At 51.4% G+C, this 57,671-nt stretch carries 56 protein-coding genes and 7 tRNA genes (1 of these 63 running past the window's edge); 5 read left to right on the top strand and 58 right to left on the bottom strand.

The window, feature by feature from the left end:
- Positions 1-684: the 3' portion of an alpha-amylase family glycosyl hydrolase gene (locus H6A13_RS05405; RefSeq protein WP_204908590.1), read on the top strand. 624 nt of this gene lie to the left of the window's left edge; 684 of the gene's 1,308 nt are visible here — the last part of the coding sequence; its start codon lies beyond the left edge, outside the window; its stop codon occupies positions 682-684.
- 51 nt (positions 685-735) lie between these two features.
- Here the strand turns inward: H6A13_RS05405 and H6A13_RS05400 are convergent, their stop codons facing one another.
- From H6A13_RS05400 to H6A13_RS05295, 22 genes are all read right to left on the bottom strand, one after another.
- Complete coding sequence (locus H6A13_RS05400; protein WP_204908589.1) at positions 736-1,257, bottom strand: flavin reductase family protein; 522 nt, start codon at positions 1,255-1,257, stop codon at positions 736-738.
- Positions 1,258-1,307: 50 nt separating this feature from the next.
- The gene (locus H6A13_RS05395; RefSeq protein ID WP_204908588.1) at positions 1,308-2,087 is read right to left on the bottom strand and encodes a zinc ribbon domain-containing protein; all 780 of its coding nucleotides are present in this window, start codon (positions 2,085-2,087) and stop codon (positions 1,308-1,310) included.
- 47 nt (positions 2,088-2,134) lie between these two features.
- Complete coding sequence (locus H6A13_RS05390) at positions 2,135-2,869, bottom strand: zinc-ribbon domain-containing protein (protein ID WP_204908587.1); 735 nt, start codon at positions 2,867-2,869, stop codon at positions 2,135-2,137.
- Between the two features lie 28 nt (positions 2,870-2,897).
- Positions 2,898-3,422 (bottom strand): zinc ribbon domain-containing protein, encoded by a 525-nt coding sequence (locus H6A13_RS05385; protein ID WP_204908586.1) that lies wholly within the window; start codon positions 3,420-3,422, stop codon positions 2,898-2,900.
- A 164-nt stretch (positions 3,423-3,586) separates the two neighbouring features.
- The gene (tyrS, locus tag H6A13_RS05380; protein ID WP_204908585.1) at positions 3,587-4,810 is read right to left on the bottom strand and encodes a tyrosine--tRNA ligase; all 1,224 of its coding nucleotides are present in this window, start codon (positions 4,808-4,810) and stop codon (positions 3,587-3,589) included.
- 40 nt (positions 4,811-4,850) lie between these two features.
- Complete coding sequence (locus H6A13_RS05375) at positions 4,851-5,462, bottom strand: DUF3267 domain-containing protein (protein WP_204908584.1); 612 nt, start codon at positions 5,460-5,462, stop codon at positions 4,851-4,853.
- Between the two features lie 628 nt (positions 5,463-6,090).
- A complete protein-coding gene (locus H6A13_RS05370) occupies positions 6,091-6,807 on the bottom strand; it encodes a DUF5714 domain-containing protein (RefSeq protein WP_204908583.1) in 717 nt (238 codons plus the stop codon).
- Between the two features lie 36 nt (positions 6,808-6,843).
- Complete coding sequence (gene nagA / locus H6A13_RS05365; protein ID WP_204908582.1) at positions 6,844-8,022, bottom strand: N-acetylglucosamine-6-phosphate deacetylase; 1,179 nt, start codon at positions 8,020-8,022, stop codon at positions 6,844-6,846.
- Entirely contained in the window at positions 8,012-8,872 is an 861-nt protein-coding gene (gene lgt / locus H6A13_RS05360; protein WP_204908581.1) for a prolipoprotein diacylglyceryl transferase, read from the bottom strand. The genes nagA and lgt overlap by 11 nt, the downstream gene beginning before the upstream one ends.
- Before the next feature lie 39 nt (positions 8,873-8,911).
- The gene (gene ychF / locus H6A13_RS05355) at positions 8,912-10,012 is read right to left on the bottom strand and encodes a redox-regulated ATPase YchF (RefSeq protein WP_204908580.1); all 1,101 of its coding nucleotides are present in this window, start codon (positions 10,010-10,012) and stop codon (positions 8,912-8,914) included.
- Between the two features lie 31 nt (positions 10,013-10,043).
- On the bottom strand, positions 10,044-10,709 hold the full coding sequence (locus H6A13_RS05350) for a thiamine diphosphokinase (protein ID WP_204908579.1): 666 nt from the start codon (positions 10,707-10,709) through the stop codon (positions 10,044-10,046).
- Entirely contained in the window at positions 10,702-11,364 is a 663-nt protein-coding gene (gene rpe, locus H6A13_RS05345; protein WP_204908578.1) for a ribulose-phosphate 3-epimerase, read from the bottom strand. Before rpe ends, H6A13_RS05350 begins: the two co-directional genes overlap by 8 nt.
- Position 11,365: 1 nt before the next feature.
- Positions 11,366-12,244 (bottom strand): ribosome small subunit-dependent GTPase A, encoded by an 879-nt coding sequence (gene rsgA / locus H6A13_RS05340; protein ID WP_204908577.1) that lies wholly within the window; start codon positions 12,242-12,244, stop codon positions 11,366-11,368.
- Between the two features lie 3 nt (positions 12,245-12,247).
- A complete protein-coding gene (pknB, locus tag H6A13_RS05335; protein WP_204908576.1) occupies positions 12,248-14,353 on the bottom strand; it encodes a Stk1 family PASTA domain-containing Ser/Thr kinase in 2,106 nt (701 codons plus the stop codon).
- On the bottom strand, positions 14,347-15,090 hold the full coding sequence (locus H6A13_RS05330) for a Stp1/IreP family PP2C-type Ser/Thr phosphatase (RefSeq protein ID WP_204908575.1): 744 nt from the start codon (positions 15,088-15,090) through the stop codon (positions 14,347-14,349). Before H6A13_RS05330 ends, pknB begins: the two co-directional genes overlap by 7 nt.
- The gene (gene rlmN, locus H6A13_RS05325) at positions 15,068-16,138 is read right to left on the bottom strand and encodes a dual-specificity RNA methyltransferase RlmN (RefSeq protein WP_204908574.1); all 1,071 of its coding nucleotides are present in this window, start codon (positions 16,136-16,138) and stop codon (positions 15,068-15,070) included. Before rlmN ends, H6A13_RS05330 begins: the two co-directional genes overlap by 23 nt.
- Before the next feature lie 2 nt (positions 16,139-16,140).
- Positions 16,141-17,430 (bottom strand): 16S rRNA (cytosine(967)-C(5))-methyltransferase RsmB, encoded by a 1,290-nt coding sequence (gene rsmB / locus H6A13_RS05320; RefSeq protein ID WP_204908573.1) that lies wholly within the window; start codon positions 17,428-17,430, stop codon positions 16,141-16,143.
- Positions 17,431-17,433: 3 nt separating this feature from the next.
- Positions 17,434-18,138, bottom strand: coding sequence for a zinc metallopeptidase (locus tag H6A13_RS05315; protein WP_204908572.1), 705 nt, complete (start codon positions 18,136-18,138; stop codon positions 17,434-17,436).
- Between the two features lie 34 nt (positions 18,139-18,172).
- A complete protein-coding gene (gene fmt / locus H6A13_RS05310; protein WP_204908571.1) occupies positions 18,173-19,111 on the bottom strand; it encodes a methionyl-tRNA formyltransferase in 939 nt (312 codons plus the stop codon).
- Positions 19,112-19,603: a peptide deformylase gene (gene def / locus H6A13_RS05305; RefSeq protein ID WP_204908570.1), complete on the bottom strand. Its 492-nt coding sequence runs from the start codon at positions 19,601-19,603 to the stop codon at positions 19,112-19,114. It abuts the gene before it with no gap.
- A gap of 29 nt (positions 19,604-19,632) precedes the next feature.
- Positions 19,633-21,861, bottom strand: coding sequence for a replication restart helicase PriA (gene priA, locus H6A13_RS05300; RefSeq protein WP_204908569.1), 2,229 nt, complete (start codon positions 21,859-21,861; stop codon positions 19,633-19,635).
- Positions 21,851-23,317 carry a UDP-N-acetylmuramoyl-L-alanyl-D-glutamate--2,6-diaminopimelate ligase gene (locus H6A13_RS05295; RefSeq protein WP_204908568.1) on the bottom strand — a complete coding sequence of 489 codons (1,467 nt, stop codon included), beginning with the start codon at positions 23,315-23,317 and terminating at the stop codon, positions 21,851-21,853. Before H6A13_RS05295 ends, priA begins: the two co-directional genes overlap by 11 nt.
- Positions 23,318-23,498: 181 nt before the next feature.
- Between H6A13_RS05295 and pepT the strand changes: the two genes are divergently transcribed.
- Complete coding sequence (gene pepT, locus H6A13_RS05290; protein WP_204908567.1) at positions 23,499-24,713, top strand: peptidase T; 1,215 nt, start codon at positions 23,499-23,501, stop codon at positions 24,711-24,713.
- 90 nt (positions 24,714-24,803) lie between these two features.
- Here the strand turns inward: pepT and H6A13_RS05285 are convergent, their stop codons facing one another.
- Entirely contained in the window at positions 24,804-25,700 is an 897-nt protein-coding gene (locus H6A13_RS05285; protein ID WP_204908566.1) for a DMT family transporter, read from the bottom strand.
- Positions 25,701-25,886: 186 nt separating this feature from the next.
- On the opposite strand from H6A13_RS05285, the gene mtnA reads away from it, so the two are divergent.
- The gene (gene mtnA, locus H6A13_RS05280) at positions 25,887-26,963 is read left to right on the top strand and encodes an S-methyl-5-thioribose-1-phosphate isomerase (RefSeq protein WP_204908565.1); all 1,077 of its coding nucleotides are present in this window, start codon (positions 25,887-25,889) and stop codon (positions 26,961-26,963) included.
- Positions 26,964-27,033: 70 nt separating this feature from the next.
- Here mtnA and galT read toward each other — a convergent pair whose 3' ends face one another.
- The 30 genes from galT to H6A13_RS05130 form a co-directional block, all read right to left on the bottom strand.
- Positions 27,034-28,539: a UDP-glucose--hexose-1-phosphate uridylyltransferase gene (gene galT / locus H6A13_RS05275; protein WP_204908564.1), complete on the bottom strand. Its 1,506-nt coding sequence runs from the start codon at positions 28,537-28,539 to the stop codon at positions 27,034-27,036.
- A gap of 18 nt (positions 28,540-28,557) precedes the next feature.
- The gene (locus H6A13_RS05270; RefSeq protein WP_204908563.1) at positions 28,558-29,730 is read right to left on the bottom strand and encodes a galactokinase; all 1,173 of its coding nucleotides are present in this window, start codon (positions 29,728-29,730) and stop codon (positions 28,558-28,560) included.
- A 124-nt stretch (positions 29,731-29,854) separates the two neighbouring features.
- Complete coding sequence (locus H6A13_RS05265; RefSeq protein ID WP_204908562.1) at positions 29,855-30,868, bottom strand: carbohydrate kinase family protein; 1,014 nt, start codon at positions 30,866-30,868, stop codon at positions 29,855-29,857.
- Positions 30,869-30,877: 9 nt separating this feature from the next.
- Positions 30,878-31,762, bottom strand: coding sequence for a class II fructose-bisphosphate aldolase (locus H6A13_RS05260; protein ID WP_204908561.1), 885 nt, complete (start codon positions 31,760-31,762; stop codon positions 30,878-30,880).
- 30 nt (positions 31,763-31,792) lie between these two features.
- Complete coding sequence (locus H6A13_RS05255) at positions 31,793-32,473, bottom strand: TIGR00266 family protein (protein ID WP_204908560.1); 681 nt, start codon at positions 32,471-32,473, stop codon at positions 31,793-31,795.
- A 126-nt stretch (positions 32,474-32,599) separates the two neighbouring features.
- The gene (locus H6A13_RS05250; protein WP_204908559.1) at positions 32,600-33,574 is read right to left on the bottom strand and encodes an alpha/beta hydrolase; all 975 of its coding nucleotides are present in this window, start codon (positions 33,572-33,574) and stop codon (positions 32,600-32,602) included.
- A gap of 103 nt (positions 33,575-33,677) precedes the next feature.
- Positions 33,678-35,138, bottom strand: coding sequence for a sodium-dependent transporter (locus tag H6A13_RS05245; RefSeq protein ID WP_204908558.1), 1,461 nt, complete (start codon positions 35,136-35,138; stop codon positions 33,678-33,680).
- Between the two features lie 105 nt (positions 35,139-35,243).
- Complete coding sequence (gene xylB, locus H6A13_RS05240; RefSeq protein WP_204908557.1) at positions 35,244-36,701, bottom strand: xylulokinase; 1,458 nt, start codon at positions 36,699-36,701, stop codon at positions 35,244-35,246.
- A gap of 120 nt (positions 36,702-36,821) precedes the next feature.
- Complete coding sequence (locus tag H6A13_RS05235; protein ID WP_204908556.1) at positions 36,822-37,676, bottom strand: DUF2238 domain-containing protein; 855 nt, start codon at positions 37,674-37,676, stop codon at positions 36,822-36,824.
- A 39-nt stretch (positions 37,677-37,715) separates the two neighbouring features.
- Positions 37,716-38,636, bottom strand: coding sequence for a SufB/SufD family protein (locus H6A13_RS05230; RefSeq protein ID WP_420827217.1), 921 nt, complete (start codon positions 38,634-38,636; stop codon positions 37,716-37,718).
- 40 nt (positions 38,637-38,676) lie between these two features.
- The gene (locus tag H6A13_RS05225) at positions 38,677-39,399 is read right to left on the bottom strand and encodes an ABC transporter ATP-binding protein (protein WP_204908554.1); all 723 of its coding nucleotides are present in this window, start codon (positions 39,397-39,399) and stop codon (positions 38,677-38,679) included.
- Between the two features lie 147 nt (positions 39,400-39,546).
- Positions 39,547-39,626: transfer RNA gene (locus H6A13_RS05220), tRNA-Leu, on the bottom strand.
- A 57-nt stretch (positions 39,627-39,683) separates the two neighbouring features.
- Positions 39,684-39,756: transfer RNA gene (locus tag H6A13_RS05215), tRNA-Lys, on the bottom strand.
- A gap of 8 nt (positions 39,757-39,764) precedes the next feature.
- Positions 39,765-39,836 (bottom strand) — tRNA-Gln (locus H6A13_RS05210).
- A 19-nt stretch (positions 39,837-39,855) separates the two neighbouring features.
- Positions 39,856-39,929: transfer RNA gene (locus H6A13_RS05205), tRNA-His, on the bottom strand.
- A gap of 67 nt (positions 39,930-39,996) precedes the next feature.
- A tRNA-Arg gene (locus H6A13_RS05200) sits at positions 39,997-40,070 on the bottom strand.
- 5 nt (positions 40,071-40,075) lie between these two features.
- Positions 40,076-40,146: transfer RNA gene (locus tag H6A13_RS05195), tRNA-Gly, on the bottom strand.
- A gap of 16 nt (positions 40,147-40,162) precedes the next feature.
- Positions 40,163-40,237 (bottom strand) — tRNA-Pro (locus H6A13_RS05190).
- Positions 40,238-40,305: 68 nt separating this feature from the next.
- Positions 40,306-40,791: a YfcE family phosphodiesterase gene (locus H6A13_RS05185; protein ID WP_204908553.1), complete on the bottom strand. Its 486-nt coding sequence runs from the start codon at positions 40,789-40,791 to the stop codon at positions 40,306-40,308.
- Entirely contained in the window at positions 40,788-41,408 is a 621-nt protein-coding gene (gene rdgB / locus H6A13_RS05180; protein WP_204908552.1) for an RdgB/HAM1 family non-canonical purine NTP pyrophosphatase, read from the bottom strand. The genes H6A13_RS05185 and rdgB overlap by 4 nt, the downstream gene beginning before the upstream one ends.
- 23 nt (positions 41,409-41,431) lie before the next feature.
- The gene (locus H6A13_RS05175; protein WP_204908600.1) at positions 41,432-42,601 is read right to left on the bottom strand and encodes a THUMP domain-containing class I SAM-dependent RNA methyltransferase; all 1,170 of its coding nucleotides are present in this window, start codon (positions 42,599-42,601) and stop codon (positions 41,432-41,434) included.
- 166 nt (positions 42,602-42,767) lie between these two features.
- Positions 42,768-42,944 carry a hypothetical protein gene (locus tag H6A13_RS05170; protein WP_204908551.1) on the bottom strand — a complete coding sequence of 59 codons (177 nt, stop codon included), beginning with the start codon at positions 42,942-42,944 and terminating at the stop codon, positions 42,768-42,770.
- 310 nt (positions 42,945-43,254) lie between these two features.
- The gene (locus H6A13_RS05165) at positions 43,255-43,728 is read right to left on the bottom strand and encodes an HAAS signaling domain-containing protein (RefSeq protein WP_204908550.1); all 474 of its coding nucleotides are present in this window, start codon (positions 43,726-43,728) and stop codon (positions 43,255-43,257) included.
- Between the two features lie 12 nt (positions 43,729-43,740).
- The gene (locus H6A13_RS05160) at positions 43,741-45,852 is read right to left on the bottom strand and encodes a glutamine synthetase III family protein (protein ID WP_204908549.1); all 2,112 of its coding nucleotides are present in this window, start codon (positions 45,850-45,852) and stop codon (positions 43,741-43,743) included.
- A gap of 110 nt (positions 45,853-45,962) precedes the next feature.
- Positions 45,963-46,826, bottom strand: coding sequence for a class II fructose-1,6-bisphosphate aldolase (gene fba / locus H6A13_RS05155; protein ID WP_204908548.1), 864 nt, complete (start codon positions 46,824-46,826; stop codon positions 45,963-45,965).
- Between the two features lie 218 nt (positions 46,827-47,044).
- Positions 47,045-47,617 (bottom strand): thiamine phosphate synthase, encoded by a 573-nt coding sequence (locus H6A13_RS05150; protein WP_204908547.1) that lies wholly within the window; start codon positions 47,615-47,617, stop codon positions 47,045-47,047.
- Positions 47,618-47,637: 20 nt separating this feature from the next.
- Positions 47,638-48,414 carry a thiazole synthase gene (locus H6A13_RS05145; protein WP_204908546.1) on the bottom strand — a complete coding sequence of 259 codons (777 nt, stop codon included), beginning with the start codon at positions 48,412-48,414 and terminating at the stop codon, positions 47,638-47,640.
- 38 nt (positions 48,415-48,452) lie between these two features.
- Positions 48,453-49,130 (bottom strand): sulfur carrier protein ThiS adenylyltransferase ThiF, encoded by a 678-nt coding sequence (thiF, locus tag H6A13_RS05140; protein ID WP_204908545.1) that lies wholly within the window; start codon positions 49,128-49,130, stop codon positions 48,453-48,455.
- Position 49,131: 1 nt separating this feature from the next.
- Positions 49,132-49,326, bottom strand: coding sequence for a sulfur carrier protein ThiS (gene thiS, locus H6A13_RS05135; protein WP_207751846.1), 195 nt, complete (start codon positions 49,324-49,326; stop codon positions 49,132-49,134).
- A gap of 156 nt (positions 49,327-49,482) precedes the next feature.
- A complete protein-coding gene (locus H6A13_RS05130) occupies positions 49,483-50,400 on the bottom strand; it encodes an AraC family transcriptional regulator (protein ID WP_204908544.1) in 918 nt (305 codons plus the stop codon).
- Between the two features lie 122 nt (positions 50,401-50,522).
- On the opposite strand from H6A13_RS05130, the gene H6A13_RS05125 reads away from it, so the two are divergent.
- Entirely contained in the window at positions 50,523-51,743 is a 1,221-nt protein-coding gene (locus H6A13_RS05125; RefSeq protein ID WP_204908543.1) for an MFS transporter, read from the top strand.
- A 117-nt stretch (positions 51,744-51,860) separates the two neighbouring features.
- Positions 51,861-53,315 carry a CapA family protein gene (locus H6A13_RS05120; protein ID WP_204908542.1) on the top strand — a complete coding sequence of 485 codons (1,455 nt, stop codon included), beginning with the start codon at positions 51,861-51,863 and terminating at the stop codon, positions 53,313-53,315.
- Positions 53,316-53,370: 55 nt separating this feature from the next.
- Here H6A13_RS05120 and H6A13_RS05115 read toward each other — a convergent pair whose 3' ends face one another.
- The 5 genes from H6A13_RS05115 to H6A13_RS05095 form a co-directional block, all read right to left on the bottom strand.
- Positions 53,371-54,180 (bottom strand): ABC transporter permease, encoded by an 810-nt coding sequence (locus H6A13_RS05115; RefSeq protein ID WP_204908541.1) that lies wholly within the window; start codon positions 54,178-54,180, stop codon positions 53,371-53,373.
- On the bottom strand, positions 54,125-54,982 hold the full coding sequence (locus H6A13_RS05110) for an ABC transporter ATP-binding protein (RefSeq protein ID WP_204908540.1): 858 nt from the start codon (positions 54,980-54,982) through the stop codon (positions 54,125-54,127). Before H6A13_RS05110 ends, H6A13_RS05115 begins: the two co-directional genes overlap by 56 nt.
- A 31-nt stretch (positions 54,983-55,013) precedes the next feature.
- A complete protein-coding gene (locus H6A13_RS05105; protein ID WP_204908539.1) occupies positions 55,014-55,820 on the bottom strand; it encodes an ABC transporter permease in 807 nt (268 codons plus the stop codon).
- A 32-nt stretch (positions 55,821-55,852) separates the two neighbouring features.
- On the bottom strand, positions 55,853-56,812 hold the full coding sequence (locus tag H6A13_RS05100) for an ArsR/SmtB family transcription factor (RefSeq protein ID WP_204908538.1): 960 nt from the start codon (positions 56,810-56,812) through the stop codon (positions 55,853-55,855).
- 173 nt (positions 56,813-56,985) lie between these two features.
- Positions 56,986-57,671 (bottom strand): HD domain-containing protein (locus tag H6A13_RS05095; RefSeq protein WP_243424732.1); only part of this gene is annotated, 686 nt, incomplete at its 5' end.

The following is a 57,671-nucleotide window of genomic DNA, read 5'->3' as shown; positions in this document are numbered from 1 at the left end:
GCCCTGATCGGAGAAGTGCTGTTTGGCGACTACAACCGGATTGTCAACGATGAGATGCTCCACAGCTGCACAAATTATGAGTGCTATAAGGGAATCTATTCCAGCTTCAATTCCATGAATATGTTTGAGATCGCACATTCCCTGCAGCGCCAGTACGGCTCCGAGCCCTGGTGTCTCTATCGCGGCAAGCATCTGATGAACTTTGTGGACAACCATGACGTAACGAGAATTGCCAGCATTCTGACGAACAAAAAGCACCTGCCGCTGACTTACGGGCTTCTGATGGCCATGCCGGGCATTCCCTGCATTTACTACGGAAGCGAGTGGGGCGAACCCGGGGAAAAAGCTCCCGGAAATGATTACGCTCTCCGCCCCTGTTTCGAAGAACCGAAGCCCAGCGATTTGACAGATCTCATCAAAAAACTGATCCGCATCCGCCAGAACAGCGACGCCTTGTGCAACGGTTCCTACCGGAATGTCGTGCTGACCAACCACCAGCTTATCTTTGAACGCGTAACAGAAAACGAAAAAGTATTTGCAGCCATTAATGCTTCTGATGCCGCCTATACCGCCTGCCACGGTGACTTGAGCGGCACAGCCGCTGAGCTGATAAGCGGAGAAACACTGACACTGAACGGCACACTGGAAATGCCGGCATACAGTATACAATATTTACAATTCTAAATGGGGACGGGGGATTTTTGAAAATCCCCCGTCCCCATTTAACATTTAAACCTATTTTATCCACACTTTCACAATTTCTGCAATGTACATTGTGTGATAATCTTTAGTTGGATACCATTTTGTATCGCATTCTGTATCGATAAAACATTCCGGAAGCATCTCCTGTGCATACAGTTTCCGGCACTCGAAGACCATTTCCGCCTCTTCCACTGCCGCCACTTCATCCGGCGTTCCCTCATTCAGATAGCAGGGATGCAGCCCGGCTTCTTTCCATTTGTCTTCCACATCTCTTCCGGACACGGAACCGCAGATATTTAATGCTTTCCTCTGTTCTTCCGGCAGGAAGGAAAGGGTAAAATACTCGTTGTCGTCTACAAATTCTTTTGTATACCTCTGGGGCCGGATATAAGCGGTTGCCACCGGTTTCCCCCACATGATGCCAACCCCGCCCCAGCTTGCTGTCATGGTGTTGGAACCGTTTCTGTCTCCTGCGGTGATCAGCATCCACTGCTTGCTGATCTTGTCAAAGGGGTTAAATGATAAGGTGTGAATGTCTGTTTCATGAAATGTCATTGTTATCTCCTCCTGTTCTTTTCTGACATATTTTAACTGATGTGTTTTTATCACATTTCTTCCTCTCCATAGACGCTGATCTCTGCGATACAGGTATCGTCCCAGTCCGGATTGCTGCCATGATAAACCGAAACAATCTCAAATTTTATTTCTGAGGTATTGCAGTCCCCGTCAACTGCGATCCACTGTTCTTGTTTCAAATCTGCAAATGAGAGTTCCGCACTCTGCCCGCCCATGGTAATCTTCAGTGTTTCCGGGCGGTTATTCTGCGCGTAATAATCATCCGATCTCCAGTTTCCAAGCTTCAGCGCAATGTATTTGACTTCATATTCCTGATCAAAATACAGGGAAATCCCCTCTCCGATGCCATCTCCGGACACACCCTCCTGCCAGGATGTCTCGTCTTTTCCATCCAGAACCATGTCTGCGCTGTTATCATATCCCTGCTGATCGATCACAGAAGTGGCCATGGCCTGTGCCACAGAAAGTTCACGGGCAGATCCGGTAGACGCCGGCGCCGCCACATTGGTGATCTGCCATCCTTCTTCCCTGGACTCTTCATCCTGTACCTCGCCTTCTATTTCGCCGGCAGCCTCTTCCTCCGCTTCCCCGGTGTCTGGCTGCTGCTCCTCCTGACGCACTTCTTCCTTATCGTCAGAAAGGAAATCATAGGCAAAATATCCGATCACGGCTGCTGCCAGAATGACAAACACGATCACAAGCGCGATGATCAAAGGGGTTTTCGACTTTTTTTCCGGCAGCCGGGCGCCGCAGTTCCCGCAAAACCGGGAATCCTTTTCATTTTCAAATCCACAGTTAGGACAAATCATAGATATCCTCTCCTTTTTCATCTTCTTTGGCTTCTGCCGCCTGCCGCCTAAAAGAGCATGGACGGATCCAGATACCATTTTCCATCCAGTCTGATCACTGTAAGCGTCGTATCATCGGCAATTTCCTCTACTTCTTCTCCGTCCACAAAAATCTCCGCAGAAAATTCAACTTCCTTTGCAGCTTCGATTTCGCCCAGAAATCCAAAATATCCGCTCTCCAGATTCTGGATCTCAAAATCTGTCAGATCTCTGGCGTCTCCAATCTCATAGTCTATTTTGATTTTTCCTTCATATCCTTCCAGCACTGTTCCAAGGCTCGCTTCCAGCATTTCCTCCATCGCGTCCTCGTCCAGGCCGGTCATTGTCCGGGCTACTGTCAGATACTGCTCCGGGATCAGATCCATTGCCGCCTCGCCGTCCTGTTCCTCAATCACCTTCACCATATTTTTAATCGGCGTTTTATAGGTGTTCCGGAAAAACAAAAGCCAGACTGCCAGGACGGAGCAAATCGCCAGAAAAACGATTACTGCGACGATCACCGCGATCACTGCCGGGGAAGTCTTTTTTCTGACTGCCGCACCGGGATATCCTGGCCCCGGGGCTCCGAATCCTGCCTGTGGGTTTCCTCCGGGTTTTTCTCCGAGGTTTTCTCCGGGCTCTACCCCCGGCTCTGCCTGCGGGCCTTCCGAAGCCTCAAACCCGTTCCCGTCCACCGGCGCGCCGCATCTGGGGCAAAACTTTCCGCCTTCTATCAATTCTTGTCCACAATGAGTACAATACATCCTGGTTCTCTCCTTTATATGCTATTTATCAATCCACCCTGGTTCCGCAGGCTGTGCAAAAATGCATCTCCGGCGGAAGGATCTTTCCGCAGCCGGGACACCGCTTCGGAACATTCGCAGCTTCCGGCTGGGCCTGTCCGCCGCCTGCCTGCTGCCCAGGCTGCCCCAGGCGTGTCCCGCACATGATACAGAAATCCTGATCGTCATTTACCGGCGCGCCGCAATGAGGGCAGACATTTCCAGGCTTCGGTGTATCGCTTTCCAGGTGCATCTCTGTCACCGCATCATCTTCCACCAGCCGGATCCCGCAGTTCACACAAAACACCTGGTCCGGTTCTACAGGCGCGCCGCAGCCGGGGCACACGCTTCCCTGATACTCCGTATCTTCACCTGGCATCTCCTGATCCAGTCTGGCGATTTTTTCAAGGATCTCCGCTTCTTCTGCTGTCACATTGCCGCTTTCTTTACATTTTTTATAATAAATTTCTCCTAATCTGGCCATCAGATCTTTCTTTTCCGACTCCAAAGGGGTCATACTTTCTAATCCTTCCATCCTTCGCACCTCCCGAAAAAATCTAGTTATTTTATTTTAGCATATTTTCCCGAAAAGGACGCATAATTTTTCTAATTTTAACAAACGGTAAAAGAAATGCCCCGCGACATATTCTGTCATGGGGCATCTCCGTTTCTTTATCTGATGAATGCTAACATTTCTGCTTATTTCATCACGATCTTCCGAAAACTTTTCTTTCCTTTTTTCAGGACCGCGCCTTCGCCGCCAAAGTCTTCTCCTGCAAACTGCGCGTGGATATCTGTCACCTTCTCGCCGTCCATGGCAACGCCGCCCTGCTGTACCGCACGCCTTGCTTCGGATTTGGACGGAACCAGCCCGGCCTTCACAAGAAGTGTCAGAATGTCAATATTTCCATTCTCAAGATCCGCTTCCGTAAGCTCTGTGGTCGGCATTTCGGCCGCAGCTCCCTGGCTGAATAAGGCTCTGGCAGACTCCTGGGCCTTTTTCGCTTCCTCTTCGCCGTGTACCAGCTTGGTCAGTTCAAATGCAAGGATTTCCTTTGCCGTGTTAAGCTGCGCGCCTTCCCAGGAATCCATCTTGTTGATCTCTTCCAGCGGAAGGAAGGTCAGCATACGGATACATTTCAGGACGTCTGCATCCGCCACATTTCTCCAGTACTGGTAGAACTCGAAAGGAGAAGTCTTCTCCGGATCCAGCCACACAGCGCCGCTCTGGGTCTTGCCCATCTTCTTGCCTTCAGAATTCAAGAGCAGTGTAATGGTCATGGCGCAGGCATTTTTGCCGAGTTTCCGGCGGATCAGTTCTGTGCCGCCCAGCATGTTGCTCCACTGGTCGTCCCCGCCAAACTGCAGGTTACAGCCGTATTTCTGGTACAGCATGTAAAAATCAAAACTCTGCATGATCATGTAGTTAAATTCCAGGAAACTTAAGCCACGTTCCATCCGCTGCTTGTAGCATTCTGCGGCCAGCATGCGGTTAACGCTGAAGTGCGGTCCCACTTCCCGCAGAAAATCGATGTAGTTCAGATCCAGCAGCCAGTCGGCATTATTTACCATCAGCGCTTTGTCATCGGAAAAATCAATAAACCGGCTCATCTGTTTTTTGAAGCAGTCGCAGTTGTGCTGGATCTGCTCCGGCGTCATCATGGAACGCATATCCGTTCTTCCGGACGGATCCCCAATATAACCGGTGCCGCCACCGATCAGGGCGATCGGCTTATTGCCGGCCTCCTGCAGCCTCTTCATCAGACACAGCGCCATGAAATGTCCTACATGGAGACTGTCCGCCGTCGGGTCAAATCCGATGTAAAAAGTAGCCTTTCCATTGTTGATCAGCTCGCGGATCTCTTCCTCGTCCGTCACCTGGGCGATCAGCCCTCTTGCCTGTAATTCTTCATAAATTCCCATGTTCTTCTCTCCTTTTTATTTCTGAATTTATTTTCATTTTTTACTTCTGAAATATGAGAAACCCACATTCCGTCGGATGATCTAGCACATAGCCCGTCCGGTAGCGGCGGGCGTACCATGCGATCAGCAGGTCGCCCCCTGCGCCCAGCACATTCAGAAGGCTGAGCCACAGCAGGACATTACTTCCGGTCAGAAAAGCCGCCAGGTAAATGCCAAGTCCCAGAAGGGTCCCTGGTAGCAGACAGCCAATCAGATATTTCCCCGGCTCCAGAGGCTCCTTGCAGTGGCAATACGGAGTCAGGCTCGACCACATCATGCCGATATATATGCTCTTCCATTTTTTCTTTGTTCCCAGGCACCAGCCCACACCATGCAGCACTTCGTGGATGTAGGCCGTCACCAGAAACAGCGCCAGTACCAGCACATAGTTAAGATCTTTTGTCCAGATCGGTCCCCGGTCCGCCAAAATCCAAAGCAGGATCAAAATCAGCGCGATAGGAAAAGATGTCACAAACACCATAATATTTGCTTTTGCCACAGAAAACACTTCCGAAGATTCCCGGTATCCTTTTCGCACAAACTCCGCCTTCTGCTTTTCGTAGTTGTCAATGAGCATCTGCTTCGTTTTGCTCGTTTTTCTTTCCTTCGCCATGATCTCCCTCCTTTTTCCCGGAACACTGCGCCGCCACAGCGTGATCCTCGCAGAGCATTTTTTATTTCACAGAAAAACAATTCCCTGTGAAATAAAAAAACCCTTACTGCTTTCACAGTAAGGGCGAATCTACATTTCCGCGGTACCACCTTGCTTCACCGAAACCTTGCGACATCGGCCTCATCCGGCTGCTCCCGTATCCAATCCATGCATCTGATCTTCATATCTGATCTCCATACCTGACCCACGTTCACAGCCTGGCACTTTAACGCGTGCCACTCCGTCACAGCCTACTCCCCCTCCCTAATATGGGACGGTGTTCGGTGTGAGGCTCCAGGACGTATTCATATACGGTTCCTTCGTGCGCCTCTCATCTGCCGGCTGCTTTCTGTACGGGTGTTCCGGATATTACTTGTTCCCTTCCAAGCCTTTCACATATTTCCTTGTCTGATTGAAATCCTATCCTATTTGGGGATAAATGTCAACCCCAAAATTGGGGGACGGGGGTTTTCCAGAAAACCCCCGTCCCCCAATTTTGTTAAAGCCGGCTTTTCCACATCTTATCCACATAAGTTGTCCACATTTCGGGGAATAATGACCCATATCATCCAAAGGGGACGGGGGATTTTCAGAAATCCCCCGTCCCCTTTGGATGATATGGGCATCTGTTTTTCAGACACTGCTGGTTTTCCACATAGAATCCACATTCTATGTGTTCCGGCAGTTCCATTTCTATGCCCATTTTTTCTTTTGTCATCTGTACTGCTTCTTTGACCGCAGTGAACGTATCCCGTTTGCAGCATCTTGGCCCGCCGATCTCGCCGATGGCCTGCAGCGCCCTGGCGGTCATGCAGTTGGACAACCCCCAGGATTTTCCGCTCAGCGGCGTGGCTTTGGTGATGATACTCATGTATATGCCGGTGCTGATGCCTGCGCCGCAGCATCCCCAGAATCCGCACACGCCGCCTGGCACCTGACTGCCCCGCTCTTTCATTTCCTGCAATGCGGCCGGAAGATCCAGCTTGCCGCCGCAGTTATGATAAGCGGCCAGAAGCGCCGCTCCGGCCATGACATGGTGCTCCGGACCGTGCATGTATATATACGGGTCTTCCATGATCTTCTGCATGATCTCTATGGGATTTTTCGATGCGGTAACGCCGCACTCCCGCATAATGGCTTCGATTCCTTTTTCTGCATGGCAGGAATCGCAGACATAGTGCCCTTCTTTGCAGGATGCGTGGCTCATTTCCTTTTTACCGCAAAAAACGCATGTCATTTCTTTTGCTTCCTGGTAATACGTAAGTTCTGCCCCGCATACCAGACAGGCTCCTTCTCCTCGCCGCATTAGAATGGCCTCCTTTTTGGTTTTGCATGTCCGAATCTAGCGGATGACCCTTCCGTCTTTGATCACGCTCTTGAGTTCCAGTTCTTCATCAAGAAGCACGATATCTGCTTTTTTCCCTTCTGCAAGGGAACCTCTTTCTGCTTCCACTCCCAGGCTCTTTGCCGGATTGATGGAAGCGCAGGCCACTGCCGTCTCCAGCGGTATCCCCATTTTCTTCACAGCCGTGCGCATACAGTCCATCAGGTTCGTGGCCGACCCTGCCAGCGCTCCGTCGCTTACCAGCACCGCCCTGTTTCCTTTCACGTCCACATCCAGGCCTCCCAGCGTATATCTGCCATCCGGCATACCGGTGGCGCGCATGCTGTCACTGATCAGGATCATCCGGTCCGCCCCCAGCATCTGGAAGGTTCCTCTTACCACCGCCGGATGGATATGCACGCCGTCGCAGATCAGTTCCGCCATAACAGAGGGGCTGTCCGCCACAGCTCCCACCACGCCGGGCGCCCGATGGGTAAATGCAGGCATGGCGTTATAAAGATGCACTGCATGACTCGCTCCGGCGTCAAAAGCCTCCTTTGCGCGGTCATACGCTGCATTGGTATGTGCAAGGGAAATGTGTACCCGATCCTTCATTTCCTCTATAAATGCAATGGCATTTTCGCTTTCTTCCGGCGCGATCCCGATAAACTTCACCAGGCCTTTTGACGCCTCCAGAAAACGGCGGGCTACTTCCACGTCGCAGGGCAGGATATTTCTCTCATCCTGGGCTCCTTTTTTCACCTTGCTGATAAAAGGCCCCTCCATGTTGACGCCTACCAGGTCCGCTCCCGCGCCCGTTTCTTCTTTCCCGGCCTCTTCCCGGTACTCTGCCGCTGTCCGCAGGATCGCCTCCAGTTCCTCCACCGGAAGCGTCATGGTGGCCGGTGCAATGGCCGTCACACCGACAGAAGCCTCATACTCGGCAATCCTTCGGATCGCATCTTTTGTTCCGTCGCAGAAATCATCTCCCATACATCCATGGAAATGCAGATCGATCAGGCCGGGGATCGCATAAGCGCCCTGGCAGTCGATCACTTCTTCCCCCGGAAGAGCCAGAAATCCTTCGCCTCTCATTTTCCCGGCACGTACTTCTTCAATGCGGCCGTCCCGGACCCGGATCTCTCCCTCTTCAAATGTCTGGTTTTCCAAAAATACCTTTGCGTTCTTAATGATCATGTTTTTGTCTCCTTCTTCCCCAAATGATCCACAACACCGATACGATGACCAGCACACCTGCCAGCAGCTGGGACACCGGGATCGCAGTCCCCGGGAGCAGAAGCTGATCGGTCCTGAGGGATTCGATCCAGAACCTTCCTGCCCCATATCCGGCAAGATAGATCAAAAAAACTTCTCCATTAAATTTCTTGTGTCTGGTATAAACAAGCAGCAGGATCAGCACCAGCAGACACCAGACCGATTCGTATAAAAATGTGGGGGACACCTGGATGCAGGATACTCCGTCGATCGTTTCCATGTGTTCCCGCATTTTCTCTGTTACATCCCCGCTCCGGACCGCATCCAGCGGAAGCCGCATGGCAAAGAGGCCGTCTGTATACTCGCCAAAGGCCTCCCGGTTAAAAAAATTGCCCCATCTGCCGATCATCTGGCCTGTGATCAGTCCGCAGCCACCGGTATCCAGCATCAGGCCCACCGGAATCTTTTTCACATGAGCCACCACAAATACGGTGATCACCGCCGCGATCACTCCGCCGTAAATAGCCAGTCCGCCGTGCCGGGTATTGAAGATTTCCAGCAGGTTATCTTTATACATGTCCCAGCTGAAGATGACAAAATAAATGCGGGCGCCGATCACGCCGAAAATGATGCCGAAAATCGCCAGATCCACGTAATCATCCTGCTTCTGTCCGGTCCGTTTCGCCACCTGCGTGGCAACGAAAATACCGGCCAGCATGCCGATGGCAATGGTAATCCCATAGTATGCGATGTCAATTCCAAATAAAGTAATGGTTTTTCCCACATTTTCCAGGTGGATGCCCAGATGCGGGAAATCAATAAATGTATGCATGGTCAGTTGCTCCCGTCCTCTTTGTCAGCCGGACAATGCTTACACATTGAACCGGAACAGCATAATATCGCCGTCCTTTACCACATAATCCTTTCCTTCCAGGCGGATCAGGCCCTTTTCCTTTGCCGCATTATGGCTTCCGCAGGCGATCAGATCATCATAGGAAACCACCTCGGCACGGATAAAGCCCCGCTCGAAATCACTGTGGATTTTTCCGGCCGCCTGAGGCGCTTTGGTCCCCTTGGTGATCGTCCAGGCGCGCACTTCCGGCTCTCCTGCCGTCAGATAACTGATCAGTCCCAGGATCCGGTAACTTGCCTTGATCAGTTTCTCAAGACCTGACTCGGATAATCCCAGATCTTCCAGGAACATTTTCTTTTCATCTTCATCCAGCTCGGCGATCTCCTGCTCGATCTGAGCGCAGACCACAAATACCTCGCTCTGCTCCCCGGCCGCGTACTCACGCACAGCCTGCACTCCCGGATTGGAAGCCCCGTCGTCCGCCAGATCATCCTCCGCCACATTGGCAGCATAGATCACTGGTTTATAGGTCAGAAGATTGTAGCTTTTCAGCCATTCTTCCTCTTCTTCATCCTCAGTTCCCTCAAATGTTTTTGCCATCCTGCTCTCTTCCAGATGTGCCTTGATCTTCTCCAGAAGCTTTAACTCCTTGGCCGCCGTCTTATCATTTCTTGCCACCTTGGTGGTCTTGGCGATCCGGCGCTCCAGGATCTCCAGATCCGAGAAAATCAGTTCCAGATTAATGGTCTCGATATCCCGCAGCGGATTGATGCTTCCATCCACATGGACAATATTACTGTCCTCAAAACAACGGACCACATGGACGATGGCGTCCACCTCACGGATGTTGGCCAGGAACTGGTTTCCCAGTCCCTCTCCTTTGGAAGCGCCCTTTACCAGTCCGGCAATATCTACAAATTCAATGGCTGCCGGGATGATCTTCCTGGTGTGATACATCTCGCCCAGCACATTCAGCCGCTCATCCGGCACGGTTACCACACCCACGTTAGGGTCGATGGTACAGAACGGATAATTGGCTGACTCCGCGCCAGCCTTTGTCAGTGAGTTAAATAATGTACTTTTTCCTACGTTGGGAAGTCCCACAATTCCTAATTTCATGTATCAATTTCTCTCCTCTGTCAATGATTCTTTAGTCTTCTTTATCCCTGGTCTCCATCAGGATCACAATCCCCGCTGAAAACGTGATCACCACCTCGTCTCCGGCAATCTCATTGCTGACGCACAGGCTGTCATACGGTGTCAGCACATGGTTCTCCAGCGGATATTTCGCGCCTTCCATATTGAATCCAAAGACCTCTTCTCCCAGTGGAAATACGGAGAAATACGGGCCGTATGCCTCTGTCTTTTTCAGATGTGTCTCTCCTTCTCCAATGAGGGTAATCCGGTTCTGGCTGTCCAGGATCTCTGCGTGAACCCCGGCTTTAAAGGGAATGGTCAGGCACTGGACATTGGCCCACAGATGGTCGATCCGTCCCCCGGTAGCTCCCAGGATCACCAGATCTGTGCCGCCCAGAGTCATGGCCAGACGGATGGCGATCTCTGTGTCAGACGCATCTTTTACCGGATTAAACTCCCGGATCCCCACATGCGTCTCATTACGGTAGTAATCTACGATCTCCTGCTTTACACTGTCAAAATCCCCCACGATATAATCCGGCATGATCTGATGATCGTAGAGAAATTCCACGCCTTTATCCACGCCGATGACATACCCTTCCTCCTGGCCTTCCAGAAGAGGAAGACAGACTTTTTCTTCCAGCTTTCCGCCGGATACGATCACAATTCTCTTACTCATAACTTTTCATAATCTCCATATATCCTCTGGTATTCTCCCCTGCATCCCCTTTAAATACTCCGGAGCCGATAACAATGACATTGGCTCCCGCGTCCAGCACTTCCCGGATGTTGGACATCCCGATGCCGCCGTCTACCTGAATATCCAGATCAAGGCCCCTTTCTTCTGCCATCTTTCTGGTCTTACGGATCTTCTCCAGAGATTCCGGTATGAACGACTGGCCTCCAAAGCCTGGATGCACGCTCATGATCAGCGCCATGTCAATCTCCTCCAGGTATGGCGCCAGTTCCTCCACATCTGTCTCCGGACAGATGGACAGTCCGCAGCGCAGTCCTGCGTCCCGGATCTTCCCAAGCGTTGCGTGTACGTCTTCACAGGCTTCCAGATGCACGGTAATGATATCTGCCCCTGCCTTCTTAAAATCTTCCACATAGCGGATGGGCTCGCGGATCATCAGATGCACATCCATCACCTGCTCTGTTGCGCCGCGAATAGACGCCAGCACCGGGATCCCAAAAGAAATGTTGGGAACAAACATGCCGTCCATCACATCAAAATGCAAATACTTTGCTCCCCCTTCTTCTGTCTTCTTCATTTCCTTTCCCAGTTCCTTAAAATCTGCGGAAAGGATGGATGGAGCCAGTATATAGTCCATGCTAATACCTCCTTTGTCCCTTTAATTCCTCGTAAAAAGCCACATAGTTCTGATATCTGGAAGGATGGATCTTTCCTTCTTCTGCCGCCTGCTTCACCGCGCAGTCCGGCTCATGGATATGATCACATCCCTGGAACCTGCATCTTCCCTCGTAAGGGGCAAATTCCGGAAAATAATATTTCAATTCCTCTTTTTCTATATCTGTAACGTATAAAGAACTGAATCCCGGTGTATCCATAATGTAAGAATGGTCTCCCAGGGAAAATAATTCCGCATGCCGGGTGGTATGCCTTCCCCTCTCGATCTTCTTACTGATCGCCCCGGTCTCCATGTTGGCCTCCGGCGTCAGTCGGTTGATCAGAGAGGATTTCCCCACGCCGGACGGGCCTGCGATCACGGTTGTCTTCCCCTCCAGAAGTTTCCGGATCCCGGCGATATTCTTTTCTTCCCGGGCGCTGGAAAACACCAGCCTGCACCCGCAGTCCCGGTATATTTCCTGCAGATTTTGGATCTGTTCCTCTGTTCCAAGATCCTCTTTATTAAAACAGAGAACCACCGGGATCTCTGCCTTTTCCATCATGACCAGAAAACGGTCCAGAAGATGAAAATGAGGATCCGGCTTTGCCACCGCAAATACGACCAGAGCCTGATCCACATTAGCCGCCGCCGGGCGGATCAGTTCGTTCTTTCTCGGAAGGATCTTCGTAATATTCCCCTCCCTGTCTTTTTCATCCAGAACCTCGATCTCTACATTGTCGCCCACCAGAGGTTTCACCTTCTCCCGGCGGAACGCACCCTTGGCTTTACACTCATAAACACCGGATTCTACTACGTCAACGTAGTAGAATCCGGCAATCCCTTTTATTATCTTTCCATTCATCGATCAGTCCGTTTCTCCCTCTGGTTCTTCCCCACCGGTTCCAGGACCTGTTCCCGGGTCCGGATCCGGCGCTACCTGCTGCGGTCCGGTACTGATCACCAGGCTCACCGTGGTTCCCTCGTCTACACTGCTTCCCACGCCCGGGCTGCAGCTGATCACGTTACCTGCTGCCACAGAATTGCTGTGCTGGTAAGTCACATTTCCGACATTTAAGCCCGCGCTCCTTAACAGCTGCCTTGCCGTACTTTCCGAAGAACCGGTCACCGGCGGAACGCTTACCTTGGCTGCCGGCTCCGGTCCGTTACTGATCACCAGATTCACTGTGGTTCCGGCATCCACTTTCTTTCCGCCATCCACGCTCTGGGAAATCACGATTCCCTGAGCAACCGTATCACTGTAATCATAGGTCACGGTACCCACGCTTAAGCCTGCGCTGTTGATCGCATTCTGGGCGTCTGCATCTTTTTGTCCCACCACATTGGGCACGGTCTTCTTCTCTGCACCCTTGCTGACCTGCATCACGATCTCTGTATCTTCCGTCGCCTCTGCATTGGCCTCCGGCGTAGTCTTGATCACCTGGCCGCTGGGCACGCTGTCATCATAAGTAAATTCCGAAGATATCTTCTTAAATCCGGCGTCTTCCAGGATCTTCTGGGCTTCCGCTTCATCTCTGCCGCTGACGTCCGGAACTTTGATGGTCTCTCCCACCAGTTTGGAACTCACCACTACCTCAATGGTCGTGTTTTTCGCCACTTTTTCTCCAGCCTTTGTCCGCTGCTCGGTCACCCGGCCTTCCTCATATTTTTTCGACTCTTCTCTGGCGACAACCTTGAATCCCAGTCCTTCGTCATTCAGAGTCTCTTTTGCCTTCTCCTCGGTCATGCCCACCACATTGGGCACTTCTACCTTGCCATCTTCCGGATCCGGCTTGATCCCCGGTCCGATCTTAAAGATACCTGCAGCCCGGCCGATCGCAAACATCACAATAAATGCGATGATGACCGCCACCACGATCGTCAGGATCCGGGTCAGCTTCTTCATCCGGGGATTGACTTCGTCAGACCCTTTGCCCCGCTTTCCGGGCACGTCATAGTCTTCATCCTCGTCATAGTCCTCGCCGTCGTAATCCTCGTCGTCCTCATCTTCATCGTCTTCATCATAATCCCGGTCGTACTCATAATCGTCATCCTCATCCCCGTCGTAGGAATTCTGGATCTCGTCCAGTTCCTCATCGGTAATGATGACGGTATCAGCGTTTCCAAGCGGCGGGATCACAACGAAATCCCCGTCCGGATCTACCAGGGAACGCTTCAGGTCCTTGATCAGTTCCTCCGTATTCGGATAACGTCTCTCAGAGTTTTTCTGGGTACATTTTAATATGATCTGCTCAAGACTGTACGGGAGATCCTCTGCCAGTTCTGACGGAGGGGTGATCTCCTCCTGAAGATGTTTGATCGCCACGGATACGGTAGAATCCCCGTCAAAGGGCACCTGTCCGGTCACCATCTCATAGAGCGTGATTCCGATCGAATAAATATCACTCTTCTGGTCGCTGTATCCGCCCCTTGCCTGCTCCGGGGACGTATAGTGGACAGACCCCATGGCATTGGTGCTGATAGTATTCGAAGTAACGGCCTTTGCGATTCCAAAGTCCGTCACCTTCACCTTTCCTTCTTTGGAAATAATGATATTCTGCGGCTTGATATCCCGGTGGATGATCCCTGCCGCGTGAGCCGCGCCGATACCGGCGCACATCTGAATGGCAATGCTGATCACTTCTTTGTGGGTCAGCCTGCCTTTCTTTTCAATATATTCTTTCAGGGTAATGCCGTCTACCAGTTCCATGACCATGTAGTACAGGCCCCTGTCTTCTCCTACGTCATATACATTTACGATATTGGGATGCAGAAGTCCTGCCGCAGCCTGTGCTTCGGAACGGAATTTCCGCACAAAACTCTCGTCCTCCCGGTACTCTTTTTTCAGTACCTTGATCGCCACATAACGGTTCAGCATCCGGTCCCTGCCCTTATAAACATCGGCCATGCCGCCTGCTCCAACCTTACTCAGTACTTCATATCGTTTTCCCAGTACAATACCGTCTTTTACCATACACTCACCTCATCTGAAAGCGGTTCCGCCAATACAACCCCTATATTATCTCTTCCGCCATTACTGTTTGCTTTCTCGATCAGCATCTCCACAGCTTCTACCACGTCCCTGGAACCTTTGACAATGTCAAACATATCTTCGTCTTCCACCATATTGCTCAGTCCGTCGGTACACATGAGGATCACGTCGCCCTTCTTCAGCCGGTATTCATAAATGTCTGCTTCTACGTCTTCCTTCACGCCAATAGCCCGTGTAATGATGTTTTTGTCCGGATGGTTCTTGGCTTCTTCTGCCTTGATGCCTCCCAGACGCACCATCTCTTCTACCAGGGAATGGTCTTTGGATATCTGCCGGATCTTTTCATTGATCAGATAGAGCCGGCTGTCACCCACATTGGCAAAGTACAGCGTATTTCCTATAACCGTACCTGCCACCAGCGTGGTACCCATGCCTTCCAGCTTTACATCCGTGGCCGCCACTTCGATCAGCTTATGATTCGCAATGCCGACAATATTGCGCAGGATCTCTTCCGGCTTGTCAAGCGGCGTTTTTTCCAGTTCTTCCAGCACCGTATTTACCGTATATTTTGACGCGAAATCTCCGGCCTTATGTCCGCCCATCCCGTCTGCTACTGCAAGAAAATTCGGGAAAGGTCCCACCGGCTGGTCTGTCACATATACGTAATCCTGATTGACCTCACGCTTTCTCCCCACGTCAGTCATTGCATATAATTTCATCTGTTTCTCCTTCATGATCTGCTGCGTATCTTCTGCGCAGCTGTCCACAGGCCCCGTCAATATCAGAGCCTCTTTCCCTTCTTATAGTAACATTAATTCCGTTTTTTTCAAGTTTATTTTTAAAATCCAGGGCATTTTCAGCCGCAGGTCTCTGGTAATCTCTCTCCTTGATCGGGTTCACCGGAATGAGATTCACGTGACAGTTCCGGTGCTTCAAAAGGGCCGTCAGTTCCCGCACGTCTTCTGCCTGGTCATTGACGCCTTTTACCAGGCTGTACTCAAAGGTAACCCGGCGTCCGGTCTTTTCAAAATAGTGATCGCAGGCAGCCAGCACCTCCGAAAGCTCGTAGCGGTTTGCCACCGGCATCAGCTTCTGCCTCTTTTCCTGGCTGGAACCGTGCAGGGAAAGAGCCAGCGTGATCTGCAGGTTTTCCTCTGCAAGTGCATGCATTTTCGGAACAATGCCGCAGGTAGAGGCTGTAATGCTCCTCTGGCTGATGTGAAGGCCATGTTCGTCACTGATCATATGTATGAATTTTACAAAATTCTCATAATTATCCAGAGGTTCGCCGGTTCCCATTACCACAATATTGGATACCCGCTCGCCGCTGAGTTTTTGTACCTGATAGATCTGGCGGAGCATTTCTGAAACTGCCAGATTCCTTTTTAATCCTCCAATGGTAGAGGCGCAGAACCGGCAGCCCATCCGGCAGCCGGCCTGGGAAGAGATGCAGACCGAATTGCCATATTCATATTTCATCAGGACGCTCTCGATCATATTGCCGTCTTCCAGCTCAAATAAAAATTTTTCCGTCGGATCTTTTCTGGAAATCTGATGAGCCGCCACCAGCATCCGCGGGATCCGGTAATGCTCTGAAAGCTTTTCTCTTAAGGCCTTTGACAGATTGGTCATCTGGGAAAAGTCATCCGCCAGCTTTACATGCAGCCATTCATAGATCTGCCTGCCGCGGAAAGCCTTTTCTCCGATCTTCTTCATTTCTTCCTGTATTTCTTCATAATCAAAGGAACAGATATCCTCTTTATACATGGTTACTCCTTTCGGAACATAGCGATATAAAAGCCGTCGCCCACATCTCTTCCCGGAAGCCGCTGTTCTTCCTGGATCAGCGTATATTCCGGAAACTGTTCCACAAACCATCTGGCGTTCTCTTCATTTTCTTTTTTATGGATGGTACAGGTACTGTACAGAAGTTTGCCGCCTGGTTTCACATAGTCCTTTACCACACCTAAGATCCGGCGCTGCAGACCGGCCAGTTCCTCCGCTGATCCCGGAGTCATCCGAAGCTTCAGATCCGGTTTCCTTCCCAGAACGCCGAGGCCGGAACAGGGAAGATCGGCGATCAGAATATCTGCTTTTTCCTTCCAGTCCGGATCCGGAAGCGTGGCGTCATGACAGACCGCTTCTATATTGGTAAGCCCGCTTCTTGCGATATTTTCCCGGATCAGTTCCACCTTCTGTCCGCTTAGATCTCTAGCCTCCACATGCCCGGTCCCCTGCAGAAGTTCCGCCATGTGAAGGGCCTTGCCTCCCGGCGCGGCGCAGACGTCCAGCACCTGGTCCCCTTTCTTTGGATCTGCCAGAAGCGCCACCTGCATGGAACTGATATCCTGCACCTGGAAAAGCCCTTCCTGAAAGCTTGGCAGTGCGCCAAGATAATCGATCCCGGAAAGATACAGGCCGCAGGGCACGCCCGGGATCTTGCGGGCCTCCACCCCTTCTTTTGCAAGCCGCAAGATCAGCGCATCCCGGGTTATTTTCCCCGGATCAAACCGGACCGTCAAGGCTTCCGGCATAAGAAACGCTTCTCCCATCTTCTCAATGGTCTCCACGTCATAGCTTTCCAGCCATAATTTAACCAGCCACTCCGGCAGGGATTCCTTCACTGACAGGTAAGAGACCGGATCTTCCTTTCCGGGATAAGAAATGTGGTCTAAATTTCTGCTGACATTTCTCAGCACCCCGTTAACAAATCCTTTCAGTCCCCGGAACCCTCTTTTTTCCGCCAGCTTTACCGCTTCGTTGCAGACGGCGGAATCCGGGACACTGTCCATATACTTTAGCTGGTAAACGCCAAATCGCAGGATGGTCCGGATCACAGGCTTCATTTTCTGTATCTTTACACTGGAAAACCGGCTGATGATGTAGTCAATCTCTATCTGGCGCTCCAGTGTGCCGTTGACCACCCTGGTAATAAACGCCCGTTTCTGCTTATCCAGATACTGGTACAGATCCAGCATATTTTTTAACACAATATGGCTGTATTCCCCGTCCCGCGTGATCGCAAGCAGGGCATCCAGCACCAGTTCTCTTTCGTTCATCCTCTATCTTCTCCTTGAATTTGACAGCACAATGATCCTGAGAAGCTGCAGGATCGCAGACGCCGCTCCTGCCACATACGTCAGGGCCGCCGCGGTCAGCACCTTTCTGACCGAACGCACTTCGTCCTCATAGAGCATACCGTTTCCGCTGAGCAGATGAAGCGCCCGGCTGGAAGCATTGAACTCTACCGGCAGCGTCACGATCTGGAACAGGACCGCCAGGGAAAATGCCAGGATTCCCAGATTCAAAAACAGCGCCGAAGACTGGCCGTTGATTAACAGTCCGATCAGGATCAGAGGCCAGGCGATGCTGCTTCCAAAATTTGCCGCCGGAACCAGGGAACTTCGAAGCTTCAGGGGCACATAACCGGTGGCATGCTGAACCGCATGGCCGCACTCATGGGCCGCCACCCCGACAGCCGCCACGGATGTGGAATTGTATGTGGCGTCGGAAAGCCGTAAAACCTTGGATCTTGGATCGTAGTGATCGGTCAGGTTTCCGGAAATGTGCTCCACCCGCACGTCGTAGATGCCTGCCCGGTGAAGAACCTGCTCCGCCGCCTCTCTTCCCGTCATGCCCCAGTGATTGCGCACTCTGGAGTATTTGGAAAATGTAGATCGCATCTTTGCGGATGCGGCCAGACAGATGATCAGTCCGACCAGCACAAAAATATACGTTGGATCAAAATAAAACATCGGATAATACATGTGTAAACGCCTCCTGTTTCTTACGATTTGTTACCTATTCCCCGCCAAGTACCATTCCTTCTTTGACAGAATATCCCCGCAGAAAGGCGCCGGCATCCATCCGTTTCTTTCCCGGGATCTGCAGCGCAGTAACTTTTAAGAGCCCATTTCCTGTCTGTACCAGAAATCCGTCTTTTTCCACCCGGACCACGGTACCGGGAGCCGCAGGTTCCGCTTCCTGCGGGATCACTTCTGCCTCCCAGATCTTCATGACCTTGCCTTCCCATCCGGTATAGGCGCTGGGCCAGGGATTCAGCCCGCGGATCAGTCGCTCGATCTCTTCCGCCGGACGCTCCCAGCAGATGTTTCCCAGATGCTTATCCAGCATTCTGGCGTACTCTGTCGGGCTCTCCCCCTGTTTTTGCGGGGTGATCGTATGTGCTTCCAGCCCTTTTAATGTCTCTACACACAGTCTGGCTCCCGCCTGTGCCAGTTTATCATGGAGGCTTCCGCCGGTCTCTTTGGGATCCAGCACAACCTCGGTCTTCAGCAGCATATCGCCGGTATCCAGACCGGCATCCATCTGCATGGTGGTAACTCCGGATACCTGCTCCCCGTTCATCACCGCCCACTGGATGGGGGCAGCGCCCCGGTACTTCGGCAGCAGGGACGCATGGACGTTGATGCAGCCATAGGGCGTCATGTCCAGGATCTCCTGGGGCAGGATCTGTCCAAACGCTATCACCACCATCACGTCAGCCGGATATTTTCTCAGTTCTTCGATATTTTCCGCGTCCCGGATCTTCTTTGGCTGAAAAACCGGGATCCCATGGGCAAGGGCTGTCTCCTTTACCGGCGGATACTGCATGTTCCCGCCGCGGCCCTTTGGCTTGTCGGGCTGCGTCACTGCCAGCACCACCTCATGGCCGGCCTGGATCAACGCCTCCAGCGTTCCCACCGAAAACTCCGGCGTACCCATAAAAATGACTTTCATCTAGTCTTCCTCCTCTTCTGCTTCCGGATCACTGTACTCTACATCGTGCAGTTCTCCCTCTACCAGGTCTACATACATTTTCCCGTCCAGGTGATCGATCTCATGGCAGAATGCTCTTGCCAGAAGTCCCTCGCCTTCCAGTTCAATCTCTTCCATTTCCTCATTCTGTGCAACCACTTTGACATAATCCGGTCTTGTCACCTGTCCGGCTTTTCCCGGCACGCTTAAGCAGCCTTCTTCGCCGGTCTGTTCTCCGGAAGTTTCCACGATCCTGGGGTTTACAAGAACGATCGGTCCTTCCCCCACGTCGATCACAACGATCCGCTTTAACACGCCTACCTGCGGCGCCGCAAGACCTACGCCCATGGCCTCATACATGGTGTCCAGCATATCGCCGATCAGGATCTTGTTGCGAAGCGTCATTTTCGGAACTTCTTTACAGGTTTTTGTCAATACTTCATCGCCAATCTCTCTAATTTTTCTTATTGCCATAATTGTATCTCCTCTGTCTGATTTTTATACTAAAACACACCCATCGGGTCCAGATCGAACTGGATCCGGAAAGGTTCGAATCCTCTGTTTGCTTCAATATACTGTTCCATCCGGTTTTTTGCTTCAATCAGGATAGCTTCTTCCTCTTCCTTAAGATAAAGCACCCGGCGGTATACGTCGCTTACCTTTCCCACATAGGGACTGGCAGGTCCGATGACCTGGATCCGGCCCCTGGGATCGATCTTGTGAAGAAATTCTTTCAGATATCCCGCCGCTTTCATCAGTCCCTCTTCGTCCGCCCCGGTCATAAGAACGGCCAGAAGATGGGAAGCCGGCGGATACCCCATCAGGCTGCGGTAACGCATTTCCTCTTCATAAAATCCTTCATAATTCTGAGACGCCGCCATCCGGACCGCATAATGGTCCGGGCTGTAGGTCTGGATCACTACCTCTCCGGATCGTCCACCCCGGCCGGCTCTTCCCGCCGCCTGCGTAAGGAGCTGGAACGTGCGCTCTGCGGACCGGTAATCGTCGCTGTAAAGGGAAAGATCCGCGGCCAGGATCCCCACCAGTGTGACATTCGGGAAATCGTGGCCCTTTACGATCATCTGCGTTCCGATCAGGATATCCGCTTCTTCGTCAGAAAAGGTTTCCAGAATCTTTTCATATCCGTCTTTTTTCCGGGTGGTATCCAGGTCCATGCGCAGAACCCTGGCCTCCGGAAATCTCTTATGGATCATCTCCTCCACCTGCTGCGTCCCTGCCTTAAATCCTCCGATATAAGAAGATCCGCAGGAAGGGCAGGTCTGTATGGCCGGCTCCTCATACCCGCAGTAGTGGCAGACCAGTCTTCCGTTTCTGTGGGCGGATAAGGACACATCACAGTGAGGACATTTTACTACATATCCGCAGGCCCTGCAACTGACAAACCCGGCGTACCCTCTCCGGTTCAGAAAAAGCATGATCTGCTCCTTCTTCTCCAGCCGGTCCCGGATCATTTCTTCCAGCCTGCCGCTTAAAATCGACCGGTTGCCTTTTCGCAGCTCCTCCCGCATATCCGCGACCAGCACCTGCGGCAGTTCCCCGCCTCCGGTGCGGTTCGTAAGCTGCAGCATCCGGCACCGGCCGCTCCTGCATGCGTAAAAAGTTTCCAGCGAAGGAGTGGCCGAGCCCAGCACCACGCTGGCCCCTTCCATCCGGGCCCGCCGGATGGCCGTTTCTCTTGCATGATACCTTGGCGCCTGTTCGCTTTTATAGGTTCCCTCATGCTCTTCGTCGATCACGATCAGTCCCAGATTGGAAAATGGTGTGAAAAGCGCTGACCTTGGCCCGATCATCACATCCACCTCGCCGGCTTTCACCCGCTCCATCTGATCCGATCTCTCTCCCTGTGACATGCGGGAGTGGAGAATGGAGACCCGGTCTCCAAACCGTCCGTAAAACCGCAGTACCGTCTGGTAGGTCAGGGCTATTTCCGGGATCAGCATGATAGCCTGCCGGCCTTGTTCCAGTACCCGGCTGATCATTTCCATATACACTTCGGTCTTCCCGCTTCCGGTCACACCGTATACCAGGTAAGTCCCGTATTTTTCCTGCCTGTAATCCTGCCAGAAAGCTTCCACAGCCTTTGTCTGCTCCGGCGTCAGCGCCACCTTTTCTGTCTTCCGCGCCGAGGCAGGAAGCGGGGTCCGGTACATCTGTCTGACACGCACTTTCAGCACACCCTGTTCTTCCATGGTGCGAAGAACTGCCGCCGACACATGAAGCTTCTTTGTCAGAAACTCATAATCCTGGGCCGGCTGATCTAAAAGTCCCGCCAGCACTCTGGCTCTGGCCTTTTGATTTTTATGAAGGTACATCTCCAGCCGTTCTCTTCCCTCTTCTTCCGAAAGCAGGAGATGTACGGTTCTTTTCTGCTTTTTACGTTCCTGTTTTTTGATGGGCAGCACGGTTTTCAGCGCCTGGATCATGGTGCCGCCATAAGTTTCCTTCATCCATCCTGCCAGAGCCACAAGCTTTGCCTCTATGGCCATGCCGCCTTCTGCCAGGCCCGTGATCTCCTTCATCTTTGCGGGATCATAGTCTGCTTTTTCTGAAAAACCGATCACATAGCCTCTGGTCTCTTTATTGCCCCGCCCGAAGGGAACCACAACTTCCGTGCCAATCGTAAGCATCCCCTCCAGATGAGAGGGGATGCGGTACTGAAAGATCTTATCCAGTTTTTCATGCGTAATATCTACAATAATATCAGCGTACATGTAACTCCTCTAATACTTCTTTGATGAGAACCCTGTCATCCATATCGTACTTGACGCCTTTGATCTCCTGATAGGTCTCATGCCCTTTTCCGGCCAGCACAATGATATCTCCCGGCTGTCCATGCTCAATGGCATAACGGATGGCTTCCTTGCGGTCGCAGATATCAATATATTTTCCATCTGTCTTTTTCATACCTGTGATAATGTCATTGATAATATCCTGCGGTTCTTCGAATCGCGGGTTATCGGAAGTAATAATGGTAAAATCCGAAAGGCGGCCAGACACTTCGCCCATCTCATACCGTCTGGTCCTGGAGCGGTTACCGCCGCAGCCAAAGATCGTCACGATCCGGCCCGGATTGTAATCTCGTAAAGTTTCCAGAAGACTCTCCAGACTCATGGCATTGTGGGCATAGTCGATCAGCATCGCGAACTCGTCGGATACCTTCACCATTTCTACCCGTCCTTTTACTTTCGCCTGCTTTAAGGCTGCCTGGATTTTTTCAACCGACACGCCAAAATGACGGCACACCGCGATGGCTGTCAGAGAATTGTAAACGCTGAAATTGCCCGGAATGTCGATCTCCACGTCAAAGTCCATAAGACCTGTGACATGATAGGCAACCCCAAGACAGCCCTGTTTTGCGATATGCTGTACATTGGTCGCCCTAAGATCTGCTTCTTCGGAAAATCCAAAGGTCTCCACCTGGCAGGTGGCATTTTTGAATACGTCCTTATACCACTGGTCGTCCACATTTGCAATGCCAAGCTTACACTGGGTAAATAAAATCCCCTTGCACCGCTTGTAGTCTTCAAAATCTTTATGCTCGTTTGGTCCGATATGGTCTTCGCCCAGATTGGTGAAAATACCGATCTCGAATTGGATCCCGGCTGTCCGGTGCAGCATCAGTCCCTGTGAGGACACCTCCATTACCACGCAATCACAGCCCGCCTCTACCATCTGTGCAAAATACTGATGGATCGTATAAGACTCCGGTGTGGTGTTGTTGGCCGGAATGGATTTGTCGCCGATGATCGCTTCAATGGTCCCGATCAGTCCAACTTTATAGCCTGCCCCCTCCAGGATGGATTTTACCATATAGGTGGTCGTGGTCTTGCCCTTGGTACCGGTGATGCCGATGACTTTAAGCTTCTTTGCCGGATAATCGAAATAAGCCGCGGACATCAGCGCCAGCGCATACCGGGTGTCGTCCACATGGATCACAGTCAGGCCTTCCGGCGCATCCACCGGGCGCTCCACGATCACGGCCGCAGCGCCCTTTGCCGCCACGTCCTCTATATATTCATGGCCGTCTGACACAGCTCCGCTGATGCAGACGAACACACTTCTTTCTGTCACCTTTCTGGAATCATTGATCAGTTCTGTGACTTCGATCTGGTCGCTCCCCTGTCTGACCTCATATTCTAAACATTCCAGCAGTTTGGTTAATTTCATATGATTGCCTCCCAGTTTTCATTTACTCATTGTAATAAGAATTCCTAATCTCAGGCCATAATGACCATATTCTCATTATATCATCAATTTAGTATACCGCAAAGACAAATTTGTGCTATAGTATAGGAGGACAATTACTACAGCAGACTGTAGCAAAAACAAAGCAAAGGGGAATCCTAACATGAAAGCTTATGAAAGACTTCTGAAGTACGTTGTAGTACGTACACCAAGCGACGAGAACAGCGAAACTGTTCCCTCTTCCCAGTGTCAGTTTGACCTGGCAAAAATCCTGAAAGAAGAGATGGAAGAACTGGGCTTACGTGATGTGGTGCTGGACGATCAGTGTTATCTGTACGGCAAGCTCCCGGCGACACCCGGATACGAAGACAAGACCTCCATCGGCTTTATCGCCCACATGGACACAGTATCCGACTTCTGTGACCAGGACATTCATCCGGTGATCACAGAAAATTATAACGGAGAAGATCTTCCTCTGGGCGACAGCGGCCTTGTTCTCAGCACAGAGACCTTCCCGCACTTAAAGGATCTGAAGGGCAGAACCCTTATCACCACCGACGGACATACCGTTCTTGGCGCCGATGACAAAGCCGGAATCGCTGAGATCCTGACCCTCATCGAATACCTGAACGAAACAGGAATGCCTCACGGACCTATTTCCGTAGCATTTACTCCGGACGAAGAGATCGGAACCGGCGCCTCACATTTCAATGTAGAACAGTTCGGTGCAAAATACGGTTACACTCTGGACGGCGATACCGAAGGCGAGATCCAGTATGAGAACTTCAACGCCTGCAAGGCTGACTTCGAGATCACCGGCTTCAGCGTTCATCCCGGATCCTCCAAGGATACCATGATCAACGCCTGCCTGGTAGCAATGGAGATCAACCAGATGCTTCCCGGCTGCGAGACCCCCCGCGGAACCGAAGGATACGAAGGCTTCTTCCATCTGACCTCCATGTCCGGCGACTGCGGACACGCAGAACTTCATTACTTCGTCCGCGACCATGACGGCCACATGTTTGAATCACGGAAAAAGACCCTGCAGCTCATCGAAAAAGATCTGAATGAAAAGTGGGGCGAGGGAACCGTCAAACTGACCATCACCGAACAGTATCAGAACATGGCTGTTATCATCAAAGACTGCATGCACCTGATCGAAAACGCAAAAACCGCATGCGAAAACGCAGACGTGACTCCGCTGATCCTTCCGATCCGCGGCGGTACAGACGGCTGCCAGTTAAGTTTCAAAGGCCTGCCCTGCCCGAACCTGGGTACCGGCGGACACGCCTACCACGGGCCTTACGAGCACATTACCGTAGAAGGAATGGACAAGGCCGTAGACGTATTGATCGAGTTAGTAAAGCTTTACGCGTAACAATTTGGGACGTAGACCTTTTGCAAAGGTCTACGTCCCAAATTGCGTTTTGCCCTGTACCTAATTGAATTTTACCCTGTACCCGACAGATCAATCTAGTTTCTCATTTCCCCCTTTTTTCCCTTCCGACAGGAACAGCCCGACCAGCGTAAGGAGCGTGCCGGCCCCGGTCATCCAGGTGACCGGTTCTTTCAGAACCAGTGCAGAGGTCAGCACCGTAACCACCGGGATCATATAAATATAAATGCTGGTTTTGATCGCGCCCAGCACCTTCACGGAGTAATTCCACGTGACAAAGCAAAGCGCCGACGCACCCAGGCCCAGAAACAAGAGATTTCCTATGGAAACGGGCTGGAAAAATCGTTCCGTATCCATCCGGAATCCGGACAGGCAAAGCGCAGGGATCATAAACAGGATTCCGTAGAAAAAGGTTCTTCTGGTCGTCAGGATCGTAGAAAATCCGTACCCGCTGATTTTCCTTGTAAATGTAGAATAGCACCCCCACATCAGAGCCGCCATAAGGGCAAGAAAATCTCCCGTCAGATTCAGCTTCATCGCCGCTCCGTTAAAGCTGATCAGGGCAATCCCGGCCATCGCCACAACAAATCCCAGGAAAAACCGGGCATGAAGTTTCTCTTCCTTTAAAATGATACGGGAAAGTATGGCAGTGAAAAACGGGCTTACCGAAACGATAACGCCCACATTGGACGCCATGGTGTAAGTCAGCGCGATATTTTCCATTAAATAATACAGGCAGACGCCGCAAAGACCCGCCGCCGCAAAAGTCAGTTCCTGGCGCCGGGAGGCTTTCTCCATTTTCCGCGGGGCCGCAAGATACAGCGCCGCAAAGCCCATAACAAACCGCAGAAATAATATTTCCACAGGTGCAAAATCAGCCAGAAGCACTTTTGTCGATATAAATGTTGTTCCCCAGATCAGAACCGTGACCAGCGCGGAAAAATGCCCGCCCAGTTGTTTCCGTTCCATGCCTGCCACCTTCCTCATTCATTCACTGTCTTTTATTGTAGCAGAAGCCGCAGGCAAATTCCAGCAAAGATCCCCAGCAGCCTCTGTCTGCCGCACTTCTTCCGCAGCCAAATTTCTCCGTCCGTGGCCGCCGAAATGTGGTAAAATGATAGGCAGAACAAGCAGAACGAGCGCAAGGAGGAGATTATGAGCCAACTAACCGAAATCACCCACACGCAAAGCGTACGATTAAGCGATGACGAGAACGCCGTTATCATCGTTGACCAGACCAGACTTCCCGGGCATCTGGAATATCTGTGTCTTTCCTCCGCCGGGGAAATCTGGGACGCCATTCATTCACTGAAGGTCCGCGGCGCGCCGGCCATCGGCATCTGCGCAGGCTACGGAATCTACTGCCTGGCAAAGCAGATCCGCGCCGCTGATTTCAAAGAATTTCTGCAAAAATTTCATGAACAGAAGGAATATCTGAATTCTTCCCGGCCAACCGCCGTCAACTTAAGCTGGGCCCTGAACCGCATGGAAGGCGTTGTCACTGCAAATGCCGGCCGGTCCCCGGAAGAAATCCTCCCGCTTTTAAAAGCCGAATGCATGGCGATCCACCAGGAAGACATCCGGATGTGCACCGCCATTTCCGAATATGGACTTTCCCTTTTAAAGGACGGCGACGGCATCCTGACCCACTGCAACGCCGGTCCTCTCGCCACCTCCCGGTACGGCACCGGACAGGGCCCGCTTTTTCTCGCAAAAGAAAGAGGCATGCATTTGAAAGTATTTGCAGACGAGACAAGGCCGCTCCTCCAGGGTGCACGGCTTACCGCCTACGAACTAAGCCGCGCCGGAATTGATGTCACCCTGATCTGCGATAACATGGCCGGCATGGTTATGAAAAACGGGTGGGTACAGGCCTGTATGGTGGGCTGCGACCGGGTAGCCGCCAATGGCGATGTTGCCAACAAGATCGGCACCAGCAGCGTGGCGGTACTGGCACATTACTACCACATTCCCTTCTACGTACTCGGCCCCACTTCCACCATCGACATGGCCTGCAAAACCGGCAGCGAGATCCAGATCGAACAGCGCGATCCCGATGAAATCCGGGAAATGTTTTATCAGGAACCCATGGCACCGAAGGGAGTCAATTACTACAATCCCGCCTTTGACGTAACAGACCACAGCCTGATCACTGCCATCATCACAGAAAAAGGCATCTGCTACCCGCCCTTCACCGACAGTCTGGCCGCGCAAATGCAATTTGGGACGTAGACCTTTTGCAAAGGTCTACGTCCCAAATTGCGTTTTGCCCTGTACCTAATTGAATTTTACCCTGTACCCGTTACAATTTTTCCACAAATCTCATAAAGGCTTTTCTGCCTTCTTCCGTGCATTTGTACACGCCTGCGTCCTCCAGTACGTGAACAAATGTCTGTCCGACTTCTTCTTTCAGAATGTCCATTACGTTTTCTCTGGTGATGTTTTCATATTTTGGCAGGAAGGCTTCTGTCCAGGCCGCATGTTTTTCGATCTTTTCGTTGCTGCGGATGTCTTTTCCTTCTACCAGGTAATCAGCCAGGATCTCCAGTTCTTCTTTCAGTCTGGCCGGCAGCACCGCCAGGCCCATGACTTCAATAAGGCCGATGTTTTCTTTTTTGATATTGTGGTACTGTGCATGTGGATGGTACACGCCCAGCGGATGCTCTTCAGTGGTAATGTTGTTCCTAAGTGTCAGGTCCAGTTCGTATATGTCTCCTACTTTTCTGGCGATCGGTGTGATGGTGTTGTGAGGCTCTCCGTCTGTCTCAGCGTAAATGAACGCCGCTTCGTCGGTGTAGTCTCTCCACACGCCCAGGATATGGTCTGCCAGGTCGATGAGCCGTTTTTCGTCCTTATGGCGGATCCTCAGCACGGACAGCGGCCATTTTACGATCCCGGCTTCTACATCTTCATACCCGGGAATGGTAACCGCCTTTTCCATAGGTGCCTTTGCCATGGCAAAGGTGTAATGTCCGCCCTGGAAATGATCATGGCTTAGGATCGAACCGCCTACGATGGGCAGATCTGCATTGGATCCCAGAAAATAATGGGGGAACTGTTTTACAAAGTCAAATAATTTGGTAAATGCAGCTCTGTCGATTTTCATCGGGATATGTTCGCCGTTAAATACGATGCAATGCTCATTGTAGTATACATAAGGGGAATACTGGAATCCCCATTTCCCTCCGTTGATGGTAATAGGGATGATCCGGTGATTTTCTCTTGCGGGATGATCCAGTCTTCCCGCATACCCTTCATTTTCCATGCACAGCTGGCACTTTGGATAGCTGCTGTTTTTCGCGTTTTTCGCCGCAGCGATGGCCTTCGGGTCCTTCTCCGGCTTGGACAGGTTGATGGTGATGTCGATCTCTCCGTAAGGAGAATCCACTTTCCATTTCATGTCCTTCTTTACCCGGTACCTGCGGATGTAATCGCTGTCCCGGCTGAACTTGTAGTAAAATTCTGTCGCTTCCTCCGGAGAATGTGCGTAATGCTCCCAGAACTCTTTTTGCACCTGGGCCGGACGGGGCATCAGGCAGTTCATGATCTTGGTGTCAAACAGATCCCGGTAGCCGATGCTGTCCTCGATGATCCCGCGTTTTACCGCCTCGTCAAGAAGCTCCGCCAGCACCTGCTCCAGGCCGCATCCTTCCTCGTCGATCACGATCTCCTCTGCCTCCACGTCTTCATAGCTGTCCTCGTGAAACATTTCCAGCAGAAGATTGATCGTGTAGATCCTCTCACACTCCGGAGTCAGTCCGGTGCGGATCCCGTATTCTACTAATTTCTTGATATTTTCATACAACATTTTTATGTCCCCCTGTTTCTACTGCTCCAGCTTTCTCGCGCCGTCGCCGATGTCTACCACATAAAATTCCGCCTCGTGGCCCACCTTTTCCTGGTAAGCCTTTCCGATGCTGTCGATAAACTCGTCCACCGTGTCATTCTTTACGATGCTGACGGTGCAGCCGCCAAATCCGCCGCCTGTGATCCGGGATCCTACCACGCCCGGCATAGCCTGCGCCAGATCCACCAGGATATCAATCTCCTCGCAGGATACTTCGTAATCCTCACGGAGAGATTTGTGGGAAGCGTTCATCAGCTTTCCAAACAGTTCTACATCGTTGTTCTTCAGGGCCTCTACCGCGCGGATGGTCCGCTGGTTCTCATAAACCGCGTGTTTTGCCCGTTTCTGACGTACCGGATCTTTGATGGCGTTCTTGTGCATCTCGAACTCCTCTTCCGTCAGATCTCCCAGCGTCTGGATCTCTACCGCCTGCTGCAGCTCATGAAGCGCAGTCTCGCACTCCTGTCTTCTGTCATTATAGGCGGAGTCTACCAGGCTGTGCTTTACCTTGCTGTTGGTGATCACGATCTTGGCGTCCTTTAAGATCACCGGCGCGTATTCATATTTCAGCGTATTGGTATCCAGGAAAATGGCATGATCTTTCTTGCCCATGGCGCTGGCAAACTGATCCATAATGCCGCAGTTGCAGCCGTTGAAATTATTTTCGGAATCCTGTCCGATCAGGGCCACGTCCACCATGCTCACCTGGTCAAATCCAAATGTATCTTTTAAAATGATGCCGGTAAGCACTTCCAGAGACGCAGAAGAGGACAGTCCGGATCCATTGGGGATATTTCCCCAGATCAGAATATCCATTCCGTGATCCAGATGATACCCTCTCTTCTCAAACGCCCACATCACTCCCTTGGGATAGTTGGTCCAGGATGCTTCCTTGTGGGGAACCAGGTCGTCCAGGCTTGTCTCCACCACGCCCATCCTCTCAAAATTTACGGAATAAAACCGAAGGACGCGGTCCTCTCTCTCCCGGACCAGCCCGTAGGTTCCCAGTGTCAGCGCGCAGGGAAATACATGTCCTCCGTTATAATCTGTATGCTCGCCGATCAGATTGACTCTTCCGGGCGCAAAATAAGTGCGGATCTCGCCGCCCTCTCCGTATAATTTCTGGAATGTCTCCATCAGTTGTGTCATCATGTCCCACTTCTCCTCCAATTCCATAATTTTTCTATCTATTGTATGATTATAATGAGATTCCGGAAGATTCTCAATAAAAATATTCCGGAAAAACAGAAAGTTTTCTCCCGGACCCTGCCGGAAATCACGCCTGTGACAATTCCCGGTACAGCTTCATCGTCTCTTCATAGGAACGCATACCGTCAGTGCCGTTGACCTGGGACAAAGAACAGGCTGCGCAGGCTGTCCCCAGAATCATAGACTCTTCAAGGGTCATGTCCTGATACGCGCCGTAAAGAATTCCGGAACAATATGCGTCTCCCGCGCCGTTGGTGCCTTTGATATAACCTTCCGGCAGGTGCAGGCTGGGCACGCTGACAAAGGCATCTGTCCGGCAGTCAAAGCCATAGCCGCATCTGGGGCAGTGGATCACCGCCCAGGTGGTGACGCCTTTTTCTTTCATTTTCTGCAAAGCCTCTTTTGCCCAGCTTTCTGTGGGTCCTTCTTCCGGCAGTTTCACTCCAGTGCCGGCTTCTGCCTCCACTTCATTGATGGCACAGTAATCCGCATATTTCAGCGCAGCGCTGACGATCCCAGGCGCCCGGCTGCTCTGTTCCGAAACCATATCCACCGAAGTTTTCATCCCCCGCTCTCTGGCTGCGTGAAGGATTCTGGCCGCATGGGTGCCGTACTCCGGATCCGGGCTGTCCGCCTTGTCCATCAAAAGCAGGTACTGCAGGTGGAAAATCTCTGCGTCAATGGCTTCCCAGTCAATGTATTTTTCTTCATAAATATCCCCTGCGCCACCCTGGTAAAAGAATGTCCGCTGTTTGGTATCCTGGGCGTTCATCACATGGGTCACGGAACTGAATCCGTCTTTTGTCACCGTCAGATTGGCAAGGTCGATATTGGGGAACTCCTGAAGCCTTTCTCTCATCATCCGCCCCTGCGCGTCCTCTCCGATGATGCCGCTTAATTTTAAGGGAAGCTTCGGATCCAGTTTTGCCAGATCCAGGATGGTATTTCCGGTGCCTCCGATATAATATACAATATCGCGGATCTTGGTCAGATTTCCCGGCGCCGGATAGGTGTCGATCTTATAAAATGTATCTGCGATCAGCGTTCCTGCGATCGCGATTCCCTTTTTCCCTTCCGCCATCTTTTTCACCTACACTTCCATACTGAATACCCGGATCGCCTGTTTTACATTTTCCTTCATGGCCCGCACCGCGATCATCGGGATATCGTGGAAAAATACATTTTCATCCGCGCCTTTCTGATCCATGGCCTCCTTCACCGCTTTTCCGCCGGCCAGAGTCATATAGGTATAATAATTGATCTTGCGGATGCCGTTCTGAATGGCAGTCTGAAACTCCTCTTTGCTCAGGCCGGATCCCCCGTGCATGACAAAAGGAATGTCGATGGCCTGCCGGATTTTTGTGATCCGGTCCAGGTCCAGTACCGGCTTTTTCGTATAAATCCCATGGGTCGTTCCAAATGCAATGGCCAGCACGTCCACTTCTGTGCGCTCCACAAAATCCTTTGCGGTCGCGGGATCCGTGTACACGTCATCAGCGCTTTCATAAGAATCCAGCGTCTCTGCTTCTTCCGGAGATTCTGCCAGTCCCATATTGGAAGAGAAAATGTGTCCCAGCTCCGCCTCTACCGTTACGCCGACACTGTGGGCCAGCCGCACGATCTGGTCCGTTGCTCTTACATTGGTCTCATAATCTTCCGCGGAAGCATCCAGCATTACAGACGTAAATCCCAGGCGGATCGCCCGGATGCAGGCTTCCATGGAAGATCCGTGATCCAGGTGGACACACACCGGCACGCTTGCGTTTCTGGCTGCGTCCAGCATGATCACAGCCGCCTGTTCCATGGACAAAAACGGAGCGTGGACTTCCGCATAATTTAAGATCACCCCGTGTCCCGTTTCTTCTGCGGCCTCCATAATGGCCATCAGGGATTCCAGATTGGACACATTAAACGCGCCCACCGCATAGCCGCCTTCTGACGCCGCTTTCATAAGTTCTTTTAGCGAAACTAACATTGTGTGCTCCTCCTGTATTTCTGCTATTCTTTAATTTCCTGTCGGCATGTAAGGTCTTAATACGCCTGCCACATTACTGAGCGGCATGGTCTGCAGCCAGATCCTGCCCGGGCCTGTGATCAGGGTATTGAAGATCCCCTCCCCGCCAAACAGCATATTTTTCACACCTGGAACACTCTTTACTTCCATGCTGCAGGTCGCTTCCATGGCCGCCAGATATCCGGTGTCCACCACGATCTGCTGGCCGGGAGCCAGATCATATTCCACTACATGACCGTCAAACTCAGCAAACGCAATGCCCTGTCCGGACAGCTTCTGCATGATAAATCCCTCGCCGCCAAACAGGCCGGATGCGAATTTCTTGTTAAAGAATACAGACAGCTGGATGCCAGCCTCGCCTGCCAGGAATGAACTCTTCTGGAAGATCATTTCCTTTCCGGGTGCAATCTCAAAAGCCCGGACAGATCCCGGAAAACTGGATGCAAAAGCGATCATTCCCTCGCCGCCCTGCGCCGTGTAAATATTCTGGAAAATATGCTCTCCTGCGAACATCCGGCCCAGTGCTTTGCCAATCCCGCCATTGCTGGTCGTTTCCATTTTCATATTCGGAGACATCCAGGACATGCTCCCACTCTCTGTGATCATCTTCTCGCCGCCCTCCAGCTGGCATACCACTACCGGCAGCGTGTCGCCTAAAATCTGATACTTCATCTCTTTGCCCTCCTCGGATTATTTTTTGTCTGGGTAAATTACTATTACATTTATCTTACTGGATTTTGCCCTGCCCGTAAAGCAAATGTAGCAAGATTTCACATTTCCTGCCATTTTCTTCATCAGCTACAGCCTCTGATTGAGAAACCGTGCGCCCAGACCCAGGGCTTCAAAACTCTTCCCGTAGGTCCAGTTGAAAAATCCATGGAGCATCCCCTCCATCACATAACATTCCACAGGGACGCCGGCGTCTTCCAGCCTGGCCGCGTACATCAGCCCCTGATCCAGCAGAGGATCGCAGCCGGCCAGCACCAGGCAGGCAGGCGGAAGTCCGGTCAGGTCCTTGGCAAGAAGCGGGGACGCCAGCGGATCCTTTCTCTCTTTCTCCCTGTTAAAATAAGGCGCCATGGGATCGTCCACACAGCGGTAATCCAGGAAATGGCCCCGCCCGTAAAGTTCCTCCGACCGTGTCACCTCCTCTGCATAGTTGCATACCAGCGGATAGACCAGGAACTGTCTGCGGATCTTCGGGCCCTTCCGGTCTCTTGCCAGCATAGAGAGTACCGCCGCAAAATTTCCGCCGGAACTGTCGCCGCCCACATTAAGATTTTCCGGATCACCGCCGTACTCTTCCGCGTGAGCCTCCGCCCATTTTAACGTCTCATAGGACTCTTCCAGTCCCTTCGGGAACCGAAACTCCGGAGCCAGGTGGTAATCCGGAGCCACCACGATCAGATTGCCCGCCATGCACAGGTAGCGGCACACATACTCATACACTTCAATGCTGTTAAACGAAAACGAGCCGCCATGGCAGTACACCAGCACGGGACGCTTTACGGCCGCTTCCGGCGGCAGGTAGATCCGCACCCGGAACGGCCCGTTCCCAGAATCCAGTAGGACATCTTCTGTCAGCACACGCATCACCTGGGGATAACAGTTACATTTCCGGTAGGCAGCCGTCATAAGCGCCAGCGACTCATAATCACTCTGCCGCCGCCAGGCCTTTTTGTGCTCCATATCCATCACCTGGGGAGCCATAATCTCCACCTCCGGCGCCACGGGGCCGTAGGATGGCTCCAGATACTTCCGGTAAATTGCCATAATTCCACCTCCACTACTTTCATTTAGGACGTAAACTTTTTGCAAAGGTCTACGTCCCAAATTGCATTTCACCCTGTACCCAATTGAACTTTACCCTGTACCTTTATGTTGTTTTCTTTGCAAATGCACAGTAAATCACAAATGCCAGCAACAGTACGGCAAATGTCATCCAGCCTGCCAGCGTGGCGGTTCCCATGCCGCTGAACTTGTCATAATAACCTTTCAGATAGATAATTATAATGATCAGGGGAATCCCATAGGATACATAGCCTTTCAGCCAGCCCGGAAATTTCAGGCCTTTGCCGGCATTTGCTTCTGCCAGGAAGTTTTCCCAGCCCCAGCCATTTTTCCTGGTACAGAACAAAAGGTATCCCAGACTTCCCAGCGGGAGAAGGTTGTTAGATACAATAAAATCCTCCAGATCCATGATAGAGCTTCCCTCGCCCACAGGCTGAAATCCGGCCAGCACATTAAAACCGAGGATACACGGAATACTGAGCACCGTGATTAGGATCAGACTTACAATGACGCTCTTTTTTCTTGACCAGCCAAGCATATCCATATCAAAAGAAATGATATTTTCAAACACAGCTACCAACGTGGTAAATGCCGCAAAAGTCAGGAAGAGGAAGAACAAAGCCCCCCAGAACCCGCCGCCCGGCATCTGCGCAAAAATGTTGGGGATGGTCAGGAAAATGAGGCTTGGCCCGGAACCCGGCTCAATTCCATAGGCAAAGCAGGTGGGAATAATGATGAAGCCGGCCATGGTGGCCACAAAAGTATCCAGCACAGTAATGCTGAACGCTTCGCCAGTTAAACTCCGCTCCTTGTCGAGATAACTTCCAAAAATCATCATGGCTCCGATACCAATAGACAAAGTAAAAAACGCCTGACTCATGGCTCCGAAGATCACATTTCCAATGCCGATCTCCTGCATCCTTGCAAAATCCGGGATCAGATAAAAACGTACACCCGCGTCGGCCCCTTCCAAAAACACAGACCGCACCGCCAGAATCATCATAATGATCAGCAATGCCGACATCATAACCTTAGAGACCTTCTCAATTCCGTTCTGGATTCCAAACCAGCAGATGGCAAAACCCGCCAGAATCAGGAGAAAAGTCCAGAATCCCATCACCGGCGCATTTCCCATCATTTCCGCAAATCCGGCCTCTACCTCCTCGGGACCTGCTCCCGCAAAGTCGCCGCGGATATTCCTGAAACAATAGTACAGCATCCAGCCCGCCACCGAAGTATAAAACATCATCAGCAGATAACTGCCAAGAATACCAATCCATTTTGTCCAGTGCCACTTTGTTCCTTTCGGTTCCAGCGTCTCGAAGACTTCCGCAACGCTGTAGTGGCTGGCACGTCCCATGGCAAACTCGCACACCAGCACGGGAATCCCCATGATCAGCAGGAAGACCAGATAGATCAAAATAAACGCTGCCCCACCCATTTCCCCGCACAAATACGGAAATTTCCATACATTTCCAATACCAATCGCACATCCGGCCGACACTAAAATAAAACCGATGCGCGACCCAAATTTTTCTCTCTCCATAGTTCTCTCCTTCACACTGTTTAAGACGTAGACTTTTTGCAAAGGTCTACGTCCCAATTTGCATTTCACCCTGTACCTAATTGAATTTTACCCTGTACCCGATGGCTAAAACAGCCCCTTCAGCGCCGGGTAGAATTTCTGGAATTTTTCGTAGTGTCTGGCGTATTTTTCGACCAGTTCCGGCTCGGGTTCGATGGTGTCCACCACCCGGACCAGCTTCCCGGCTGCTTCTTCCACGCTGGCAAACACGCCGCAGCCTACGGCTGCCAGCATTGCCCCGCCAAGTCCCGGTCCTTCTTCGCTTTCGATCATGTCTACCTTCAGGCTCATGACATTTGCGATGATCTGTTTCCATAGTGTGCTTTTTGCCCCGCCGCCGCAGATCCTGGTCCTGGTCAGCTGTACGCCCAGGCTTTTTGCCACCTCCAGGGAATCTCTGAGTGCGAATGCCACGCCCTCCAGCACGGCCTGGGTCATTTCTTCTCTGGTGGTGTCCATGGACATGCCGATGAAGCAGGCCCTGGCATCGGGATCGTTATGGGGCGACCGCTCGCCCATCAGATAAGGCAGGTAATACACGTGATTTTCCCCCAGCCTGCAGATCTTTTCCTGCTCCGCGCCATAATCCACGGTCTTCAGGATCTCTTCCATCCACCACTTATTGCAGGCCGCCGCGCTCAGCATGCAGCCCATCAGATGGTAATACCCATCCGCATGGGCAAAGGAATGCAGTGCATTATGCCGGTCCACGCCAAATGTCCTGCTGGAAATGAAAATGGTCCCGGAGGTCCCAAGGGAAATATTGCACCGCCCGTCACCCACGGTTCCGGTTCCCACGGCCGCAGCCGCATTGTCCCCGGCTCCCGCCACGATCTTCACCTGATCGGACAGCCCCAGCTCTTTTGCCAGCCTGGGCTTCAAAGTCCCCACCGCCTCATAGCTTTCAAACAGCTTCGGCAGCTGTTCCTCGCGGACATGGCAGATCTCCATCATTTCCTTTGACCAGCATTTATGCTCCACATCCAGAAGCAGCATGCCCGACGCGTCCGAATAATCGGTGCAGTGGACGCCGCTTAACCGGTAGGACAGGTAGTCCTTGGGGAGCATGATCTTTGCGATTTTCGCGAAATGTTCCGGCTCCTCTTCCTGCATCCACAAAAGCTTGGGCGCCGTAAATCCCGCAAATGCAATATTTGCCGTATATTTTGACAGGGTCTCTTTTCCGATCACCTGATTGAGATATTCCGTCTGCTTCGCAGTTCGTCCGTCATTCCAGAGGATGGCCGGACGGATCACCTGATCGCAGCCGTCCAGGACCACCAGCCCGTGCATCTGTCCGCCGCAGCCAATGCCGGCCACCTCGCGCTTTTCCACTCCCTCTGTCAGTTCCCGGATCCCTTCCAGAGTCTTCTCATACCAGTCCTTTGGATTTTGCTCCGACCATCCCGGATGCGGGAAATACAGAGGGTATTCTTTTGACACCACCCGGTGGATCGTCCCCTTTTCATCCATCAGAAGAAGCTTGACCGCCGATGTTCCCAGATCAATACCGATAAAATACATAGCCTTCCTTCCTCCTTTTCCTTTTGTCATTCACATTCTGATTCTTATTTTACCATAAAGAACCGCTGTCAGCAAAAGAAAAAGCCGGGGCTTCCGCCCCGGCCAGTACCATTTCGAGAATCACTTCTGCTCTTCTGTTTTCTCCATTTCTTGTGCTTTCACCAGAAAATCCGCGTCCTTGCTCTTAAGCCTCGGAATAAACTTACGGGCCAGTTTCCCTTTCCCCCGGCTTTTCACATAAAAATAACCGATCACGGAAAACACCACCGCCCCGATGAAATTGACAAACAGGTCGTTCATGGTATCCAAAAGCCCGATATCCAGGTAGCCGCCCAGCCCCAGTTCCTTTCCGTTCACGATCACCTCAGTGATGTTCTCCACAGGAACCGGAATATTGCTGTGCGTCGGATCCAGCATCACGGAAGAAAATCCGTGGATGATCGTGTCTTTCTGCATGTCCATGCCAAAAAACCGGTCCATGGCACATTCGAAAAATTCCCACAGCACGCCCACTGTCATGGAAAAACAAAATGCCACGATCGCCAGGAATACCGGCGACAGCTGGATAGAAAATTTCTTGCTCCGGTTCAGGATATCCACCAGCGCAAATCCGATGGCCGCCATCAAGAATCCATTAATCGTATGAAGCACCGTGTCCCAGAACGGAAATTTAATGTAATAAGACTGGATCTCTCCCAGGATCTCCGCGGCAAAAATGAAGATCAGGATCGTGATCTCCAGCGCGGTCGGCAGCTCGATCTTCAGGTTGATCTGGATCAGGCTTGGCATAATCAGCAGCACCAGGGTCAGGGCGCACAAAAACACATTTTCATAGTTCCGGTTAAAAATCTGCAGGATCATCATCACGATGACCAGCGCCCGCAGCGTCACATACACGAGAAAGGAGCTTTTGTGCTCTCTGAGTTCCATGTGCAGCGCTTTCCCCATCACGTGCAGTCGTTTCTTTAATTTCATAGATTCCTCTTCTCTTCTGTCAAAAAACTACATAGCCTCTCAATTTAAAAAGTTTTCGATGATCACGCCTTCTGCCTCTTCTTCCGTCATGCCCAGCGTCCGAAGCTTGATCAGCTGTTCATCGTTAATCCTTCCGATGGCCGCCTCATGGATGATGGCCGCGTCCAGATGTCTGGCGTTAATCTCAGGGATCGAGCTGACCTCCGCATGATCCATAATGATCGAATCACATTGTACATGGGCGTGGCATTTCGCATTGCCCACAGCCTTGGGATGAAAGATCTGTTTTGAGGTTCCTTTGGCAACAGACCGGGAAATGATCTGCGCAGAGCTTCCCTCTCCGTCCAGATCCACCTCCATGTTGGATTCCGCCGTCTGCTGGTCGTGGGTCATCAGCTTCTCCAGCACATACAGCTTTGCGCCGGCTCCCAGATGGACGTCTGTTTCCCGCAGCGTAGAATCCACGCCCTTGATCTGGGCCGTATCCAATGTAAATACAGAGTCTTCCTCCATATAGATCTTTGTCACCGGGTTCAGAACCTTTGCTCCGGTTCCTTCGCCCTCTCCATAGTGCTTTTCTTCATAGCGCACATTTGCGCCTTTTCCCACATGAAAGGAATGGATCCCGTCATGGCGGCTCTCATTGCAGCCGCTGTTATGGATCCCGCAGCCGGCCACAATGGTCACATCCGCGCCATCTGCAATATAAAAATCATTGTACACAATATCTGTCATACCGGAAGCGTCTACCACCACAGGAATATGCACCTGCTCGCCCTTCGTCTCCGCGTCAATATACACGTCGATCCCCGGCTTGTCCTCTTTTTTACGGATCTTGATATGCTCGCTGTCCCCGTGGCAGAGCGCGACCCCATTGTGGCGCAGGTTAAATGCACCCTCCTGAGAAAATCCATTTCCATTGTCAATCTGTTTTAAAATCTGTTCCGTAATCCGGTCCAGTTTTGCCTGGTCGATTGTCTGTTCCATCTGTCGTCTCCTCCTATTCCCGGTCCATACATACGCAGCTCTCACCCTTATCCAGGAGAGTGGGCAGGATCTCGTCTCTTGGCCCGATCGCCGCGACCTTGCCGCCTTCGATCACCATGATCCGGTCCGCCATCTGGATGATTCTCTCCTGATGTGAGATCAGGATCAGGCTTTCTTCCTTTTTCTGATGAATCTTTTCAAACTGCTGGATCAGCATGGAAAAACTCCACAGATCAATGCCTGCCTCCGGCTCGTCGAAAATGCACAATTTATGATGTCTGGCAAGAACGGTGGCAATCTCCAGCCGCTTCATCTCGCCTCCGGACAATGTACCGTCTACTTCTCTTTTGATATACTCTCTGGCGCATAAGCCTACCGCGCTGAGCATCTTGCAGCACTCCGGCTCGGAAAGCTCTCTTCCCGCAGCCAGGGAAAGCAGTTTATTGACCGTCATTCCTTTAAATCTTGGCGGCTGCTGAAACGCGAAGCCGATCCCTGCGCCTGCCCGGTGATCGATGTCATAACCGGTAATATCTTCTCCATCCAGAAGGATCTGTCCGCCGTCAGCTTTTTCAATTCCCATCAGCACCTTGGCAAGCGTAGATTTTCCGCCGCCGTTTGGGCCGGTGATCACCAGCATCTCGCCGTCCTGTACCTGAAAACTTATATTCTCAACAATGCTTCTTTCTACTCCATTTTCATGGACATTAAATGTCAGATTTTTTACTTCCAGCATCTTTTTTCCGCTCCTTTTAAGCCTCTTCTTTTCCACAAAGCACATTATATCCTCTTTTCCCCAGATATTCAAGCCGGGGAATGACAATCCTCCGCTATAAAAAAAGAACCGCAACCCCCGATGCAAGATCAGAAATCACGATCCTAATGCGGATGACAGGAATCGAACCTGCACACCGAAGTACTAGATCCTAAGTCTAGCGCGTCTGCCAGTTCCGCCACATCCGCCCATGGTATCAAAAGAGCGGAAACCTCTGGTTCAAGGAATCCGCTGTTTTCATAAAATGAGCGTGCGGGGATTCGAACCCCGGACAACTTGATTAAAAGTCAAGTGCTCTACCGCCTGAGCTACACGCCCGTAAAAAGCTGGGCTAGTTGGATTCGAACCAACGAATGCAGGAGTCAAAGTCCTGTGCCTTACCGCTTGGCGATAGCCCAATAAAAGAAAATAGAAAAAGGTGGGTAATGGGACTCGAACCCATGATATCCAGAACCACAATCTGGCGCGCTAACCAACTGCACCATACCCACCATGCTAATTACTTATCGAACCAAGCGTCCAACTAAGTATCCCTGTATTTAATTGTCGCGGTTCTAACGAGCCTGGGGGGATTCGAACCCTCGACCTACGGCTTAGAAGGCCGTTGCTCTATCCAGCTGAGCTACAGACTCATAGAAGCGGGTGATGGGAATCGAACCCACGTATCCAGCTTGGAAGGCTGGTGTTCTACCATTGAACTACACCCGCAGGTGATATGTCATGATCGGGGTGACAGGATTCGAACCTGCGGCCTCCTGGTCCCAAACCAGGCGCTCTAGCCAAGCTGAGCCACACCCCGACATTTTTGTCGCCTCACAACGCAAAAATTATTATATCGGATGGTTTCCTGGTTGTCAACAACTTTTTTTATATTTTTTGATAACAGATCTGAAAATCCACACCGCCCCGCTCATCTGCCTGCATCACGATATAGCTGGGATCTCTCCCCGCCTGTCTGGGATAAGAAACGCTTCCCGGATTAAGGGTCACCAGATCCTTCTCCTCCTCCAGAGAGGGTCTGTGCGTGTGTCCGTACATGACAATATCCGCTCCCCTTCCTCTGGCTTCCGCCTTGATCCGGTCTTCTCCCAGGGAAACCCCGTAATAATGTCCGTGCGTGATAAACACATGATGTCCTTCAATAAAAAATTCCTGTTCAGCCGGCAGATCGGAAAAGAAATCATTATTTCCCCGCACGATGTGGACCGGACAGTCTGCCAGAGCCTCGATATAATCCTCCGCGCCTTCCACGTCGCCTAAGTGGATCAGCATCTGGAAAGGCTTCTCCTTTTCGATGATCCTTTCCAGATTGCGATGGGACTTATGGGTATCGCTGACGATCAAAACCTTCACAGTCCCTTCCTCCTCTCCAGGATTTCGCGCATCTTCCGCAGGCCTTCCCCCCTGTGGCTCAGTTCATTCTTTTCCTCCGGGGACAGCTCTGCGCTGGTGCAGCCGTATTCCGGAAGGAAGAAAATCGGATCGTATCCAAATCCATTTTCCCCGGCGATCTTATGGCCGATGATCCCCTCCATTGTTCCTCTTACCACTTCCGTAGTTCCGTCCGGAAGCGCCGCCGCGATGGCGCACACAAAACGGGCCGTCCGCTTTTCATCCGGCACGCCCTCCAGCCGGTCCAGAAGCGCCTGGTTCTTAATATCATAGGAAGTATCTTCTCCCATATATCTGGCCGAGTAGATGCCAGGCTCTTTGTTCAGATAATCAATCTCCAGCCCGGAATCGTCCGCCAGCACCACCGCATTTTTGTACTCCGGCCTGGCTGCCGCCGCTTCGCGGATCCTGGTCGCCTTGATCAGCGCATTTTCTTCAAAGGTAGATCCATCCTCTACCACATCTGCATGGATCCCGGCTTCTGCCTGCGAAAGGATCTCCACGCCCAGATCCTTTAAGATCATACGGATCTCTACCATCTTATGTGCATTTCCTGTTGCAAAAATAATCTTATCCATTTCTCTTATGCGCTCCTTTTCGCTTACTCCAGTCCCTGCTCCGGGCTTTTCGGCCTTCTTGGCGGCTTTGGCCCCTGGAATTGGTAAAAATATGTTTTCAGCATCCCGTTATAGATCTTCCGGTTCTTATCCGCTTTCCTTCCGAAATATTTCTCCGCGTCCTCGTAAGACGTGATCATGTAGGCAGACCAGGAATCCAGTCTGCGATACGCCTCTCCAAAGGCCCGGTAGAGCTCCGGCAGGTCCTTTTTATCCTCCAGCCGTTCCCCGTAGGGCGGATTCGTGATCAGGAATCCGTACTTTTTCGGATGGTGCAGATCCCGCACATCTCTTCTCTGAAAATGGATCAGATGCTCCACTCCGGCTTCCCTGGCATTTCTTCTTGCTATGCGGATCACGTCCTCATCCACATCATATCCCTGGATATCCGTCTCAATCTGATCATCGATCAGGTCGCCGGCTTCATTTACCGCGTCATACCACAGTTTCTTCGGGATCAGTTCCGTCCAGTTCTCTGCTGTAAAAGACCGGTTCATGCCCGGCGCGATATGCGCGGCCATCATCGCTGCCTCGATCGGAAATGTCCCGCTTCCGCAGAACGGGTCCACCAGGATCCGGTCCCGCTTCCAGGGCGTCAGCAGGATGAGAGCGGCCGCCAGCGTCTCCGTGATCGGCGCTTTACCGGAAATTTCCCGGTACCCTCTCTTGTGCAGCGACATGCCGGAAGTGTCGATCCCCACCGTCACCTGATCCTTCATCAGGAACACCCGGAGAGGGTACTGTGCCCCATCCTCCGGGAACCACTCCAGATGATATTTCTCCTGCAGCCTTCGCACCATCGCCTTCTTCATGATCGACTGGATATCCGACGGGCTGAACAGCCTGCTTTTCACAGAAGAAGCCTTGGCCACCCAGAACTTCCCGTTCTTCGGGATATACGCTTCCCAGGGAAGCGCCCTGGTCTTTTCAAACAATTCCTCAAACGTCACTGCCCGGAAGCTTCCCACCTTAAGAAGGATCCGCTCCGCAGTGCGCAAAAACACATTTGCCCGGCAGACCGCTTCTGCATCTCCCAGAAATGTCACTCTTCCATCTTCCACCTCCAGGATCTCATATCCCAGATCCAGGATCTCCCGTTTCAAAACGGCCTCCAGCCCAAAATGACAGGGCGCGATCAATTCCATACGACTCATCATATCCTCTATCCTCAACAATAAAATTCCTTACCTGCTCCTTACATCTTACTTGCTTTTTGTAGAATTTGTCAATCGGGTACAGGGTAAAATGCAATTTGGGACAGGGCAAAACGCAAAAGGGGACGTAGACCTTTTGCAAAGGTCTACGTCCCCTTTTGCGTTGCTAGTATTTGTCGCTGTAGTCGGATGCGCCGGATGTGTAATTCCGGGAAGCGTTATTTTTCCCGTAGGAATTTTTGTTGTTCGCGGAATTTTTTCCGGCTGTCTGTTTGCCGGCGCCATTCTGTCTCGTGTTATTTGCATTCTGGTTACTGTTGGATGACTGATTGTTTTTTGCCATGTCAATTCCTCCTGCTTCTTTTATTTTCGAGATTATTGTTTCCTGTTTGAGAAATTCTATGTATCGGAACCGGCGGAATTATTTATACACTTATTGCCATCTGTACAGCAATCTGGCTGTTTCAAATTTTGCTTAAGATTTTTTTAATATTTTGCTTGCTTTTTGATCTCTGCTATATTATACTAAGTCATGTAGAAAGGATTCTTTCTACAACCCCTTATTAATTATTTATACTCCCCTCAAAAGACCGATGGCTCCCCCATCGGTCTTTTACCTTTAAAGAAAAACGCCTAACAAAAAACGCCGGTTTTCACCGGCGTTTTCCCAATATCTGAAATATAATAAGTATCACGAGTAATGGCACCAGGATTGGAGCCAGAAGGGAAAAGATCCCTCCGATCACGGCGATCACCAGCGCGATCACACCGATCACACCCAGCACCACCAGCAGGATCTGCCACCAGCTGGGCGCTCCGAAGATATGGATCTGGCTTCCGCTCTCTTCCCGGTACGCGCCGCTTCTGCGCCGTTCCGGTTCCTGATAGCGTCCCTCGCTCTCCTGTCCGAAGCTTCCTTCGCCTGTGATCTCCGCGGCGCTGATGATATTGCGGGCGATTGCCCAGGGATCCCCGAGTTCCGCGGTTACCGCTTCCTCCGTTCTCCCTTTTCGCACCTCGTCCCGGATATAATCATTATAAAATGTAACCTGCTCCTGCACTTCGCCGGGGCTTAGATCCTGCTCCAGCGCGGCTTTCAGCTTGTCGATAAATTCTCTTCTTGTCACGAAGTCTCTCCTTTACACTTCAAACATCAGATCGCCGTAGGACGGCATCGGCCATGCGTCCTTATCCATGATCATCTCCATGGTATCTACCGGCGCGCGCAGCGCTTCCATGGCCGGAACCACCTCGGAGTGATAATATCTGGCCTGGTCTCCTCCCTCTGCCATGGCAGCCGCCTTTTCTGTTACCACCTTCAGCTTTTCCAGCGCCTCTCTGGTCTCGGCAAGATGAACGGTCACTTCATTTAAAATATCAGACTGCACGGAAGGATCTGCTCCTGCTTCCCGCACAGCGATCACCGTGTCCGCCAGCGTTCTGGTGTACTTGATAAACGCCGGAAGGAACTGCTTGCTGGCCATATCGATCATGGTACGGGCCTCTATATTGATCGCCTTTGCATAATTTTCGTATTTGATCTCTTCTCTGGACTCCAGCTCCGCCCTGGTAAATACTCCGAACTTTTCAAACATTGCCACGGATTTTTCCGTCGTCAGAGCCGGGATCGCCTCCACCATGGAGCGGATGTTGGGCAGTCCTCTCCGCTCGGCTTCTTTCACCCACTCGTCGGAATATCCATTGCCATTGAAAATGATCTTCTGGTGCTCTGTTGCGTACTTTTTGATCAGGTCATGCACTGCCATCTCAAAATTATCGGAATTTTCCAGTACATCGCAGGCCTCGGAAAATGCTTCCGCCACGATGGTATTCAACACCACGTTGGGGCCGGCTACAGAATCTCTGGAGCCTACCATACGGAATTCAAATTTATTTCCGGTAAATGCAAACGGGCTCGTCCGGTTCCGGTCTGTCGCATCTTTTGCCAGATCCGGCAGCGTGCGCACGCCGGTCTCAAGCTTCCCGCCCTTTAAGCTGTGGGTTGCCTCTCCGGTGCTGACAAGCTGCTCGATCACGTCCTCCAGCTGGTCGCCAAGGAACACGGAAATGATCGCCGGCGGCGCTTCGTTCGCCCCCAGACGGTGATCGTTCCCCGGATCGGCCGCAGACTCTCTTAACAGATCTGCATGCTCATCCACCGCCTTTAAAATACAAGTCAGTACCAGCAAGAACTGAATATTTTCATGCGGGGTTTTGCCAGGATCCAGAAGGTTCTTTCCGTCGTCTGTGGTCAGAGACCAGTTGTCATGCTTGCCGGAGCCGTTCACTCCTGCAAAGGGTTTCTCGTGGAGCAGACACTTCATGCCATGCTGACCGGCCACCCGTTTCAGCGTCTGCATCACCAGATGGTTGTGGTCCACCGCCACATTGGCCGGCGCATAGATGGGCGCCAGCTCATGCTGTGCCGGAGCCACTTCATTGTGCTGTGTCTTGGAGCTTACGCCCACCTTCCACAGTTCAATGTTCACATCACGCATAAATCCGGCGATCCGCTGGCGGATGGTTCCAAAATAATGATCGTCCAGTTCCTGCCCCTTGGGCGGCATCGCGCCAAACAGGGTCCTGCCGGTATAGATCAGGTCTTTTCTCTGCTGAAATTTCTTTGCGTCTACCAGGAAATATTCCTGTTCAGGACCTACGGAAGGAGTCACTTTTCTGGAGGTCGTATTTCCAAAGAGGCGGATCAGGCGGAGCGCCTGGATGTTAATGGCCTCCATGGAACGAAGAAGCGGAGTCTTCTGATCCAGCGCTTCTCCTGTATAAGAACAAAATGCAGTGGGAATACAAAGTGTCGCACCTGCCGCATCTTTACGCACGAACGCCGGAGACGTACAGTCCCATGCCGTATATCCTCTCGCCTCAAAAGTGGCCCGAAGCCCGCCGGAGGGGAAAGACGAAGCGTCCGGCTCTCCCTTGATCAGTTCTTTTCCCGAGAAACTCATCAGAACCTTTCCGCTTGGCATAGGCGCTGAAATAAAGGAATCGTGTTTTTCTGCTGTTACGCCCGTCAACGGCTGAAACCAGTGGGTGTAATGGGTGGCGCCTTTTTCAATGGCCCACTCCTTCATCTCATGGGCGATCACATCCGCAGTCGCCAGATCCAGCTCTTTTCCTTCCTCAATCGTCTTCTTCAGGTCCTTGTATACCTTTTTCGGGAGACGTTCCTGCATAACAGTGTCGTTAAAAACGTCCTGTCCGAAAATGTCAGCCACGTTAAATGCTTCACTCATATTCTCGCATTTCCTTTCTTCCTTCTCGTATCATTCTGCCGCATATCAGAAAAAGGCACTCCAACTTCCGGTTGGAACGCCTTTATTCTTTTTATCCCTGTGCCTGATGCTTAGGCTTTTCCTACGGAACCAAACAGTTCCATCTTTTCTTTTACCTTGTCGATAATAGCTTCTGCGCCCGGTTTGAGAAGTTTACGCGGGTCGTAGCCTTTGCCTTCCAGGTCTTTGCCTGCCTCGATGTACTTGCGGGTAGCTTCTGCAAATACTAACTGGCACTCTGTATTTACATTGATCTTGGCAACGCCAAGGTCGATGGCTTTTTTGATCATGTCGTCCGGGATTCCGGTACCGCCGTGGAGAACCAGCGGAAGATCTCCTGTCAGCTGCTGGATGGCGTCCAGAGTCTCAAAGCTTAAGCCTGCCCAGTTTGCAGGATATTTTCCATGGATATTTCCAATGCCTGCTGCCAGCATGTCTACGCCAAGGTCAGCGATCATCTTGCACTCGTTAGGATCTGCGCATTCGCCCTGTCCGATCACGCCGTCTTCCTCGCCGCCGATAGCTCCGACCTCTGCCTCCAGGGACATTCCCTTCTCACGGCAGATCGCAATCAGCTCTTTTGTCTTTGCAACATTTTCATCGATCGGGTACTTGGATCCGTCAAACATGATAGAAGAAAATCCTGCCTCGATACATTTCATACATCCGTCATAGGTTCCGTGATCCAGGTGAAGCGCTACCGGAACGGTAATGCCCATCTCTTCGATCATAGCAGATACCATGGAAGCTACGGTCTTAAATCCTGTCATGTACTTGCCGGCTCCCTCGGATACGCCTAAGATTACCGGAGATTTGCACTCCTCAGCAGCCTGAAGGATACATTTGGTCCACTCCAGGTTATTGATATTGAACTGACCAACCGCATAGTGACCTGCGACCGCTTTTTCAAGCATGTCTTTTGCTGATACTAACATTTTCAATTTCCTCCAATTCCTAAAAATTTGCTTTAACCATTATATCTCATAATAAGAAAAATGACAAGGAAATCAGAAATTTTCGCTTTTTTTAGACTCTGAACATATTTTGGTCACATTTTCCTTCTATAATAAAACCTGGATAGTTGATAGATTCGACTATCTCCCCCCTCATAAAGTATGGCATCCGAAGGCATTATGCTTTCGGATGCCATATTTTATATCCGCATCATCCCGGACATGATACAGACTCCTGTCGCACCCTGTTCCAGTGTCTGGCGGATCTGTTCCGGGTCAGGTCCGATCCCGCCGATCCCGTAAACCGGCACTTTCGCAACATCACAGATTTCTTTTAAAAAGGGCAGTCCCCGGGGTGCAAGCCCCTTCTTGCAGTCCGTGGCAAACACATGCCCTGCCGTCAGATACGACGCACCAAGCCCCACCGCTTCCTTCGCTTCTTCTACAGCATGCACTGATACGCCGACCCGGAGGCCATAAAGATCAGAAGTCTCCCTGTATTTCCAGAGCGGCAGATGCACCGCGCCGCACCCCAGCGCTTCTGCCGTGGCCGGATAAAAATGGGGGATCAGCTCGACCTGATATTGGTCGCAGAGTTTCTTCACCTGCTTTGCAAGCTTTCGATATTCTTCCTCTCCCAGATCCTTTTCCCGCAAAAGAAAGGCCTTCGGATGCAGGCGCAGGATCCTCTCCACCTGTGCAAGGTAAGGAAGTCTGCTCAGATGCCGGTTGGATACTGCTATCACTTTTGTAAAATCAATTCCTTCATACATCCTCTTTTCCCTGCCACATCTTATTTCCCGCTGACGCCGGTCACCGGAGAGGAGGCGCTGGCCCCGCGTTCAATGACGCGGCCCATGCCTGCAAGATACGCCGCGCGGCCCGCCTCAATGGCCTGCTTAAATGCGCCTGCCATGGCCGGGATATCTCCTGCTGTGGCAATGGCCGTATTTGCCATCACAGCCGCCGCTCCCATCTCCATGGCTTCACAGGCCTGGGACGGCTTTCCGATCCCCGCATCCACAATGATCGGCAGATCCATCTCATCGATCAGGATCTGGATAAAATCTCTGGTGCAGATCCCTTTATTGGATCCAATGGGCGCGCCAAGCGGCATGATGCAGGCTGCTCCCGCATCCCGCAGCGCCTTTGCGGCATTCAGATCCGGATACATATAAGGCATTACGATAAATCCTTCTTTTGCCAGGATCTCTGTGGCTTTCACAGTCTCATAATTGTCCGGAAGCAGGTATTTTGTATCCGGGATCACTTCCACTTTTACAAAATCACTGCCGCAGATCTCTCTGGACAGTCTTGCGGTCCGGACCGCCTCCTCAGCTGTCTTTGACCCGGAAGTATTGGGAAGCAGCGTCACCCCGTCCGGAATATAATCCAGAATATTGTCTCCATACTGGCTCGCCCTGCGAAGCGCCATGGTAATGATCTGCGCGCCGGCATTCTCCACCGCAGCTTTGATAAGTTCAAAGGAATATTTACCGGATCCCAGGATAAACCTGGATGTGAAGGCATGTCCTCCGATCACCAATGTATCTTTTTCTCTGTCTGTCATTTCTTCATTCCTCCTGTTTCTTTCTTCTGTTTCTTCTATTATTTATCGTCATTTTTATCCGTCTGGCCGCCGTCACGCCCGTCAATTAGAAGCTCCGCGATCAGGTTTGCCTCATGGCCGGCACAGACTGCCACGCGGGGCGCCATCAGCCCCATACCATTTCCGGAATCACTGACCCCGTCCCCGCAGAGATAGAAATTTTTCCCGATCTTCCGGGTGCGGATCTCGTTGCTTTGCCCGTACCCCGCCATGCCGGAGGCGCTGACGATAATCTTTTCCGGAAATCTCTCCAGAATACCGTTGACCAGCATGGCCTTGCATTCCGGGTCATCAAAGGCCTCGCAGACAATCTCTTCCTCCTGGAACAACGCCTCCAGGTTTTCCTCTGTCACCCGGACGCAGTCCGTGCGGATATCCAGGTATGGATTGATCTCCAGCAGTTCTTCCTTTAAAGCATCCGTCTTGTACCTGCCGATCTGGCGCATAAAATACTGCTGTCTGTTCAGGTTGGTCACGTCCACCCGGTCAAAATCAACCAGATGCAGGTGTCCGACGCCAATCCTTGCAAGGGAAACGGCCACATTGGAGCCCAGGCCTCCCAGCCCGGCCACCGCCACCTTCCCGGCCCGCAGCCGTTCCTGCACAGTTCTGGAATGCCTGGCCTCCAGAGCCGCATCTATTTCTTCCTTTGTTAATACCCAGTCCCGGTCCGCCATCTTAGCCTCCTCCTACAAAACTCACCACTTCCAGCACATCGTCATTGTGAAGAATGGTTGCCTTATAATTTCTTTTCGGAATGATCTCTCCGTTTCGCTCCACAGCGATCCGCCCGGTCTGATATCCTTCCTGCTCCAGATATTCAGAAAGCAGGATCTCTTTTTCCAGGACTTTCTCTTCTCCATTTACTTTCATGATCCGGTTCTCCTTTCCCGAAAACAGATTTCCCATGGGACAAAAAAGGGTTCACAAAGCAATACACCCGCGGTGGTGCACCCCTTCATGAACCCTTGTTCACTCTATGTTTCCGATATTCACATCTCCCTTATCATACCACAGTTTCCGGAAATGTCAATATTTCCCCTCCCCTGTCCGGACAGGATCCGCTCCGTTCCGGTAAGCCGAGGGCGTACAGTGGTACATTTCGCGGAAGGATTTGGCAAAGTAACTCATTTCCGAAAATCCGCACTGGTCCGTGATATCGGATATTTTCCGGGAGGTTCCGGCAAGCAGTTTTGCAGCCGTCTGAAGCCGGTAATCCCGCAGATAAGAAATCGGCGTAGTCCCAAGCACGCTCCGGAAACACCGCAGACACTCGCTTGGGCTGACTGAGGCGCTGGCCGCGATCTGCTCTGCAGTCAGCGGTTCTCCATAGTGTTCCCGGATAAATGTCAGCATCTGCTTCATCCGCTCATTGTACCGCCTGGATCTTTCCCGGCCGCCCTTTTCCTTTCCGGCAGACGCCGGATATTTCCCGCCAAGAAGCAGTAATAGCCGGGTCAGATCTTCCCGTACCCGGATCTCAAAGCCTTCCTCTTCTTTTACACAGGCAAGCCAGGCGTCCTCGATCAGATCCCTTACTGGTTTTCGAAGATCCCGGTCCAGCCCCATTCCTTCCAGCTGCGGGTTTCCAAGAACCGGAAAAATATATTTATCCCAGAATATACTGCCTTTCGCGCCTGCAAGTTCCGGCTGAAACGCCAGGATATGCACCTCGCAGGGGCCCTCCTCTTCACGGTGCATCTCATGCAGGACTTCACTGTTTACAAAGAAGCCGTCTCCTTTTGACAGGGAAAGGTCCTGCCCCGGCGTCCGGAACCGGATCCTCCCTTCCGCCACGATCCCTGCCTCCATTTCCCCGTGCCAGTGCCAGGGAATGGTCTTATGGCTCAGATCGTCAAAATAACACCCTACCGGAAATCCCCCGGCCACATGCCCCAGGTCTTCCCTCCCTCTTTCATCTGTGATGGTATCGCCAAATTCTATCATGATTTCCTCCTGTTTGACGAAATTGTCATATTTTTAGGCTCGATATTATTATCTGTCCACATTTTTTGCTGATATAATCATACTTGAACCCGGAGAAATATACAAGACACAGGAGGAAGATTATGCCAAAACTCACCAGACGCCAGCTTATCATTCTGACACTGGGCGGATTTCTGAGTTATCTGCTCTTCGGTATGTTTGACAGCATGCGGGGCGCTACCCTTTCGGTACTGCTGACAGATCTGGATCTTAGCTATACCGCGGGCGGCTCTGTTGTCATGGGACAATACGCCGGATATTTTGCCGCCACACTGCTGGTCGGCATCCTGGCTGACCGGACCGGGCCGAAATTCACCCTGGTACTGGCAGCCTGCTCTTTGATCTTCGGTGTAGCCGGATATGCCGCCTCTTCCGGGCTTCTCGCTCTCATTGCATTTATCTTCTTTATCGGGATCGGCCTTGGTTCCCTGGAGCTTGGCGGCTGTAACATCATTGCCGCCATCTATAAGGAAAAGAAGGGCCGTTACTTAAATATACTGGCTGCCATTGCCGGCTGCGGCGCGTTTGTCACTCCCATGATTGCCGGTCTCTTTCTCGACCAGGGCGTTTCCTGGCGGTTAATCTACCGGTCCGGACTGCTGATCGCCGTCCCGGCTGCCGTATATTTCGTCCTTCTGCGCTGGCCCGCCTCCTTCCGACATGCCGGAAATGCGAAAGAAACTTCCGCCCCTTCCCCCGGCTCCTTCCGGGAGGGCGCAACCTCTGCCAGACATCCGCGCAGGGCCCGAAGCCTGGCCGTATTATCCATGAATCTATCGAACTTCGCTTATATGGCGGCTGAAATCGGCACCGCCACCTGGCTGGTGGACTTCTATTGTCATGTGAAGCACTTTTCCATACTGGAAGCTTCCACCGGCCTTTCCCTTTTTTATATCGGGATCACACTGGGACGGCTCTGTGGCAGCCTGTTCGTTGACCGGGCGGGCCACGTCCGAAGCATCCTGGCCGCCTCGCTCCTTGCAGCCATTTGCATCCTTGGCGGGATTGCAGGACCGGAATCCCTGGCCCTTCTTACATCTGCCAGCGGATTCTGTTATTCCATCATCTTTCCCACATCCACGGCTGTCATCTCCGAGATCAGCACCGGCCATACCGGCCGGACACTGGGGATCTTCCTGGCATTCGGCGGACTCGGCGGCATGTTCGGGCCCTGGATCGTAGGGATCATCAATGACCTGGCAGGCCTGGAAACCGGCCTTGCCTTCAACTGCCTGTTCTGCGGCGCCGTATTCTTACTGGCTGCTACTGCCGGACGCCTTCAAATGGGGACGGGGGATTTCTGAAAATCCCCCGTCCCCATTTGACTCTTGTTTTTCTTCTATTCCGGCGTTACAATAAATGTATCACACGAAAGAGGGGGAGAGCCTTTTTTATCTGACAAACAAGGCTCAACAAGAGATATGTCTGAATTTGAAGAACACAGAAAGAAAGCCCAGGAACGGATGGAGCGTCAGGAGAAGCTGGAACGGCTGGAACACCGGCGTCTCCATGCTTCTCATCACACCGAATCCCATAAGGCACATTCTCATCACAGAAATCGCCGCAGATCTGACTTATCCTATTTCCTGGAAAGCGACCGCAATTTCTACATTTTTTTGTTTGGCATTATCCTTTGCGGGATCCTCCTTGCCGCTCTGACTTCTCTTGCAGTTCCTACCAAAGAAGAACTGCAAAAGAAAGCAGAAGCAGAAAAGGCAGCCGCGGAAGCGCAGTTCACGCCTTCCAAAGCCACCTGGACGGCGGCGGGGGATGTGGTTTTCCACGGACCGATCATGGAGTCTGCCACCTATTATAATTCTGAAGATAATACCTACAATTACGATCCCATCTTTGACTATTGCAGGGATCTGATCGAAGCTTCTGACATGGCCACCGTTACTCTGGAGACCTCTCTGGCCGGAGAAGAGGCTGGCTACAGCAGCTATCCGATCTTCCGCTCCCCCGATGCCCTGGCGGATTCCCTGGCAGGATGCGGCTTTGACATGATCAATCTTGCCAGCAATCATGTATATGACGGCGGGGATGAGGGGCTTTTACGCACCATGGACGTACTAAAGGAGCGAGATCTTGGTTATCTGGGCACCCGCTCTGACGAAGAGCAAAAGACCTACAATGTAGTGGATGTAAACGGAATTAAGATCGGCGTGATCAGTTATGTATTTGAAACCACAGAAGAGGACGGCGAAGTTTCCATTAATTCCATTCCTCTGTCCGAGGAGATTGCCCCGCTGATCAATTCCTTTAACTACAATGATCTGGATTCCTTCTATGCGGAAGTAGAAAATTCTCTCGCAGCCATGAAAAAAGAAGGCGCCCAGTACACCATCGCCTATATGCACTGGGGCAACGAATACCAGACCACTCCGTCTGAGCAGCAGGAAACGATCGCACAGGAACTTTGCGACCTGGGAATCGACACTCTGATCGGCAGCCATCCTCATGTGATCCAGCCGGTAGATGTGCTGACTTCCACAGACGGCAAGCACCAGATGCTCTGCGCTTATGCCATCGGAAATTTCCTGTCCAACCAGCAGATCGAATATATGACAGAAGAACTGCCCACAGGCGAAACCGAGGACAGTTACCTCTTAAGCCTCTCCCTTTCCAGCAACAAAAAGGGAAAGGTTACGCTGGAAGATGTGACCTTCACTCCCATGTGGACGCACCGCTATCCCGGTGAGAAGGATGCCGCTTTCCTGGTCCTGCCGGTCGATGACACCGAAAATCTGGAAGACGTAACCGGCGTTACAGGCATCAAAGAAGAAGCAGACGAATCCGCAGCCAGAACCCAGGCTATCATCGGCGAAGGCGTGGAAAAAGTAAAGGAAGCCCTTCCATTAAAATCAGCGCTGTAAGCGATCCGGTCTGTTCGTAAAGAATACGGTTTCTATAACAACAGGAGAACCACAGTTAATAAAACTGCAGTTCTCCTGTTTCCCTGTTATGCTTTTCCACCCGTCTGATCAGCCAGGCGGTCACTCCCGCCATCACACCCAGGCAGATGACAAGCCCGGCCAGATCCGGCATGATCTCTGCTCCTCCGCCCTGAATGCCCAGAATAAAGCGGATGATATTCAGGCAATATGTCAGGGGGAAAAGTAAAGATATTACCTTTGCCCATACCGGAAAACACTGCACCGGAATCCTGGTTCCTGCAAACAGGATCATGGGCGCGTCAAACACATCCATGATCATTGACGCATCCCTGGAATACAGAAAAATCGCATTCAGCATGCCGCCCCATATCATAGAAGAGAACAACAGCAAGCATAAAAACAACGGCAGCGCCCACAGATTTTCCAAAGTCAACGTATGCGTATAAAATAATACAAACAGACAAAAGCATCCGAACATCCACACTTCCTGGATCAGAGCGCCCAGCGCTTTCCCGTAATTCATCGCCATCCGGCTTGCAGGCGTCAGAAAAGTGATTTCCAGCGTTCCGTCCTCCCGCTCCTGCAAAGACATGGACCAGGCATTCTGCACCATAGACCAGAAGCAGGTGTACGCCATATATCCGGTTCCAAGAAACGCCAGCAGATCACCGCTGTCATGGATTCCCAGATAGCCGGTAAACGCAAAAGGTTTGTAAGTATAGTAGACCTCCAGAAATCCGAGGACCGGCCAGATCAGAAGCGAACACCAGACAAAATAAGAATGATAATCATACTGCTGCTGTTTGATGATCTCCGCCTTCATGACACGCAGAATCTTTTCCATCCCCTTCACCTCTCGATCGTTTGATAATCTTCATCAGGACTTCCTCCAGACTCATCTCCTGCACCACCATCCGGGGCTTCACCTTAAAAATCTCCTTCAACTCCTCCTTGGTGCCTCTGGCAATGATCTGCCCCTGATCCAGCACATAGATATAGTCGCACAACTCTTCCGCTTCACTGATATAATGAGTCGTCAGAAGGATGCCTTTTCCCCTCTCCTTTGCCAGCGAGTGGATCAGCTCCCTGATTTCCTTTGCGATCAAAATATCCAGTCCCAGAGTCGGTTCATCCAAAAACAGATACTCTGGCTCATTGATCAGCCCTCTCGCAATCTGCAGCCTCTGTTTCATCCCCTTGGAATACCGTTCCACCGGAATGTCTTTTGCTTCCTCCAGTCCCACCGTTTTCAGAAGTTCTCCGATCCTTTCCTCCAGTTCTTTTTTCCCGATCCCGTACAGACTTCCGAAATAGCGGAGATTTTCCTGCGCCGTCAGCCGCCAGTAGAGATTTCTCTCTCCGCCTGAGATCATATTGATCCGCTCTTTCACCCAGAGATGATTCTTCACCGCATCCACGCCATCCATCGTAAGACTCCCCGAAGTAGGCGTGATCAAAGATGCCAGCATCCGGATCGTGGTAGTTTTTCCGGCTCCGTTGATCCCCAGGACACCCGTGATCTTTCCCTTCGGTATCTCCAGTGAAATATCACGGACCGCCGAAATTTGCCGTACCTTCCTTTTCCCGAACAGATGGCTCTTTTCTTTTAATACATATGTTTTTGACAAGTGCTCTGCCTGTATCATCTGTTTTCCACCTCATTTTCACAAATATTATTTATCCGAACATGCTCTCCAGAAGAGACCGCTCAAGCTTCCGGTTCCAGAGAAAGCCAGCGGAAAGATACACTGCCGACAGCAAAAGAACCTGTAAAATAAGCTGTCCGTTTTCCAGAAGTCCCTGCCCGCCGGTCACCACATTCCGAAACAGAGTGACCGCGGGAGTCAGCGGAAATATCTGAGCCACATTTTGCACCCACTGCGGCAGATACTGAATAGGAAACGCAATCCCGCAGACCAGGCTCATGGATACAAACAGGGTATTTTGCGTGATATATGTATCTCTTGTATACAGCATGACCCCCGAAAGCAAAAGCCCCATGCAAAAAAATCCAAAAACGGCAAGCGCGATAGCAAACAGTGCAGAAACCGTAAATATTCTTCCAAGCTTTGCTCCGCAACAGGCGCCCACCACCAGTACCGCTGCAAATTCCAGCAGCGCCCGGGTTGTCTGTTCCAGCAGGCACCCGGCAAAATAAGGGCCTCTCGGTGAAGGCGACAACAGGAGCATTTCTAAAGTTCCCTCCCGAAGTTCTGTGATCAGCGCCCTTCCAATATTCATCAATGTAGAAACCGCCAGCACGTTTAAAGCGGATCCCAGCACCACATAAGTCATATAATCAGCGCCGCCTGCATATGCGTAAAAGGTGTCTGTGACATTTCTTTCCATAAAAAACACATAAATAAAATAAGGAATAATAATCTGGATTACTCCAGTCGTAATCCTGGACACCATAAAAGACCACGGCACCGCCCGCAAGATCCCGGTCCTGATCCGCCGGTAAGTCGACCAGATAAGATTCATATTGCTCCTCCTTTTCATTTCCTGTCTTCGGTTCAGAATCTGGTCAGCATTTCATAAAAAGTATAGGGAATAAAGTCAACCACTTCCATATTCAGGGTATACTCCATATAATGACCGCTTGCCTTCTTCTTTACCAGCTTTGCCTCGCTTAGAATCTTCAGATGCTTGGACACCGCCGCCTCGCTCAACCCCAGCTTTGCAGCAAGCTCTTGTGTCGTTTTTACTCCGCGGAATAAAAGCCTTACAATATTCAGCCTGGACCGGTCTCCAAGCGCCTTGAACACCAGCACTGTCTGTTCCGGCAAATGATAATCTTCCGGCTGCTCCACCCGGATGCTTTTAACCACCTCCAGCTCCGTGTCATGCTGATACAGCCACAGATGCGGTTCCAGAAAAGTACTTGCCGTAAGATAAATTCTCCGGATATCTTTCTTCTGATAGACAAAGTCCCGATTCTTCAGGTATCGGACCTGGGTCTCTTCCACACGCATTCTCTCATGAATGGTTTTACACCATTCCCAGACGCCATGTTCTATGCAAAATTCCCGCTCCCTCTCCAGGACTCTGACAAGGTAAGCCCGAAGGATCATTTCTTCTCTCCGGAATATCTGCTCGTAATAGTCCTGAAAAATCCCAAGGATATCCCTTCGCTCCAGAATGGTCAGTTTCTTCCCAAGCGTCTCTGCCGCCTGGTTCCACCAGAAGATTTCCTTCTTCCGCAGAAACGCAAAAAACTCCGGAATCTCCATTTGGCGCATCTCGCTCCATACAGGAACATCAATAAAGAGCGTCCACTGACAAGTCACCTCGCTATAATCACGGATTCTCTTCACAAGATCCGGAAATTCTTCTTCTACCCTTTTTGACCACTTTCTCCGGTAAAGGTGATGATCCGGTTCTGAAAGCACATGCATGGAATAGCACAGTTCCCACACCGGCAGATAAGAGATGGTCACATCCATTCCCTCACTTTTCCACTGATCTAAAATCATGATTCTGCCCTTCCTTTGATTTACTAATTAGTGAATCTATGTTGTTTTCCCTTAAGGTAGGTGCATTATAAAGATGCAGACTATATTTGTCAATATCCTCAATTGACTTTTTATCCAATCTCATGCAAAAAGCCATCTGTCAGCACTTCTGACAGATGGCTTTCATTCGGTTTTCAGCATAACTTGTTCCCGTTCGCCACCAGCTTGAACCGGCACCCCAGCACTTCTGCGGCCCTGCGGCACATCAACATCCGTTCAAGAAAGATCTCAAAGTAATCCATCACCGTACAGATGGAATCGTCCAGTTCCAGATTCATCTGAATCACTTTCTTTTCTTCTTTCAGTTCCAGAGCCGCTTTCAGCGCCGCATAATTGACCCGGTCATGGATGTCAAAGTTTGCCGGGTTGCGGTTCTGCACCCGGTTTCTTCTCACATCCGTCTTGTCCGCCAGGATCAGCGCCGCAGAGACGGCGTCTACTGATGTCCCGGTAGCTTCATCGTGATGCCCGATGGCTGTCACTATTGTAAGAACGTCATTAATGGACAGATCCTCTTCCCTCAAGATCTGATATGCCAGTATCGCCCCGCTGTGCGCATGGTTGTTCCGGTTGACGCAGTTGCCGATATCATGCATATATCCTGCAATCCTGGCAAGTTCTACCTCGTGTTCGTCAAACTCTAATTTTTCAAGAATCTCTCCGGCCCGCTGGGCGACTCTGGCCGCATGTTTTCTGGAATGCTCCGTATACCCCAGCTCATATAATACATCATTGCCTTTTTCGATCAATGCGTTGATTTCTTCATTTTTCTTAACATCTTTATAACTGATCACTCGTATTTTCTGCTCCTGTTTTAAGT

It is taken from the genome of Mordavella massiliensis (assembly GCF_016902415.1).
GTDB classification, from domain to species: Bacteria; Bacillota; Clostridia; order Lachnospirales; family Lachnospiraceae; genus Merdimonas; species Merdimonas faecigallinarum.
This window is presented reverse-complemented; position numbering and strand designations above follow the sequence as displayed.

Coding starts and splice junctions, on each gene's coding strand:
- H6A13_RS05390 (WP_204908587.1), bottom strand. CDS start 2,869: ATGTATTGTACTCATTGTGGACAAGAATTGATAGAAGGCGGAAAGTTT.
- H6A13_RS05395 (WP_204908588.1), bottom strand. CDS start 2,087: ATGATTTGTCCTAACTGTGGATTTGAAAATGAAAAGGATTCCCGGTTT.
- H6A13_RS05285 (WP_204908566.1), bottom strand. CDS start 25,700: ATGGAACGGAAACAACTGGGCGGGCATTTTTCCGCGCTGGTCACGGTT.
- ychF (WP_204908580.1), bottom strand. CDS start 10,012: ATGAAATTAGGAATTGTGGGACTTCCCAACGTAGGAAAAAGTACATTA.
- H6A13_RS05100 (WP_204908538.1), bottom strand. CDS start 56,812: ATGATTTTAGATCAGTGGAAAAGTGAGGGAATGGATGTGACCATCTCT.
- rpe (WP_204908578.1), bottom strand. CDS start 11,364: ATGGACTATATACTGGCTCCATCCATCCTTTCCGCAGATTTTAAGGAA.
- thiF (WP_204908545.1), bottom strand. CDS start 49,130: ATGGCGGACCGGGACTGGGTATTAACAAAGGAAGAAATAGATGCGGCT.
- H6A13_RS05270 (WP_204908563.1), bottom strand. CDS start 29,730: ATGATGACACAACTGATGGAGACATTCCAGAAATTATACGGAGAGGGC.
- fba (WP_204908548.1), bottom strand. CDS start 46,826: ATGTTAGTATCAGCAAAAGACATGCTTGAAAAAGCGGTCGCAGGTCAC.
- H6A13_RS05375 (WP_204908584.1), bottom strand. CDS start 5,462: ATGGCGAAGGAAAGAAAAACGAGCAAAACGAAGCAGATGCTCATTGAC.
- xylB (WP_204908557.1), bottom strand. CDS start 36,701: ATGTATTTTATCGGTATTGATCTGGGAACATCGGCGGTCAAGCTTCTT.
- H6A13_RS05370 (WP_204908583.1), bottom strand. CDS start 6,807: ATGCGGCGAGGAGAAGGAGCCTGTCTGGTATGCGGGGCAGAACTTACG.
- H6A13_RS05260 (WP_204908561.1), bottom strand. CDS start 31,762: ATGTTAGTTTCGCTAAAAGAACTTATGAAAGCGGCGTCAGAAGGCGGC.
- H6A13_RS05245 (WP_204908558.1), bottom strand. CDS start 35,138: ATGGAGAGAGAAAAATTTGGGTCGCGCATCGGTTTTATTTTAGTGTCG.
- rlmN (WP_204908574.1), bottom strand. CDS start 16,138: ATGTATAAAGAGGATATCTGTTCCTTTGATTATGAAGAAATACAGGAA.
- galT (WP_204908564.1), bottom strand. CDS start 28,539: ATGTTGTATGAAAATATCAAGAAATTAGTAGAATACGGGATCCGCACC.
- H6A13_RS05105 (WP_204908539.1), bottom strand. CDS start 55,820: ATGAATCTTATCTGGTCGACTTACCGGCGGATCAGGACCGGGATCTTG.
- H6A13_RS05130 (WP_204908544.1), bottom strand. CDS start 50,400: ATGATAGAATTTGGCGATACCATCACAGATGAAAGAGGGAGGGAAGAC.
- H6A13_RS05115 (WP_204908541.1), bottom strand. CDS start 54,180: ATGGAAAAGATTCTGCGTGTCATGAAGGCGGAGATCATCAAACAGCAG.
- rdgB (WP_204908552.1), bottom strand. CDS start 41,408: ATGGATAAGATTATTTTTGCAACAGGAAATGCACATAAGATGGTAGAG.
- tyrS (WP_204908585.1), bottom strand. CDS start 4,810: ATGGGAATTTATGAAGAATTACAGGCAAGAGGGCTGATCGCCCAGGTG.
- H6A13_RS05295 (WP_204908568.1), bottom strand. CDS start 23,317: ATGAAATTAACCAAACTGCTGGAATGTTTAGAATATGAGGTCAGACAG.
- fmt (WP_204908571.1), bottom strand. CDS start 19,111: ATGAAAGTCATTTTTATGGGTACGCCGGAGTTTTCGGTGGGAACGCTG.
- H6A13_RS05400 (WP_204908589.1), bottom strand. CDS start 1,257: ATGACATTTCATGAAACAGACATTCACACCTTATCATTTAACCCCTTT.
- def (WP_204908570.1), bottom strand. CDS start 19,603: ATGGCAATAAGAAAAATTAGAGAGATTGGCGATGAAGTATTGACAAAA.
- H6A13_RS05265 (WP_204908562.1), bottom strand. CDS start 30,868: ATGGCGGAAGGGAAAAAGGGAATCGCGATCGCAGGAACGCTGATCGCA.
- H6A13_RS05255 (WP_204908560.1), bottom strand. CDS start 32,473: ATGAAGTATCAGATTTTAGGCGACACGCTGCCGGTAGTGGTATGCCAG.
- H6A13_RS05110 (WP_204908540.1), bottom strand. CDS start 54,982: ATGATACAGGCAGAGCACTTGTCAAAAACATATGTATTAAAAGAAAAG.
- H6A13_RS05350 (WP_204908579.1), bottom strand. CDS start 10,709: ATGAGTAAGAGAATTGTGATCGTATCCGGCGGAAAGCTGGAAGAAAAA.
- rsmB (WP_204908573.1), bottom strand. CDS start 17,430: ATGAACGAAAGAGAACTGGTGCTGGATGCCCTGCTTGCGATCACGCGG.
- H6A13_RS05125 (WP_204908543.1), top strand. CDS start 50,523: ATGCCAAAACTCACCAGACGCCAGCTTATCATTCTGACACTGGGCGGA.
- pknB (WP_204908576.1), bottom strand. CDS start 14,353: ATGGTAAAAGACGGTATTGTACTGGGAAAACGATATGAAGTACTGAGT.
- H6A13_RS05160 (WP_204908549.1), bottom strand. CDS start 45,852: ATGAGTGAAGCATTTAACGTGGCTGACATTTTCGGACAGGACGTTTTT.
- mtnA (WP_204908565.1), top strand. CDS start 25,887: ATGAGCCAACTAACCGAAATCACCCACACGCAAAGCGTACGATTAAGC.
- H6A13_RS05235 (WP_204908556.1), bottom strand. CDS start 37,676: ATGAAATTAAAGAAACGACTGCACGTGATGGGGAAAGCGCTGCACATG.
- H6A13_RS05315 (WP_204908572.1), bottom strand. CDS start 18,138: ATGTATTATCCGATGTTTTATTTTGATCCAACGTATATTTTTGTGCTG.
- priA (WP_204908569.1), bottom strand. CDS start 21,861: ATGTACGCTGATATTATTGTAGATATTACGCATGAAAAACTGGATAAG.
- H6A13_RS05330 (WP_204908575.1), bottom strand. CDS start 15,090: ATGAAATTATATGCAATGACTGACGTGGGGAGAAAGCGTGAGGTCAAT.
- nagA (WP_204908582.1), bottom strand. CDS start 8,022: ATGATCATTAAGAACGCAAAGGTATTTTTGGAAAACCAGACATTTGAA.
- thiS (WP_207751846.1), bottom strand. CDS start 49,326: ATGAAAGTAAATGGAGAAGAGAAAGTCCTGGAAAAAGAGATCCTGCTT.
- H6A13_RS05170 (WP_204908551.1), bottom strand. CDS start 42,944: ATGGCAAAAAACAATCAGTCATCCAACAGTAACCAGAATGCAAATAAC.
- H6A13_RS05120 (WP_204908542.1), top strand. CDS start 51,861: ATGTCTGAATTTGAAGAACACAGAAAGAAAGCCCAGGAACGGATGGAG.
- H6A13_RS05150 (WP_204908547.1), bottom strand. CDS start 47,617: ATGTATGAAGGAATTGATTTTACAAAAGTGATAGCAGTATCCAACCGG.
- rsgA (WP_204908577.1), bottom strand. CDS start 12,244: ATGAATGGAAAGATAATAAAAGGGATTGCCGGATTCTACTACGTTGAC.
- H6A13_RS05225 (WP_204908554.1), bottom strand. CDS start 39,399: ATGCTGGAAGTAAAAAATCTGACATTTAATGTCCATGAAAATGGAGTA.
- lgt (WP_204908581.1), bottom strand. CDS start 8,872: ATGCATACATTTATTGATTTCCCGCATCTGGGCATCCACCTGGAAAAT.
- H6A13_RS05250 (WP_204908559.1), bottom strand. CDS start 33,574: ATGGCAATTTACCGGAAGTATCTGGAGCCATCCTACGGCCCCGTGGCG.
- H6A13_RS05385 (WP_204908586.1), bottom strand. CDS start 3,422: ATGGAAGGATTAGAAAGTATGACCCCTTTGGAGTCGGAAAAGAAAGAT.
- H6A13_RS05145 (WP_204908546.1), bottom strand. CDS start 48,414: ATGACAGACAGAGAAAAAGATACATTGGTGATCGGAGGACATGCCTTC.
- H6A13_RS05175 (WP_204908600.1), bottom strand. CDS start 42,601: ATGAGTCGTATGGAATTGATCGCGCCCTGTCATTTTGGGCTGGAGGCC.
- pepT (WP_204908567.1), top strand. CDS start 23,499: ATGAAAGCTTATGAAAGACTTCTGAAGTACGTTGTAGTACGTACACCA.